The sequence below is a fragment of the Spongiimicrobium sp. 3-5 genome (assembly GCF_046557915.1).
GTDB lineage: Bacteria > Bacteroidota > Bacteroidia > Flavobacteriales > Flavobacteriaceae > JBHEBG01.
On sequence record NZ_JBHEBG010000002.1, the window covers coordinates 1 to 57,671 of the forward strand.

The following is a 57,671-nucleotide window of genomic DNA, read 5'->3' on the forward strand; positions in this document are numbered from 1 at the left end:
TCTATAACCCTTCGACGAATTCTTGGCGCACGGTAGCCGGTATGGTTACCCCCCGTACCTACCATAGCGTTGCGATACTGATGACCAACGGCAAGGTTTTCGTAGGCGGTGGCGGTCTTTGCGACAATACCCCTGGCTGCGTGAACCACTTCGATGCGGAGATATACAGTCCTCCCTATCTTTTCAACGGCGACGGCAGTTTGGCGACACGTCCTTCGATCAGCGCCCCATCCACGGCGGATTATAACACAACGATAAATGTAACCGGTGATAGCGGTATCCAGGAGTTTTCCCTGATCCGTTTTTCGGCGGCGACCCATAGTACGAACAACGAACAGCGGAGGATCCCGGTGACCTTTTCGGGCAACGGCACCTATACGGTGGATATCCCCGGGAGGAATTTATTGCCCCCGGGCTACTATATGCTCTTTGCATTGGACGGAAGCGGTGTCCCCTCTGTTGCGGAGACGATACGGATCGGCAGTGCCGTTCCCTTGGGCGGGGACCCCAGTTTGGTACTTGACCTCAAGTTCGACGACGGCTCGGGTTCCGTTGCCACTGACGATTCCCAGTACGGCAACGACGGCACGTTCTACGATGTGGACAATGCTGGCGCCACCAAGGTTGCCAGTACGGACAATTGGGGCACGGGACTTTTCGGTGGTGCCCTGGAGACCGATGGCATCGAATTTCAGAGCAACACCATTTTGGAGATCCCGACCTCAAGCTCCATGTCCTCGATAGACCGTTTCATAACGGTAATGGCCTGGGTCAGCAGGGACGATATAGAGAAGAACGCCTCGGTGTTCGCCCATGACTACCCGGCGGTATTCTTCGGGTTCCACAATAGCCTTTATAAATTTGAATTCGACACCAGCAATGGAAGAACCGGAAGCTGTTATGCCGGTTATACACCCCCTGGCCAATGGGTACATATAGCGGCCACCTATGACGGTGCCACGGCCCGCCTCTATGCCAACGGACTGGAAATTTGCAGCAAGGCGGTTACCGGGGAACTTGTGCTGAACCCATCGGAACCCAATTTTTCGGACTACGGTGTTTCGGGTTTTTATGAGCGCCGCACGGACCCGGATCCGGGATACAACGGCAGCGGTGTAACGGACGAGTTGGATGGGCGCATCGACGAGGTAAAGGTATATAACAAAGTACTTACGGCAGCGGAGATCAAGGCGTTCTTCGATCTGGGTGCAGGATTACCCACAGTACCGAACTGTCCTCCCGGTACCATAGTGGTAGAGTTCAAGGTGGGTACGGGCCCCTGGACCGAAGGAAGCAACATAAACGCCTCCGAGGGCGACGAGGTATTTATCCGCGCCAAGGACTACGTGGGCGAATATTTTGCCACCACACCACAATCGGACGGGCCCACCCTTAGTTCCGCGAGCGATTTTACCCAGGCCACAGGATATCAATTGGATACTTCGGTAATTTCCGGGGACGGATTAATAGATGCCGACGATATAGGACAATATGTGCTTACCACACCAACGGGCTGTGCGGCCGTAATAAACTTAAATGTAGTAGCAAGTTGTGATCCTGGGGATACTCAGATTATTCCAGAATACCGATTGGACGGGGTATGGCTAAGCGGAAACAACGATGTAAACGTTGACGTGGGTACAGAAGTAATGTTAAGCGCGCTTCCGAACGAGGTGGGGGGAACTCAATTTGTAATAATGATTACCCTACCAGACGGAAGAGTTGTTGAAGATGATTACGATCTTGGTAGCGTAGACCCTTCTGATAGCGGTACGTATTTAATAACTTCGGTAGAGGGTTGTCAATCTGTAATAAACCTTACGGTCGGCGACCCCAATTGCCCCCCCGGCAGTGTCATTCCGGAATATACCATAGACGGGGCCACCCAGAGCGGTAGCAATTCCATCACGGTAGACGAGGGCCAGCAGGTGGTACTGAGCATGTTGCCCGATAATATTGGCCTAACGATCACCCTTCCCGATGGTTCCACGGTAGGGGACAACCATGACCTTGGCAATGTGGATGCCTCGGATGGCGGTGCCTATCTGTTGACCTCGGAAGATGGTTGCCAGACGACTTTGACGATACAGGTGAACGGCCCATCGAACTGTCCCCCTGGCAGTATAATCCCGGAATACCGATTGGACGGGGTATGGCTGAGCGGCAGCAACGACCTAAGTGTTGACGAGGGCACGGAGGTAATGTTCAGCATGCTTCCCAACGATGTTGGGGTAACGGTTACCTTGCCAAATGGTACCGTTGTAGGTGACGACTTCAACCTGGGCAACCTTACGGCCTCGGACAGTGGTGCCTATCTGTTGACCTCCGAAGATGGTTGCCAGACTACGATAAACCTTACGGTCGGCGACCCCAGTTGCCCCCCCGGCAGTGTCATTCCGGAATATACCATAGACGGGGCCACCCAGAGCGGTAGCAATTCCATTACAGTGGATGAGGGCCAGCAGGTGGTACTGAGCATGTTGCCCGATAATATTGGCCTAACGATCACCCTTCCCGACGGTTCCACGGTAGGGGACAACCATGACCTGGGCAATGTGGATGCCTCGGATGGCGGTACCTATCTATTGACCTCGGAAGATGGTTGCCAGACGACTTTGACGATACAGGTGAACGGCCCATCGAACTGCCCCCCTGACAGTATAATCCCGGAATACCGATTGGACGGGGTATGGCTGAGCGGCAGCAACGACCTAAGTGTTGATGAGGGCACGGAGGTAATATTCAGCATGCTTCCCAATGGTGTTGGGGTAACGGTTACCTTGCCAAATGGTACCGTTGTAGGTGACGACTTCAACCTGGGCAACCTTACGGCCTCGGACAGTGGTGCCTATCTGTTGACCTCCGAAGATGGTTGCCAGACTACGATAAACCTTACGGTCGGCGACCCCAGTTGCCCCCCCGGCAGTGTCATCCCGGAATATACCATAGACGGGGCCACCCAGAGCGGTAGCAATTCCATCACAGTGGATGAGGGCCAGCAGGTGGTACTGAGCATGTTGCCCGATAATATTGGCCTAACGATCACCCTTCCCGATGGTTCCACGGTAGGGGACAACCATAGCCTTGGCAATGTGGATGCCTCGGATGGCGGTACCTATCTTTTGACCTCCGCGGACGGATGCCAGACGACTTTGACGATACAGGTGAACGGCCCATCGAACTGTCCCCCTGGCAGTATAATCCCGGAATACCGATTGGACGGGGTATGGCTGAGCGGCAGCAACGACCTAAGTGTTGACGAGGGCACGGAGGTAATGTTCAGCATGCTTCCCAACGATGTTGGGGTAACGGTTACCTTGCCAAATGGTACCGTAGTAGGTGACGACTTCAACCTGGGCAACCTTACGCCCTCGGACAGTGGTGCCTATCTGTTGACCTCCGAAGATGGTTGCCAGACTACGATAAACCTTACGGTCGGCGACCCCAGTTGCCCCCCCGGCAGTGTCATCCCGGAATATACCATAGACGGGGCCACCCAGAGCGGTAGCAATTCCATCACAGTGGATGAGGGCCAGCAGGTGGTACTGAGCATGCTGCCCGATAATATTGGCCTAACGATCACCCTTCCCGACGGTTCCACGGTAGGGGACAACCATGACCTGGGCAATGTGGATGCCTCGGATGGCGGTACCTATCTGTTGACCTCGGAAGATGGTTGCCAGACGACTTTGACGATACAGGTGAACGGCCCATCGAACTGCCCCCCTGGCAGTATAATCCCGGAATACCGATTGGACGGGGTATGGCTGAGCGGCAGCAACGACCTAAGTGTTGATGAGGGCACGGAGGTAATATTCAGCATGCTTCCCAATGGTGTTGGGGTAACGGTTACCTTGCCAAATGGTACCGTTGTAGGTGACGACTTCAACCTGGGCAACCTTACGCCCTCGGACAGTGGTGCCTATCTGTTGACCTCCGAAGATGGTTGCCAGACTACGATAAATCTGAATGTGGTAAGTGGTGCATTGTCTTTGAAAATTACCGCCCCGGAAGAAAATTTAGATCAATCGTTTTTAGAACTGACATCAGCGAAGCAGCAAACTGCCATTTTCCCAAACCCATCCAAAGGCATAGTTTACGTTTCTTTAGAGAACTATATGGGACAACGTGTTAATGTTTTTGTGTTCAATACTTCTTCGGAAATAGTTTGGAACAAAAGAATAGAAAAACAGCATGAAAGTTTGGAAGAATTGGATCTTAACGACCTTTCCAATGGAATGTACTTTGTAATAATAGATAGTGAAGGAACAAGATTTAGTCGCCCCTTAATAATCAAAAGATAGCAGTCCGTGAAATGGGTTTTAATGTAATATTGGAAGGAAGAGAGATTATAAGCCAATCAGATCAATAGAAATTATAAATTGTTCTTTCTATTACTGGAAGCAGGGACTTTAATATCTTATTGGTAACGGTAAGCTCTTTTAAATGGTTAAGCTGTCTAAGATTATGCACGTCAGAGCCAACAAAATCTATAAGTCCATGATTAAGAAGCTGAAATGCTGTTTTTTGTACATCCTTTCCATAGAATTCCCCAAGGGATAGCAAATTCATTTGGAACAATACCCCTTGCCTTTTGTAACGCTCATATTTGGCAAAGTTGTTATGAAGGTAAACGTAGCGTTCGGGATGCGCTAAAATTGGAAAATAACGTTTTGAAGCAATCTTTTGGATTGCTTCATCAAAGTTTATGGAAGGCTGCAAATAAGACATTTCTATAAGCAAATAGTCTTTTCTTAAAGACATAACCTCTCCTTTTTCTAAAATAGCCTCAAAATTATCGTCGATCATATGCTCCGCTGAGGCCTCTACAGAAACATTTTTCAATTCGTTTTTTAATAATTCATTTTTCAGGAGAATAAGGGATTTTTGGATGTTTTCCGGTTTGTTGTCATAATAATTGTGCATTATATGCGGAGTGGCCACAAATTTATGCACACCAATTGACGAAAATCCTCGGATAAGGGCCATGGAATCTTCAACAGTTTTAGCGCCGTCATCAATTCCCGGAAGAATATGATTATGGATATCCACAAAGCTATCCAAATAATCTACAAGGAACCTTTTCTTACTGAAAATATGGAACATCTACTGCAATTTTTAATGTCAAAAATAGTGTTTCTCTCTTAAACCTTGCTTTTAATTCCAAATTTGGTGGTACCCAGCTCAATAAATGATACCCCAGACCATATAAAACAAAAAAGTATTGGCAATAACTCTTTATACATACTAATTTAGGGAGAACCCTCGTTTTAGTGTACAGTTACCCCTACATACCAAAACCTAATCATCTTGTTTTAGCCGTAAGATTAAGTTTTAAAAGGGGGTACCTTAGAAAACATTAATAGTTATATTTATTGATCTTATAACAAGAAAACACAGTAAGCATAATTTGATAACCCTTAAATGATCATTGAACTGCCTTACAAAAAACAAAGCACCACTAATGAAAAAAACTTTACTCCAAGTATTACTGTTAGTTTTTGTTTTGGCATGTGATTCTTCGGACCCGTCGTCCGAGAACAATGAAGTAGGACTCCCCAATCAGGAAGAAAATGTTGAGGATGAGCCCGATAATCCTGATGACGAACCCGAACTAGTTTCCGAAGACTTTGTTGTTCTAATCCCCAACGGGTACCCAATTTCTAGTTTCGAACTAGATGATGGCAAATCGCTAATCCTTTACACCAACATTACGGATACCGTTTTTATTTCGCAGTTAAATAACGAAGGAGAAATAGAGTGGACTAAAGAACATACGATAACTGGTACTTACTCTTACGGTCTTACATTTGTTTTGAACAACTCAATTTATCTCTATTCCAGCAATTCCGGGCTTAATAAATATGTATTTAATTTTAGTGGCGATTTAATGAGTTCAAAATTGGTTTCCAATGAAACTGATTATAGCATTTTTAAAATGGGCAACTTTATTTATGCCCCCACTTTGGATATTGATAACCGCAGACAAGTATGGTATAAGAAATACACCATTGAGGGCGATTTTGTTGATGAACTCAAATTTGATGTGGATTACATGATATTTCCTCAGGACATTATTGTTAAGAATGACAAAATCTATGTATTTGAAAAATCGGACTTTCAGCCAGATCCTGATTTCTATGAAAATGCCTTTTGTGAAATTTATGATTTGGATGGTAATCTTATAGATACCATCAATACCGAGATTTTGGGAACTAAAACTAAGCATTCCAACTTGGTGCTAGCCAATGGAAACGTCTTGATGTCCGTGTACGACCCCGAAGTGAAAAACATTGAACTAAGACTATTTAGCCCCGAGGCGGCATTTATAGACTCATGGACCTATGAAGCAATAAACAACACCTTATCCCATGTAATTTTAAAGGATGATAAAATAGGTCTCGCAGGAGGTCGGGAACGGGTAACCAATACCTCCAATCCAAAATTATCCCAGTTAACAATACTAAGTCCAGATTTAGAAAAACTTTACACTAAAAACTTGGGAAGTTATGACTACGGTGAATTTTTCTTTGATTTTGTAGAATCTGATGAGTTTTACTATGTTCTGGGCAGAAGCGCAGGAAGGGATGGTGATTTTGAATCCCTGAATGAAGCTGAGGAAACCAACTTGTTTTTTTATAGGTTAAACAAATAAAATAACCTTAAAAGCTTACGATTGCCGCCAACGTTCTTATCCACCAATTACTTGGATTGGGAAAATAGAAGTACTTCGCGTTCTGTGGTGACTTACCCAGGTAAAAATAGTATATTAAAAGTGAGAACTAATATAATTTTTAAAATTTTAAATAACTGATTATCAATCAATTAAAAAGGATTAAAACCATTTTATAGATTAGCATGGCAGTTTAACTTCAGGCTATGATTTTTATCATGATTTATCATTGTTTTCAGGAATAATTTTGCTTGAAAACAATAACAAACATAATATCATGAAGAAAGTTCTAGTTATTTTATTGGTCGTTCTGGTTGTTCCATTTACCATGCATTCCCAGAACACGGGTTCTGATGACTCAAATGATTTTAGCCGATGGCAAATTCGGCTTAGAGGGGTAGCTGTTTCCCCAGATGAGAGTGCTACAATACAGACTATAGGTGGCGATGTGGACATATCTACCGCCTTTGTGCCCGAATTGGATTTCACCTATTTCTTTACTGAAAATTGGGCTGCCGAGTTAATATTGGCCACTACAAATCACGATGTAGAGGCGGTATCTACAAGCGCCGGTAATATTGATTTGGGCGATGTTTGGTTACTTCCTCCCACATTAACCGTTCAGTATCATTTTACAGGGGGTAAGCTAAAGCCCTACCTTGGTGCAGGTATCAATTATACCATTTTTTATGGTGTGGATGAAGGGCCGGCTGCAGACGACGTTGAGTATGATAATAGCGTTGGTTTTGCACTACAGGGAGGTTTGGATTTTAATTTGGACGACAATTGGTTCTTAAATGTTGATTTGAAGAAATTGTTTTTGCAAACCGATGTTACCGTAAATGCAACAACGGCATTAGGGGCTACGGTTGGCGCCGATGTGGATATTAACCCCTGGCTATTTGGTTTTGGGGTAGGTTATAGGTTTTAGGTTTCATTAGTTTTTAGAGGTTCAGCTCCATAAACATTGTTTATGGGGCTGTCTATCGTTTCAGAGTAAAATGGTTTCTGTATTCCCTTCCGTTACCCAGATTTAATTGGAACCAGTAGTCGGAGGAGGGCATAGGACTTCCCCCGAAGGTTCCGTCCCAACCAGTATCGTTAGAGCGGATTTGCCCTAACTGCTTTCCATAGCGATCGAAGATGTGGATTACAGCGTCGGGAAAGTCCTTTATGGCCTTTATTTGCCAATGGTCGTTTACTCCGTCGTTGTTGGGGGTGAAAAACTTGGGGTAATCCAACAATACCACTTCCTTGGAATTTTCCCCGCAGCCCTGGCGGTCCCTGATGTGCACCGTGTATATCCCTCCGGGAAGGTCGCGGAATACGTTGTGGTCTTGATAGCGCTCGCCATCGATGGAATATTCCAGTTCTTCGCTCCCAGAAGCAAGGATTTCTATATAGTTATCATCTGAGAAATCCTCGCCGGTATTCACCTGCTGAATAGTGGGCGATGGGGTATGGACCAATCGAAAGGATGTTGAGCTTTCGCAACTAACCCCATATTGGGTGCTGCCCATAACAAGGGTATAGTAACCCTCTTCCGTAAGGACCACTTCAGAGGATTCAGATAGTACGGTTCCGTAATCGGTGATCCATGTCCAGAAGTCTGCACCCGGGCTTGCGGAAACGGTCATGGATGGTTGCAGTTCGCAGAGATAATAGGTTTGTTGTAGGTCTGTGGTGGGAGGTCGGATTACGACCAGGTCAAAGGAAGTCTCCGAGTAACAATTGGGGTTATTGCTATCCGCCACCCGTATGGTAATGGTCTGGGAATGGGGATTCTGGTTCTTGTAGGACGCAGCGGGGAAACCGGTCAGTTCCTGGCCATCGGCATCCAGATAAGATACATTTAAACCTGTCTGTGAACCAATAATTTGTGCCTCTATCGAAGAGACGTCAAAATGGGCATATCCGTTCCCTTCGTCACATGCATAAAGATCGGGAAGCCTTCCCGCGTGGGGCGTACCAGAGACCTGTAGGGTCAATGGGGTCTCGGCATAACAATCGGTAAGCGGATCTGTCACCCGTACCGTGATTATCTCTAGATGGCGAACCGTATTGGTATATGGATTTGGCAAGGGGTAGGGAAGTGGGGCTTCTTGGGCATTGAAGTAGGAAACCTCCAATCCGGTCCGGTTCCCGACCACGGTACCTTCAATACCGGAAGTATCGAATTCGGCAAACCCGTCATCGCCGCAGACGATAAGATCTGGGAGGGCATGTACCACGGGCGGTAGGTTTACATTAAGGGTGAAGGTGACCTCGGTCTGGAATATGGGGTTGTTCTCATCCGTTACCCTTGCGGTAACGGTCTGGGAATAGGGATTCTGGTTCCTATAGGAAGCGGAGGGGAAATTGGTCAGTTCTTGCCCGTTGGCATCCAGATAGGATACGTTTAGTCCTGTCTGTGAACCAATAATTTGCGCCTCAATCGAAGAGACGTCAAAATGGGCATATCCGTTCCCCTCGTCGCAGGTGTACAGATTGGGCGGTCTGGTCACTACGGGCGTGTTGGAGACCCTTAAGGTCAGCGGGGTCTCGGTAAAACAATCGGTAATGGGATCGGTCACCCGTACTGTGATTATCTCTAGATGGGGAACCATGTTGGTATATGGATTGGGTAAGGGGTAGGGAAGTGGAGATTCTTGGGCATCAAAATAAGACACCTGCATACCGGTCTGGCTCCCCACCACGGCACTTTCTACACCAGAAGTATCAAATTCGGCAAATCCATCGCCATCGTCATCCCGGATTACCAAATCGTTCAAGGGTCTGGCTTGTGGCCCGGGCCTTACAACAAGATCAAAAGTAGTTTCTTGAGGACATAAAGGTCTAAACGGCTCATCAAACGTCACTCTTACATAAACGGTTTGGGAATAGGGATTCTGGTTCCTATAGGACGTAGAGGGGAAACCGATCAGTTCCTGGCCATCGGCATCCATATAGGAGATATTTAAGTAGGAGGTGTTTATACCTGTCTGTGAACCAATTATTTGTGTCTCGATGGAGGAAACATCAAAATGGGCATAACCGTTGCCTTCGTCACATGCATAGAGGTTGGGTGGTTGTTCTATGTCGATAGGAGGGTCATAGGTGGTCAATACCCTTTTCATCTCAAGGCAGTTTCCAGTTAGGGGGTCCGTTGCTCGTACCGAAATTACCTCTCTAAAAGGTGTTGTGTTCGTATACGGATTGGGAAGTGGAGAGGGAAGTGGAGATCCCTGGGCATCAAAATAAGATATTTCACCCGCCCACCTCAGAGCATTTCCCCAATACGTAGAGTCGAACTGACCAATACCGTCACCATCGATATCACAGGTGTTTTGGTCGTAGCTCAAAGGGTAGTCCGAGCAGCCCGAGGGTATACGGTTATTTCCGAATACCTTTAGATAAAAGTGCGTATCTGGATACCCATAATTGTCCGTGGTATTATGAGTGTAAGGAGGGCAGCCTCCTCTGAACCAGGAAGAATCGGTTTCATCCTCGGTAGATGCCAAATAAAAGCTGTTTGGTGTTAATCTTTCCTCAACTTCTACCAGAATTCTTGTGGTATTCGGTGGTACCGTTACTGGATTATTAAAATTGACGGTCAACATCTTTAAAGGAGTTAGTCCGTTATTGGTTGGTGATGTCTCCAATTGAACCAGTTGGCTGTTTCCAAGCAGCGTAGCTTGGTAGAAGGAGGTAGGGAAGTTATCATCTATGGCGTATACATAAAAAGCTACCCAAGCACCAAGCTCCATTTCTACCCTGATTTGATAGGCTATTTCAGCAGAATTGATAACAAACTCCTCATCCTCGGCAATCCCAAAATCCTGAAGTGTAAAGATCCGCCCCATATATGACGGACTACACGAAAAAAGTTCACTAGGCACTATATCACCCACGTTATGGGTCAAAGTTACCTGTGCAGTAAGTATTTGGCCTAAGGCTAAAAAGAGAAGGGAGAATAGTAGGTTAAGTTTTTTTTGGGGCATGGCCAACATAGTTTTAAAGGACAAAGCGTTCTATCCGGATCTGGTATCTTTCAGAAGTACATCTTATGAAGACTGCTTAAATAAGGAATAAAACTATTGTATAATGCCGTCGGAAGTTTATTCCATTACATAATCGGATGGTTTCATTTGTTTATCGGTATAGATTTCCTTGGTACGAATTTCTTAATGACCAAAGCGTTTTGGAACTGGGTATATATCTGCTCCGTTTTACAATTAAGAGAGCCGCATTGGTATGTTATATTATGAAAAGTTATATGCTTGTTAATTTCAGCTTTCATGCACACCATAGAATTTCAGGGTTGTATAGGGTATCGAATTTTCGCAGATGTTTTTTAACCCATTTTTATCTATACCTTAATCATTGTAGGATTAAAAAATAAAGTGGATTTTCCGGTTTTTAGTTTTTCTGCTTTAGATTTATTTTCCGATACAAATATAACTTAGGTTAATTCAATAAGTTATGACTCTAGAATACAAATAGGGTGCAGAAAGTACCTAAACCTTTTTATTAAAAAAGTAGGATTGTTATTAATCAACCTTGAACCAAAATACTTCAGATTCGGAAGTATTGTTGGCTTCATCAGTGGTTTTAATCATCCAATAGTATGTATTTCCGGTTACCACCGCAACGTCAGTGCTAGAATTGGTGATTTGATCTAAACTATTCATTGGGGGGTTATCAGTTCCAAAATATACTTCGTAACCTATTATGTCATTATCCACATCACTACCGGACCATTCAAGGGAAACACTTGTTGTATTGGCATCCAAATTGTTTCCTATTGTCGGTTGAACAACGTCAGCGGGAAAGGGAGCATAATTGATCACTCCATCTCCCGAATTGTAAAACCTCCAAACTTCACTTTCTGCTATTTTATCGCTTGTAGTGGATTTAGAAATTACTTTCCATCGGTAGGCAGTAGCTTTTTTAATGGTAATATCTGCTTCATTAATGTTTGATTCAACCTTGATTTCTGCTTCAGAATCCAATTCTTTCAAGATGACTTCGTAGCTGTCTGTATTTTCAGAGGTATTCCATTGAAAGTTTACAGTACTTCTTTCGTTGTCCACCGCAATACCGGTATTACATTCCTTATCGTTTTCAGGAAATAGAAGCGTAGTGGCCGTAGGACCTAAAGGCTCGTCGATGGGTTCAATAGAATTGGAACAAGCCAATATGGTTAAGAAAGTAAAATACAATATAATGTTTTGCTTAATTTGCATGCCCTGTTTATTTTATAATTACCTTTTGACTATTGATGGTTGTACCCTTTCTTATTTTCAGAATATAAACTCCCGAAGGAATATTGCTCACATCCAATTTCAAATGGAGTTGTCTGCTATCATAGCTTTTTTGCAACAGTTGCCTTCCATCTGATGAGTAAAGAGTAAGTATGGTATTTTCCATTGTCGATTCTGTCAATGAAATTGTAAATTCTCCATTAGATAACGGGTTTGGATAGACGGATACGTTGTTGCCTAACAAAATACTCTCTTCATAAGCACCTTGACAGTCTTTATCTGTTTTAACCGATAATACATTAGACTTGCTGTTGAGCGGCAAAGTGATTTCACTTTGTGAAGTATTTTGTACTTCACCATTGAGTGCAATGACATAGCTGTTCCCTCCTTTTAATTTTAGTGTCACAGCTTTACCTGAAGGGTCAACATTGGAATCAACAAACAATGGTTCGGGTTCAGTAATTTGTAATGAGAAACACTTCTCAAAATCGGGTTCGTTGGCAACTGTGATACAGAGCATATAATCAGCAGCTTCCAAATGTGGGAATGTTAAACTTTCCTGAAAGGATTGATTGTCAATTATATTGCCATTGGATGATAGTGTTGCCGTGTAATTTAAGTTTTCAACAGCAGTGATAAAAATACTTCCATTGTTGCTTTCGGCGCAAGATTCTCCAACGGTTTGAACAGAAAAGTTGGTGACTGGTAGAGTGAATATCTCACAACCGGTACTATCTACAGTACTTCTTAAAGGTGTTTCAGGGCACGGATCATCGGTATTTAAAACATCATCACCATCTATATCTTCATCACAAGTATCAATAATTCCATCATTGTCAAAATCGGGTCCTATTGCCGATTCAATCAAAACTTGTTCTATTTGTAGACATCCATTGTTATCCCTAACAAAAACATCATAAATTCCAATTCCTAAATTATTAAACACATTACTAGAAAAATAGTTTACATCGTCTAAACTATATTCATAGGGTAAAGTACCTCCCAAAACATTTATATGCATACTTGCGTCGTTGGCATTAGGACAAGAAGCTGACTCTACGGTAATGGATGAAATGGATACTTGGATCAAACCATTAAGAGTTACCAGGGATGAAATTTCACAGCCCACCGCATCATATGCTTTTACGGTATGTTGTCCGGAGGTCAAGTTTTCAAATAGGTTGGTACTGACCAGAGCCCCATCATTGATTTGATATTGATAAGGAGGTACCCCTCCTGTAGCATTGACTTCGATAGAACCATCCTGGATACCGTAACATGTTGCTTCGTTTAAATTGATACTTAAAATTTCGAACTCAATAGCTGGTTCTATAATGTCTACAGCCAACAATGAACTACAACCATTGGCATCTCTTACATCAACAGTGTAGTTGGCAGGAGGTAGATTTTCGAAAAGATTTGAATCTCCATATCCATTTCCATTTATCTGATATTGATATGGTGGCGTGCCGCCCGTTACCAGTACTTCAATGGCCCCATCCTTACAACCGATAGCAGTTATATTAGCCTGCAAAACAAGTCCTATAGGTTCCAAAATATCAATTAGGGCACTTTGTACCTGATTAGAATTTGCATCGGTAGCGTTGACATAGTAACTTCCCGCAGGAAGGTTTTCAAAAACATTATCTGTTCCATTTGAAATTAAAACGTTGTTAGAACCATCATAAATAGCATAGCTAAATGGCGCTATCCCTCCTTCTACCGTAATTTGGATAGTTCCATCGTTTGTGCCTGAACAGGTGATATCAGTGGTGTCTGTAGTTAATGTAAGAACGGTCTCCTCTACAATTTCAGTAACCACTTCATTGGTTATTATTGGTAAATTGAAATCGAAATAAATAGCAGCTTTTGCTTTAATTTGATCCCCAATGGAAATATCATTTTTAGGCTTTATCTTATACGATATGTAACCATGTGAATTGGGTTCATCTTGACCTTCGCTAGGGAGGTGTATGTTTTCAAAAGTGAAACGTAATTCGTTTCCGTTAATTAATTGCACTTCATTATCATGGCTGGTTTCAACTATTTTTAGAGTGGACCAATCCAAATTTTCATTTAGCACAGTATTCACTTTTACATTTATCGCATCTGCTGTTCCTGTATTTTGAAATCGTATTAAATAATGCAGATAATTCTTGGCGTCATCTATCTCAACTATACTTCCTTCCAATACAGAAATATCATTTGGATCGTAAGATCCTATAATAATTTGGTTCAATGTAAATGAATTATCATCAGATGTGTTATCTCCGTTCACTGGGTTGATGGTCGCTTCAAAATGGGAAATTTCATTAATATTTACTATGGGTGGGGCATAAACATTGAATACCAGGTCAATGGTTCTGGTTTCCATAGGATTTAAACCTGCATAATCGAAAGTCAAGGTGTTGCCTGATTGATTGGATGTGGTTTGACTAGAGCTTAAAAAGTTTAACTTGCTGTCATCGTAATTTAAAACCACTGTACCGTTGAGCCTGGTTGAACCAACATTGGTATATACAATTTGATAGCTTGCATCAAAACCGGGTCTAGCTTCGCTTTTTGGTAGAAGTGTAATATTTACATCGTTCACCGTATTATTTTCAGATAAACAAAAATCTGCAGTAAAACTGTTATTGTCGCTTACAAAATTAGTTGAATGAGTAGTTGGGGAAGTTCCATAATAGGAAGGTAAATCCCCGGAGAGTTTTATTTCAAAGTCTCCTTGGTTAGTAGGTAAGGAATAACTGCCATCTTCTTTGGTAAAGGTTGCGAAATCAGATATTCCATTGTTGGCGACAACCATTATCCCTGGGAAGGCCAAATCTGTTGTAGTACAACCATTGGCATCTAAATCCAAACGAACCGAACCCGTAATGGAATTCCCTAACTTTCCTAAATTTCGGTACCACGATATTTTGGTCTCAAATGATGAAAGAACTACGTGTGATGCGGACAAAATATCCGTATTTCCATCATTATCCATATCCGCAACATCTATTGCCCAAATGTAAAATTGTGAATTAGAGCTTGTTGCTATTGTTTGTGGTTCACTGAAGCTTCCTTGACCATCAGTATTTTCAAGCCATGCAATTTCATTCCCAAATTTTGAGGCACCTACAATATCAATATCACCATCATTATCAGCATCAAAAGGATATACCATAGTTGCTCCACCATTAAAATTTTCAGTAATGGTAATGGGAAGGGTAAAATTTCCTGCACCATCTGTATTTTCTGACCAAACAATTTTACCTCCTGCACCAATAATGTCCATATCACCATCACCATCTATGTCTGCGGCCTGTGCCGAACTAACACCGTCAATTCTTGCTGCTGAAGAATTCACTAAAAGTTCCCTTGAAAAAGTTCCAAGGCCATCCGTGTTATTATACCAATTAATATAATCCCGTTGGCTCATTGCACATACTAAGTCCATATCTCCGTCACCATCAAAGTCAGCTGAATACACATTTTTAGCCCCATCTGCAGCTGAAGAAGAGTCTATATCATTGGTTTGACCAAATGTTCCATTTCCATCTGTGTTTTCAAACCAGGCGATTTCGTCCCGGACCTCCGAGCTATAGGCAATATCTATATCTCCATCCCCATCAATATCTACTGGATGTACTGAAGAAATTTCATCTGCATACCCTTGGCTAACTATCTCATTTCCATAATTGCCCAAGCCATCTATATTTTCATACCAAGCGATATGTCTTTGGTCTTTTGATGAAGTAACTATGTCCATATCACCATCGCCGTCAATATCAGCTACAGAAACGGTCTTTAATCTTACCAACCCTTGACTGACCACAATTGGAGGAGAAAAGCCTTTTTGGTTGCTCAATTGTTTTTGCCAATATATTGTACCATCCCAAATACTACTTTTATCAGTAGCTGCAACAATGTCCTTTAAACCATCCCCATCTACGTCAACCGCTTGCACATCAAATGCTTTAAATTCCTCAATAGCCAGAGTGCGGGGACTTCCAAATGTGCCTAAACCATCTATGTTTTGCTGCCATGCAATTCGCATGTCATGTGTCGAAGCAGATAGAATGTCAATATCTCCATCCTGGTCAAAGTCTGCAGCATGAAGAAATTTTGATGACCATGAGTTTGAAGAGATTAATTTCTGGGTTGAGAAAGTGCCATTGCCATCAAGGTTTTCCTGCCATACTATCTCTGCAATTGAGCTTGAAATTATATCTAAATCTCCATCATCATCCAAATCTACTGGCATTACAGCATATGCTCCGTTTCCTGGGTCAACTTTTAAGATTTCTTGAGGGCCAAACAACCCATTTCCATCAGTATTTTCATACCATGCTACTTTACTATCACTACGGGAGGTAGAAATAACATCCATGTCCATGTCTCCATCTAAATCAGCAAACCTTACTTGTAGAGGTCGATCAACATCACTTGAAATAATTTGAGGTGCAGCAAACTGAGCATTGCCGTCGATATTTTCATGCCAAGCTATATAATCAGCACTTTCTGATGCAGAAAGAACATCCATATCGCCATCACCATCAATGTCAGCGGCACGAACAGAATTAATGGACCCTCCAGTATTATCAATATTAATGGGAAAACCAAAATTGCCATTACCATCAAGGTTTTCATACCAATTTAGATAGTCACCGCTCCAAGAAGCGCATAAAACATCTAAATCTCCATCGCCATCCAGGTCTGCTGTATAAATTTCTTTTGCACGACTTACACCTGCGATTTTTTTAAGAGTTCCAAAATTCCCTTGTCCATCAAGATTTTCGAACCAAAGAATATCACCATATCTTCCTTCGGTAACTACGATGACATCTTGGTCACCATCGCCATCAATATCGGAAGCATGAACGTTTTCTGGGTTTATTGAATCATCAGAAATCTCATACTTGCTACTAAATTGAAGCTCACCACCAATATTCTCAAACCACCCTACCGAGGAAGTTGAAAACAATACATCCAAATCGCCATCTCCATCAATGTCTACAGACTCAATACCAGTTGGCTGATAAAGTGAAAATTTGTTATTTTTAATGATTACATTTTCATCAAAACCAATTTGGGCAGATAGTGCTATGGTAAATGTTAGGTTAAGTGAAAGGAGTATTAATCTTTTCATAGGTTAGGTTTGTTTGGGTCATCTAGCTAACGAAAATGCTAAAATTTTATTTATTTTTTTCGATGAAGCGTTGATTATAAACGACTTTAATCAGGTAATAGCATGATGCGATGTTCTCAATAACGGTTAGAATAGCATTAGATAAATGTATGATTTTTAGTTGTCAAACAATCGAAATCAAATATTTGCTTCGATGTAGAAATTAACTTTAATTGAAAATCAATATATTACGACTTTCGGGTACAAATTATGGCTTAAATATTGTGGGGTACAAATTTGTACCTAATAAAGATATAGTAACACAGAATAAATACTAAGAGAAAAGTTTAAAATTCTTTTAAATAGAAGGTTTATTGGTTGTTTCGTGAGTTTTTCCAATAGTTTGTTTTGCAGTAATTACTTTCCTATACAGTATCTTTTTATCCCCGTAAACATTGGGGTAGGAGCGTTCGAGGTGGAAAATAGGTGAACACTTTTGCTTTCTTTTGTTAGGTTGATGCTTTCCATGCTGTTTTTATTGAAGAATAATATCGCTATCGATATTCAATTTTTGATGCAAAGCTTTGGCAACATTCAAAGTGATTTCCCTTTTTCCGTTTAAATAATCGCTGATTCTTGAAGCACTTGTATCTAATAGTGCTGCTAAATCTTTTCGTTTCAGACCCATCTCGAACATACGTAGCTCAATCATTTCCTGTAAGGTTGGTAAACCGATAGGGAAATGTATTTCTTCATACTGCTCAATAATATCGGTAATCTCAAGAAATTCTTTTGCTAAAGGGTCATCAGTTGGGGTATTATCATCCACGACATCTATCAACTCTTCTAAGCGAAGATTCGCTTTTACATATGCTGCATGTGTTATTAATTTTCCCATAATTTTATAACTTATCTATATTCTTTATTCTGTCGTAATCCCGGTGATTGCCTACCCATCGAATCAATACTTTCTTAAACTTAAATCGTACTATGGCAACAACTCGGTAATGATTTCCCTTGATGTTAAAAACGAACCTGCCATTTCCAACGCTGTCAGCTGAATTGAAAGTATTCTTTAAATCGCCAAAACTATCCCATTCAGCTTTATTCGCTTTTTTATACCAATCTTGCAAAGCAACTTTAGCATTGGTTTCTTTCGAAAAATACTCCCTTAGCTTTTTAAATGAAATGACATGCACTTGATAGGATGTTTATTTAGAACGTAAAGATACACTAAAAATTACATATTTGATAATTTAATTACATTTTATATTATTTAAAGATTTATAAAGGAAATAGTCCTTCTGGCATGGTCTAGAAGTTCCTGGTCATTTATTATTTGGGTCTGCCATGCGGGATTTGTATCATGATGAAACTGATTTGCGTAATCCAATAAAGAGCGAAGCTCTATACGTTTTTGCTCGGGAAATATCTGATTCGACGTGTTTTCTCTTTGTTGACACATGCCAATAAAAGGGCCAAGAAGTGAGCCAGGAGGAAACATATTTGGACAGGTTACACGAACAAATGCTTCCAGCATAGGCCGTAAAGCAACTGCAACTTGACGTTTATTCTCATCATTGCCATTCTCAATAAAATCAGTAACAAGAGCGTAGTTGTGATCGTGTTCTGTAATGCTATCGGCTCGTACGTCCCAATTTGAAAGGGTTGAAGAAGACCCTGAACGAATAATTTTCATCGTTGATGGCGGCATGTTCTGCGTTGCAGTCCATAAATTACATAGAAAAGGTTTTGAGTGTGATAATACAATTACCTGTTCTACTGTGGGTACAAGTTCTCTTATTTGTTGGATTGTGGTCAAAGTCCTATGATCATCAAGACTTGTCATTGGGTCATCAATTATGACAATTAGTTCTTCTCTAGAGGGGTTCATTTCAATTGAAGCAAAAAAGAATGCTAAGGCAAGTGCATTTCTATCTCCTGAACTCAGGGTTGTTTTAAAAGATGGCTCGGTATCATTGCTACTTGTAATGGGGACTGCAATATCTTCGATAAGTACATTATAATTACAACTCGAACCACCACGGTTGTTTACAGAACTTACATTGTCAAGTCGATAACCTGCATTAAACCTGACCAAATATCTGTTGATGGCTTCCTGATATTGAGGAAACACTCTATTTCTGTAGTCATCCAAAGCTTGCCGAGCTTCAGTTCGTTCTACTTCGGTTGCAGCTTTAAGTGTAGTTTCAGTTATATAATCATTACATAGTTCTGATACAGCATCCGTATATCTAGAGTTGATCGCTCTTAGACGATTTAAGTCAGCATCCAATGTTGCGATATTTGATGCTGCTGAACTTTCCTTAATTCTTCGTATCTCATGATTTGCCTCTTGGTAAGTGGCATTGACATCCGATAAAGCGTTTCTTCTTAAATGATATTGATTGATAGTTTCCCTTACCTCTGCTCCAATAGCTATGACCTCCAATGGAGATTCCAGTTTGGAACTTAATAGTGACTGAATAGCATCAAATGAATTTCGCCAAAACTGTGTAATTACTGCAGTGTCAATAGCTACTTCTGGGATTTGAATAAATTCGGCCCAAAATTGTCTATCTTCAATAAGCTTCCTTACATTTCTCTCAAAAGCTGCTAGAACTTCTGTTCTGTGTGTTGTCATTAAATCAGCCAAAGCACTTGTGACTTCTTCTTTTAAAGCAAGGTACTCCCGACTAAAAAATGATTGGTACAAGGTAATAATTTGAGATCCGGATAACTCCTGCTGACAAAATGGGCAGTCATCTAGTTCTCTTTCATTTGTCAAATTTACTCCCTGTGCAACCCAGCTTTCGCTACCATCACCGAGTTCGTCAAGATGGTTTTGAACTCGTTCTAACGCTGTGGTTTCAACATTGGATAAAATTTTTGAAAGCAGTAAGCCTAATGCTTCCATATCAAAGTCTGGAATGACAATAGGAGTGAACTCGTTTCTCTGCGAAATAGCAGCTGACTTCTTAGCCGCGGATAATGCCCTTTCTGCTTCCTGGATCTCTACATCAATAGAGTCTGAATTCTGAAGTTCACAAAACTCATCAACTGAAAAACCGAAACGCATTTGCGTAGTGATACGAGCACCTCTTTCTCTTAAAACCTGATTATGCTGTTCGATTCTTTGAACTATACTTTGTAGACTAGCATTTAAAGCAACACCCTCGGCACCAATAATAAGTTCGTGCAAATTTTGACGGTGACCAGAATCAACATTCGTTCCCGCGTAGATATTATCTGTTACAAAATGGTCATCAAATACCAGAATGCTGAAAATGTTTTCATTCCAAGAACCATCTTCAAAAACAGCCCTGTTAGCATTACTATCTGTAATCACAACATGTGGTTCTCCTCTTCCTCCTAATCTCCTACGTTGTGTAATTGGTAATGATTCTTGGTTGCCAAGAGATCGTAGGATAGAAGCTAAGGTCGTTTTACCCCGACCATTCTCGGCATATATTAGAGCAAGTTCTTGGAGATTCAGTCCCGAACCTGCATCCACAGAATCGAACTTACCAATATTTCTGATTAAGCTAATATTGTGTAACATACATTTCCTTTATACGAGAATTATTTTATAAATCTTGGGTTAAGAAGGACAGCGAAGAGTGAGGCTATTCAAAGGTAAAGTTTCTCTTACAAAAAGAAAGAAGAAACCTGCCCAAATCTTACCCAAAAACTTTGCGCGTGGATCTTGTCCGGTTTTTGTAGTGTTCCGGTAGATAAACGTTAAGCAAAAACCGGATAGGGCGCATCTTACTTTTTGCTTTTGGGTTCGCGCCATTCTTGATAGAGTTCGCCTGCCTCTGGGCTAGCCTCAAAGAAAACCCTAAAGTGCGCAACTGCTTTTTCTTCGCCTTGCTCGAAGGCTTCCTGCTTTAGTGTAGAAATTTGGGATACTTTATAAACTGAAAAGCCCAACACCAAAATAATGCAAATCAACAGCCCCCAGAACAACTTTATCGCCCACTTTGGAAATGTGATGGACTTTTTAATGTAGTAGACCACATTAGCCATTAGTTTATGTTGGTCTTCAACCGCTTTCTTTTGATGGTCATTATATCGCTTTAAAATAAAGTCGATATCCGAGGTGTCGGCTTGTACTTTATAGGTCATCAAAAAGGCTTTCAATTCTTCCATTCGGTTGACCGAGTTTTCGAAGCCTTTGATTTCCTCCGTTAGCAACTCTGCTATTTCATCTAATTTTGCCATAATTTTATATTTCCATTCCTAAACCAATTGTTTTCTTGATAGCCATGCTGATAATCCTTTTAGCAATTGTGGCTGCGATGTTGGGCGAAATACCAACAGTCTTGCCCAGTAATTCTAGGGTGTTGTCTTTCGCTATTTTTTGGGAAGCAGTTTTATCAAAACCAATTCGCTCAGCGATTCTTGCCATTGACATGGAGCGGTGTACTTCACTTCCCTTTAGATTTTGATCTTTGTATTCAAAGCGAAAGCCCTGCAACCGATTTGACTTGTTGATACTTGGAATAACTTCCACATTTCTTTGTTTCATGTATTTGATGTACTGGTCAAAATCGTTGGGTCTCATTTCGGTTAGAACCTTTTCATGAACTTGTTTTATTTCTTGCCGTACACTTTGAATTTCATTCAATCTTTCTTGCTGCACTTCTCGAACTGTGGTCAATCCCATTTGCTGTGCCACTTTTTCTGCAGCCTGCTGGCTTCTTTTTCCTATAAAGTTGTCTTTGTATGCCTTGCCGTCAAAACCGATACGGTTCACATATAAATGGATGTGCAAATGACTTTTATCTCGATGCACAAATGCGATCGCTTGTCGATCTTGTAATTTCATTTCTTTTATGAACTGTTGTGTGATTTCTGTAAGTTGTTTGTCCTTCAATTCTTGTCCGTCTTTTATGGTGGGACTCAGCACAAAACTCATGGTGTTCTTTTTGCATCGCTGGTTTTGGGATTGTATGATTTTAAACTCTTGGGTAATTTCTTTGGGGTTGTCGCCAGCCAAATGTTCTCGATAGATAACTTTGGCCTCTTTCTCATCATTCCATCCATAGCCCATAGAAGCACCCGTGTGCGATATGGATTTCCCCATGCCTATCATTTCTTAAAATTGTAAAGATGTTTCCGTATTTCATTCGCTAATTGCACAACCTCTTCTGATAATTTTGGATTCCGTTTTTTGTACATATTTCCAATACGTTTAAAATTGACCTGATACTGAACCAGTAATTTGTATACATTGATTTGTTCATCGGAAAACCGTTCAATAATCCTATGGTCAAAAGCGGCACGACGACAATATTCACTTATGGAAAGCCCACTCTTTTTTGCCTTTATTTTTAAGAGCTTCTTTTCATAAATAGAACATCGAAATTGTACAAACTCTCTTTTCATTTTAGGTTTTAAAATCTTTATTCATCAAAATACTTTATGCTCAATCATACATCGAAAACTCGATTACCAGTTCCTATTCTTTTGCGACCTTCGGGAGCAAAAGCAAGATTTGTCATGACAATGACACATCTTGAATTCTCACTCAGATGTAATTATTAGTACTGTTTTCATTTTTCTTCCTTCTCCCTATCCATAAAAGTTTAATCATGTATTATCATCTAAATATTTAGGAGAGAAAGAGTATTTAATGATGACTTTAAAATTCATTTACTAATCTAAACCTGTCTATTTTTAAAGGTGAATTCCAACGCTTCTTTCTCAATTTCTGATTTTGATTTTCTACGATTTTGTAGTAACCAAATATTAAGTTTTGTCTTCTCAAAAAACAGCATTTTGCCGTTGGGTTTAGAGTGGGGGATTTCCCTTGCTGCGGTTAACTTGTATAGGTAGCTACGTGATATACCGGTGTATTCACAGGCTTCCTCAAACGTGAGTACTTCTTTATTCGCCACCAATAAGCGTTCTATACGGTCGAGCCGTTCTTCTAATTCCAGATAGTCCATTTATTTCTAATTTTGGATTAAACAATGCACAAAAGCTTTTGTTCTTATTAACACAATTCTGGTGCTAAACTAGTATAGGAAGCAAAGGGAAATGTGTGCAATTCATGCAATGCACACGGAATTAGGAAAAATGCAAGCAAACGAAACTAAAGGCGAGAAAAGATGGTTTTGAGTTCTTCACTTTTTTTAGAAATCGGCGTTCTGGATTTGGCATCTTTTACCGTAGAGTATTTATAAGGTTTGCCATCTTCCCTGCGGATAGTGTCCGACCTTTTGAAAAAGTCGATGACGCTCATTGTGTTTTTCGGGAAGGTAACTTTAAACAATTCGTAGAATTCCCTGCAACTTGGAGCATCAAGTTTGAAATGTATTTTAGATTTGTGGGTATACCAATCCTCCTTAAAAACTTTGATAAAATCATCTTTATCAGTTTTCTCTGTTATAATCATATCGTAGTTAACTAGTCCACGATACAGTTCTTTCAGTTGGTCATTTGTAGCTGAGAGGCTGAAATTATTCTTCTTTTTCAGCTTCTCTTGAATTTTTGGGATGAAGACATTTTTAAACCTTTTGGACCAAGTTATCTGGCTCATTGTAATACCGCCCATAAACATTAGGCAATTTGCATAAAAGAAAAATCCTCGTAATGGTTCAGAATATTCGAGGATAGCAGAATAGCTCGAATGCATTAATAGGAGACCAATACCATAAAAGACCAATCTTGGTTTTTCAATGTATTTATCCCATTGTGTGGATTCATTGAACATATAAAGTGCAAAGAATCCAAAGTACGGAATTAGCAATCGCACGTAAACATATGCGAAAGATGCCAAGAGCAGGTATTTAATAAAATCAGGCATACTTCTAAGTTACTATTTTATGTGAGTAATGAAGTGAATCATAGATATACTGATGAGTTTTTGGGATAGAAGAGACCATAAATGATTATTTAGTACTTGGATATTTCAATGTGCGATATTGAGGACTACAATAAACAGGTTGAAGATTTCATATAATTTAAGATAACTTATTGTGGGTAGGGGGAGGAAAGGTTAAGCGGCTTTTTCGCCGCTTGTGCTTTCGCGCGGCTCCGAGGATGTCTGGCAAAATTGGAAGGGAATGACTTTCCTAGCTGACCAGCGGAGCATGTTCGCGAGGGGAGGATTGGAGTGGAAGGTTTGCCAGACTTCCGCAGGTGCTTGGGGTTTTAGGTTAACTTTTACTAAATCAAAAATAGTCCTGACCACGGAAGTTAAGATTCTAACTTCATTGAAGTCGAATAGATGGGAAATCTGAAGGCCCAACAAATGTTCGTTTTACAGGACTACCAAAAACATAAACCGAACTAATGAATATTTGAAGAGTCCACTCTATTCTTTATCCTATTAAATTACTATCCAAGATTTTAAAAGATCTCATTAGGGAATAAATTTTACCAAATACTGCATTCTAATTGATTATGGATTGAATAGTTTTCACCTTCAAAACTCCCTAACAAAACTTACATTGACAATTAACCCATTTTTGACTTTATAAATAGAAACATACTTTGTTTCTTTATCATTTTGGGTAACTATTTCATCATTGATGACATAACTTCCATTGGTCATTTGATTTACAATTTCAACAGTTATGGATTTTTTTTCAAAATCGGATTTAAATATTGAACCCAATCTATCAGCCCCAGTACCCATTAATCTATTTGGATAAGTAAATACCTCTACGTCCTTATGGTACAGTTTTATAAATTCGTCATAGTTGTGTTCATTGTAAAGTTTCATTCTTTTACTGACTACTTGCAATGGTGTTAGATTTGCACTTTGTTCTGACTGTAATGAATTACCACTTTTATCATTGTCAGGTTTATCATTACACGCTATTAAGAAAGTCATCATTGAACCGATGATTATTACAATACCTTTTTTCATTTTAAATATTCTTTTAATTTTTTGGGAAATCTGTGTTTGTTTTAATCTCTTTAATTTGCTGCACATGCCGTTCCGTATGCCCTGACATGTAGAGGATGACTTGATAAGCATCGGTAGCTCCAACATTTGCAAAATGATTTCTCAAGTCATCCTTGGTTGTTTTAACATAATTAATATGTTTTTGTCTCTTTTCCTCGAACTCTTTGAGCGTTGAATCAAAATCCCCATATTTTCCCTTAGGCAGGAATTCCTCTTGTGTTGTCCTCTTTTTAGTGCGATCTGTAGCAATTTCCAATATTTTTTCATCAGAGAAACGTACTCCTTTGCGCATTTCCGGATTGGCACGAAGGGCTAAAGACTCCTCAAGTATTTCAAACACTTCGTTTTCAAAAATTGCAATATGCTCTGTGCAATCAGCAATAGACCATGATGATTCACTGCTTTTATAGTTGAGCTGCTTTTGACTTAAACCCTTTAGTTCCTTTAAAAAAGAGTCTCGTGATTTGGTCAATTCTTTAATAGCAAAATCCCTTTCCGCTTTTTTTAATTCGGTCTCAGAAGTACTAAAGCTTAGCAGTGCTAGGCTTAAAATCAATACAATAACTTTTTTCATTTTATATAAATTATAATGATTCTTGGATAAGGATTATCACCTGATTTTAATCATTCTTTCCGTTAGCCCTTTTTCTTTAAGATAATCGGCTAAATCATGAGATTCCCCAATTAGGGCATGATGCAGCAACGTAAATCCATGAGGGCCTTTTGCGAAGACCAATTCAGGATATGCTTCTAAAGTAGGTATTACCAAATCTGTTTTACCTAACATGGCCAACACAAAAAGACTTACCCTAGCCCCTTTGGAAATTAAATAATTGGCAATTTCTTTATTGCCTAAATGTCCAGCGCCTTCAATGGCCTCCTCATAATCCCCATTTCCCCAATCAAAAGGACTGTAAACTAAGTTAGGGTGTTCCTGTAGCATCTCTTTAACCAATTCTAGATTACTATGTCCGGCAACTACAAAATCTTTTACCAACTTTAAATCGAGTTGCTTCGGTTCTTTTTCCTGAGATTGAGAAAAGGCTAATGTTGGAGTCAGAATAGCCGTTGAAACGCTTAAAAGGGAATTACTAATAAATTTTTTTCTGTTCATGATTATTGAATATTGTACTATTTCTATGCACACCAGACGTGCATAATAAATTGTTTTATCAATATTCGGAGATAATGTATTAGGATACTGTAAAAAACATGTTTCCTTTAACGAAAAGTAATGTCTTTACTTTTTTCTATAAGCAGAAGGGGTTAATCCGGTTTTTTTCTTAAAGGCAACATTGAAAGAAGTGACGTTGCCAAAACCAGAATCATAGGCAATTGCAGCGATTTTTTCATTTACGTATTTTGAATCTTTTAATAACAGTTTTGCTTTTTCAATACGATACTGATTTACAAATTCATAAAAATTTTGCTGGGTATTTTCATTTATAACTTGCGAAATTTCTCGGGCTTTCACATTTAATTTTTTAGAAACTACGTATAGTGTAAGACCCTCATCTAAAAAAGTATGTTCGGTTTCAAAGAGTTCTTGGACCTTTTGAAATAAAACTAATGAACGATTTCTATTTAATTTGGAGCTGCTATACTTCTGTAGGTTGAACTTATGGCGATTTAAGAATAGGTAACTGAAGGCATAGATCAAAAAAGAATAAAATATAGGTCCAATAATATAGTATATGGTAAAATCAAAAAGATTTCCGACATAATGGAACCATATGAGTGTAGACCCAATTAAAATGTTACGATACCATTGTACGATACTCTTTGAAGCTTTCATGCGATTTTTATACAGATAAGACCAGGATAATTTTAGATAAACCAGAAAATGAAAAACTATTATTCCATAGTTCCAAAAAGCTTCAAATCTCCCATTTCTTGGAACAAAGGGAACTAAAAAAAGAAATAATATAAAAGGGACGAAGTGAACGTAATCCCTTATGGAAAATAATCTGTTATTCTCGAAAAGCGTAATTCCATAAAACCACAATGAAGGAGCAGCAAATAAAATTCCTGAAATACCAATGTTGTTCTGCCAATTCTCTAGAGGGATATAATAGTTCAATACAGATTTACCGATCCTTATTGTCAAACCTAATAAGAACAAAGCCAAAAATATATTGGATGCCTTATTTCCCTTTTTATGTGTCAACAAATAGAAGCTCAAAAAAAGACCTTGAGCTAAGCCTAGAGATGCTAAAATAAGAATGAGGCCAGTTGTCAGCATTTAAAGCATATTAAGATTTCCCCTAAATATCATATTGGAGGTGTATATCATGGTTTCAATGTTTTGTTTGATATGTTTCCCCAAAATTCAATATTATCCATATAAGTTACCTTAAAGAACATGTTTCTTTGGATAAATGTTAGCCTTTATTTATTTTTTAAGACTAAAAATACCATGGGCCTTTACCCAATGGACTTCTCCTTTGATTGCTCCCTTCCAGCCACTCTCTGGAGGGGCACTGTATCTTTTTGAAAAGAAAAAATACTTGTTATCTGGTGACATATACGGACAAAAATATATCCAATCTTCGATAATCGACTCACCAAGATCAAAATAAATAGGTGTTTGCCATTTGTTGTTTTCTTTAAATGATACAGCAAATCCCCTTTCTTCAGTATAGGTGTTTCCAGTAATCAAGAAACTTTCATCGGGTGAGACATAGGTGCTGCGTTCGCTTTTTTTGGTATTTATTTCAGAACCAAGATTTATGGGTATATCAAATTCTCCATCTCCCAAATATTGGGCGCGATAAATATCTCGTTTGCCAAAACCGCCCGGACGGTCAGAGGTAAAATAGATGCTTCCATCAGCGACAACTACTGGATATGATTCCGCATAGTTATCTGTTGATATTGGGTATCCAACTCTGGAAGCTACTTGCCATTTACCTCCTACTTTTTGACTTCTAAAGATATCTGGTTTAGAATTTGCAGAACGATCCTTAGGACTAATTCCAAGAAAATACAATGTATTGCCATCCGCTGTAATTGATGGGTCAATTGCTACTGATTCATCATCTTGGTTGGAAAACATTTCAATTGATTCAGGTGTTGTCCAACTACCATCAGTTAGTTCGGAATGATGTAGAACAAATCTTCCATCAATAATTCGCGTAAAAAACAATTCAGTGTTAGAAGCATTAAACACAGTATTAATTTCTATAGCGTCTGTATTAACTACTGATGTGGCAAATAATTTAGGTTTGCTATCTGGTAGTTCTTGATCTAAATAAGAAATATTTGAGTTGATTGATTTACAACAATGTAAAACAAATGCTAGCCCAAGTATGGATAAGAAATAATACCCTTTGTTCATTGTTTAAACTTCTATAATGTTTGGTAACAATTGGATGTGAGTCATATTGCAAGTTTATCTATTGTGTTTATTTTGCTCATGAATATCTTTTAGAAGTAAATGACTTATGAATTATTTTCCACTCCCCTTTTATTTTTAAAAGCAACATATAATCAATGGCTATTCGATCTCTATCTGGCATTAAAACCTCTATTTTGGCTATCGCTGCATCACCTTCATAGTCCACGGAAAGTACTTTACCAATACGGTTGTTTTTTTTGCCTAGTTTGAAATTGCTAATATATTTTTCCCCATCTATAATGCTCAGGGTATCATTTTTTATATAATATAGATTGAAACCTTTATGAAAAGCTTTATTTAATCTATTGGGCTCGCCATTTGACGTACCTTCAATATAATTAAGAAGTGTTTTATTGATTAGATTAAATTCATTTTGCTTGTCAAGATTTTTATTCTGATTTTGCCTATGTGTTTTAAGGTTAATAATCTTGTGCATTATTCTCCATTCTTCCTTAATTTTTAGAAGGAGTAGATAATCCGTAGCTACCATATTCCTTTCAGGAAAATAAACCTCAATCTTTGCTGTTGCAGCATCATTTTCAGTATCAATAGAAATTACTTTCCCAATTCGATTATATTTTTTCCCCTTTTTCACCCTTGTTAAATAACCCTTACCATCGATTATTCTTAAAGTATCGCCGCTAATTAAATACAAATTGAAATCCGATTGAAATGCATTTTTCACCAATTCTGGTTCTCCATTTGCCGTTCCCATTATATAATTTTGGAGAGTTTTATTGATTTGCTCAATCTCAGTTTGGGCACTTAATTTTAATCCTAAAATAGAATTAAATGCAAATAGTAAAATATAGATTTTTTTCATGTTATACTGTGTTTAATAAACATGTATGGGTGCTATTATTTTTGCTTCTTTAACCATACAGCTGATGACCCATTATTAATAATTTTTCTTACTGAAGAACCATCCCTGTTCATAATATAAGTACTCCAATAGTCATCCATTTTTGATTGAAAAATTAGTTCTGAGCCATTAGGTGACCAAGATGGATGAGAATCATCAACTTCACTAGAGGTTAATCGTTTTTGATTGGACCCATCTATATTCATGCTATAAATTTCTTGATTACCATCTCTTTTGGACACAAAAGCTATTTGCTTGCCATTTGGTGAAACCTCAGGATGCCAATCTTCAGCATCGTTATTGGTTAGTTGAATCATGTTGCTGCCATCTATATTGGCTATACTTATCTCACTTTTTTTATCTTTGGATTCTGAGTAAAAGACTATTCTACCATCTGGTGTAAAACAAGGGCCTCCACCGCTTAGTGGTTTTATTTGAGTCTGTTCGCTTCCATCTGAATTCATGGCCCAGATTTCGTCATTCACTAGTCCGGTCGAATCTTTGTAATATCTTGCAAATACAATCTTTCTTCCATCAGGTGACCATGCAGGTGAACTATCCCATTTACCATCTGCATGAGTTAATCTCTTCCAATTTGTACCATCATTATTTATTGTATGAATAGACCATGTCTTCTTGTCATCGTATTTTGCATAAAAAGCGATGCGTTTTCCGTCATGAGACCATGCTAAATAGCCACCACCACTTTTAAGTGGATTTGTAATTTTAACTTTTGATGTACCTTCAATATTGGTTAAATATATTTCTCTTTTACTTGATTCACCTGAGACATTTGAAGCATAAGCAATTGTATGGGAAGTTGATTTAGATTTACTTCTTTCCTGACAAGAAATAGCAATGCCAATTAGGGAAGTTAAAATGAATAAGATTTTTACATGATCCAATTTTTTAGTTCTCACAGAATATTGGTTTTTAAAAGTTCATTACCAAGTTTAGCTTTATGGCCATCAGTTTTGTTTATTGACTTTTTCTCTCCATTGATTTATTAGAGTTTGATACTCATTCCATTCAAGCTCATCTAAGTTTGATGATATTTTATATATTTTTTCCAACGCTGAAATTGCTTTGTCAAACTGTTTATTTGCCTCATAGGCTTTTGCGAGTTCATTTAAGGCCAAAGTTGATTTTGGGGAATATTCAACCCAACGTTCGATAACTTCAATTGCCTCAGCAGCATTTCCCTGTTTTAGTAGATTTGGACCTATCCAACTTAATCTATTCACACTATTCCAGCGCTCTGCTCTTGGTAGTATTTTAAAACCATATTCTGTTGAAGACTTTTGAAAATGGTTATCTAAGTTTTCCATTGCTGTTCCCGGTTTTTCTATGATATCTCTATATTTCGCTGACCATCTTTCATTTGGAAACACCATGTTTAGGGCTTCATGTAAAGCTGGTAAAGCCAAATCATAATGTCCTTCATTAGGAAATGTCTTAGAAATAAATTTGAAATTCGGAGAGCGATAGGAGGATAGACGTTTTTCTAAAGATTCCAAATTGTCTTTAATTTTGTGGGAACCATTACGGTCATCCGAATCTGATGATGTCAGGTATAAATACTTATTGTTATACGGTGATTTATCCTTTTCGAATTGACTTATAAATACATCAATAAAACTTTCTCCGTCCTTATAACCCATTCCAAGAATATCGCCCGAAGCAATACCAATATAAACATCAAATAAATCGGTTTCTTTTGCAAATGCGTGTAATGGATATATCGATGTCGTGGAAAGTCCTAGTACCATTCTAAAATCATTAGCACGATAGTTTTCTTTTAAATAGAGAAATAATTCTTCTTTTAGATAGGCTGTAAAAGGGTCTGGATTTCCGCCAAATGGCAGTTGTTTCCAGTCTTTTGGCCAGAAATCACTTCCGTTTGTATATAATTTGGGGATGTGTGCTCCATCGGTTAGACTAACTACAATAGTTTCCGGCATTCTCTCTACTGAGCTTAAATGTTTCACAACTCCCGAAACCATATGGAAAAACTCGTTCTCGAGCAACATTAGAACAGGATATGTATGCCGTTCGGATGATTTGTGAAAGCCTTCAGGAAGAAAAATATTGATGCTTTTATCCTCATTTAGAATTTTTGAATGAATTACATCCTGTTGGGCGTAGGTTAATGTGATTGATTGTTTCTTGTTTAAAATCGACTGGTTGCTCGTTTCCTTTTGTTGCGCATTTGAGTTAGAGAAATTAAGCAAGATACCAAGGGCTAAAAAGAATTTTAATAATTTCATTTATTTTAAGCTTTTCTGTTTGAAAATAAATTGAGAACTATGTCGGAAACCGGTTCGCTTTTCTATAGGCAATCTCATTATCAAAACTCAATGTTTTACTAGAAAAATGATTTAAAGAACATGTTTCTTTGAACAAATTTTATTTGTCTACACACCCCTTAAAAGCACAAAAACTATTATCCGGTTATATTTTCGTCTTGACTCAATTCTTAATTGTTTGCTTTAATGTTGATTCTGGCAAACACCAACTTTTCTATGGAATTGCTCTTGAGTAAAAGCCATATCATAAGTAAAATTTCACCATATGAAGTATAGTCTGAAAGTGTTGGTTTCAGTATGTTCGGATATACAAACAAGAAGATTGAATCCAACGTGTATCCAGCTCCTGCAAATAGTAACATAACTCCCAGGAATTTTGAGATTCGGGTATCCAATTTATAGATTAAGGCTCCAAGAGGAAAAAGCCATAATCCCCAAAAAATTACTGCAATGTGAGTGCCGTGATTGTGAATTGTAGAGAATAAATTTGTTAGGTTTAGGCTTTCTTCTATTGAGAAACTATCTATGCTATTTATCAATAACATAGCAAAATGATTAACTTCATTTAATACAGATACACCTGCACCAAATAGCATTAAGATCAGCATGGATAATGCCATTGTTTTGTTGATCTTCGATAGTAATCTGTATAGATAGATTACAAGTAGAATACTAACGATGTTCATAGCAAGAATGCTAACTATTCCAATCCGAAACAAAAATGGATTGTTATTAATATTTATGATTGTTTTTGCAATATCCCCTTCAATTTTTATTTGAGGCAGGGCGTACATAAGAGCATAAAGCCCTGTTATGGCGAGAATCAAGTAAGATAGCCCTGCAAATAATGCGTTTTTTTGTAATTTGATATTCGTCATTCTATTTGTTTTTTATAAGTGAATACCTCTTCAAGAGGCTTATTAAAAATTCCAGCAATCTTAAAAGCCAATTCCAAAGAGGGAGAATATTTTCCTTTTTCAATAGCCATTATTGTTTGTCTCGTAACCCCAACCTTTTCTGCCAATTGCTGCTGGGTCATTTCATTGGTAAGAAACCGTAATGTTCTAATGGTATTGGAGATGTTGGTGTCTTTCATTTTAAATACCTTTTCTTGTATAATAAAGTTCAGATAGATTTTGTACTATAAAGGAAGCGAATATTGAAAAGAAAAGTAGTTTGAACATGGTTGTAATGGATATTCCTAGAACAAGAAACCCCATCGTTGTTAAAAAGCATACCATAAAAGTGTTGTTAAAATTTCGGGTAGACCTTAGCTTTATCAGTTTGCCAAATTCGTCCGTAAGAAACTTTTCTTCCCTCTTTTTGGTAATGACTGAATTCAGTATGCTGTAGAACAGGTACAACACAATTCTCGAAAGAATCATTACGGGCACCAATAATAGTATGGATGCTCCCCAAAAGGGTAGTTCTCCCATATCCGTCAACTTGCTGTTATAAACATTCAATAGAATTGCATAATAACCTAGAAACGTAATGGTATCAATAACCAAAAATATAATTGGCCGTTTTTCTTGTGTTGTCATATGTGATTTTATTTAAAGGAATCGTATCCGTTGAACTTATGCATTAATAATGTATGCTCCCACTTCTTAGGGTTTTGATTTTACAAACTCCCTCAAGTGCACAATTTCACTAGGAATTACCCATTTAGCCATCATGTTTATCATCCACGCAGGAGGATTGCCGCCTGGATGAAACCGAAATGTACCCGATGCCATACAGCTATTGTGATCAATTTCTTTAAATCTCCAATCTCCTATGTCTACTGGCATTCTGACCACCTTATCGGTTGCCTCATATCCTGCTACATCTACCTGATGCCATTTTACTCCCATGGCCTTCCCCATTAGATCTTCATATAATGAATACCTTACCACTACATCTCTATCTTTTACAAAAGCACGGCCGTACATGTATGAGTAGAGTGTAAGTTCATTTTCCGTTTGTTCCAGAATTTTAAAGGTTCCAGTTGGTTTCCCCTTTCTAGAGAAGTAGAGACTTGAATCGGTAAACATCTCCATTGCGGTGCCTTGGGCTGTTTTCATGGAACTATTTACCTTTCCAACAACTTTGAACTCATGCAATTTAGAACCTGAAACTTTCCTCTTGTAAAGACTCCAACCCTCTACCTTCTTCTTATTCCTCTTTTTCTTAATTAGTTTCCACTCATGATTGTCTGTTGCCTGATCTTGAGCAATGGACGCTGGGCAGAATGTTACAGCCATTATTGCTAAACATATTATCTTGATCCAATTCGATTTATTCGCCTTTGTTTTTTCCATGATTTTAATTACTCGATTTTATTTGATTGATATAAGGAGTTAAATATATTTTACACAAAGTAAAGTATTATATACTTATTGTAAAATATATTTAACATTTATTTGCAAATAATCATCCATGATATATCAGTGTCAAAAAAGTAAAATGTGTTCTTGATTGCTGCTTGGGTGTTTAAAAATTGCCCATGGTTATGACAGGTATATTATGTGTTTTAAATACTTAAACGCCAGTATAGCAACGTCTGTAGTCGATAAACAATATACTTGCACCTATATGCTGCCACAAAGTTTATTTGTTATTCAATCTTAAGAATAAATCTTGTGTTTCCTAAAACGGCCGTTTTACAGCACCATTTTCCTTTTGCAATTTCCTCTGTCTAGAAGAGTTTTATTTACGGTCCTTTTTAGTATTCTCGTTAATTACCCTTTTATGGAACTCATTACACATTAGAAATCCAGATTTAATTCGGGAATCAAATTCGCAGCTTCCTTCATTTTTTCATCAATTATCTTGGTATAGATTTCCGTAGTACGGATTTCACGATGTCCCAACCGTTTTGAGACAGTATAGATGTCGGCTCCATTTTCCAGTAACAACACAGCATTGGTATGTCTAGCACTATGGAAAGTAATATGCTTCGTGATTCCTGCTTTCATACACCATCTAAGAATCTCGGTATTATAGACTGCACCATACTTAAGACCTCTAAAAACTCGGTCACTCTCATTGGTTCTATTTCCAAGTAAGGCCCTGGACTGCTCAGAAACATATAGGTATTCTAGTCCGTCGGTTTTCTTTTGCCTAAATATAATTCGTGAACCTGTATCCTCATCTCTAACCTCCGACCATCTTAATTTATCAATATCGCTCCATCGTAAACCAGTAAGACAGCTAAAAATAAAAGCATTCTTTAGTACAGGATATTTACATTCGGCTTGTGACATTGCCTGTAATTCTGAATAGGTAAGGTATTCCCTTGTAGACTCACCTTGCTCAAAACCTTTAACTGACCGCAATACATTTTCTTCCAAATAGTTTTCGGTATAGGCTTCTCGTAAAGCTGCTTTAAATTTGTTGAAGTAGGTGTATTTAGAATTTTGGGATAGGGGAGTACCACTCTTGGTTTTGGCTTTGGTGTTTAGATATCGCTTAAACCCTTTGACAAAATCGGTATCAATATCCTTTAGTTGTTTATGGGCAGGACAATATTTTGCGATATGTTTTAGAGCTGCATCCCAATTGCCATAATTAGCTTTGGTTTCAAAGCGGTCTTCTTTAAGCTGCTCATAGTACTCTAAAAAAGTTAATTCTCCCTTCTTATCGTTTTTGATTTTGTATTTCCCTTGAATGTATTCAGCCTTTCTTATCGCCAGTATGCTTTCGGCCAATTGAAGCGTTTCTTTATTTTTTCTTTTTTCCTCTGCATTTGCAGGATTATCAAAAACATACTGTTTTAGGTATTCGAATTTTCGTAGATGCTTTTTAACCCCATTATTATCTATCCGATAACCATTATAGAATTCAAGAAACAAACTAGATTTTCCGTTTTTTAACTTTTTCTGCTTTAGATTGATTTTCATAACAAAGGATTTTGAGGTATAATTTTTCCACCTTATGAGTTGAAAAATTAAATGAGGTGTAAAAATGGTGTAATAAATGTATGAAAATAGGAGATTAAGAGAAAGAGAAAAGAAAAATAATTTTCAACAACTTATTGATTTACAGTTATATGAAATCAAATGGAACCATATGAGACCAAATGAAATACTTATTTATTTCCCGATACAAAAATTGGCGAAGATATTTCCCAAAAGGTCATCATTGGTAATTTCCCCTGTTATTTCCCCAAAATGATATAAGGCTTGGCGAATGTCTATGGCCAACAAATCACTGGGAACGCTATTGGCCATTCCCAACTGCACTTTGTCTACCTCCTCCAGGGCTTTAATAAGCGCATCGTAGTGACGTGTATTGGTGACAATGGTTTCATTGTTCTTAAGTGCACCGGTATGTACAAAATTCAGTAAGCCTGTTTTAAGGGCATCTACACCCGCTCCAGTTTTGGCCGATAACATTACCGGAAATGAATGCGCCAAACGGGTAGAAATGGTTACTAACCTTTCTTCTATGGTATTCAGCATTGGTAAGGGTAGTGCATCAATTTTATTCGCAACCACTATAAGCGGTTTTGTTGGGTGCTTTTTGCCTATTTTTTTGATCTCGGAGCCAAAGTCCTCAATTTTTTTCTGATTTAAAACTCCGTCCTTAACCACAGAACTTACATCCATTAAGTACAAGATCACCTGTGCCTGTTCTATTTTCTCCAACGTTTTTTGTATACCCAATTGCTCTATGGTATCTTCCGTGGCGCGTAATCCTGCAGTATCTATAAATCGAAATCCAAGGCCGCCAATGGAAATTTCGTCCTCTATGGTGTCTCTAGTAGTACCGGCGATATTGGAAACAATGGCCCGTTCTTCGTTCAGCAACGCATTTAACAAAGTAGATTTCCCCACATTAGGTTCGCCCACAATAGCAATAGGGATACCATTTTTAATTACATTGCCAACAGCAAAGGAATCGATCAACCGTTTTAGTACATCTTGTATTTTAGCGAGTAAAGCCTTAAACTGACCCCGATCTGCAAATTCTACGTCTTCTTCCGAGAAGTCTAGCTCCAATTCTATCAAGGAAGCAAAATTGAGCAGCTCATCTCGCAACAGTTTTATCTCGTTGCTAAACCCTCCTCGCATTTGTTGCATGGCTATTTGATGACTGGCCTCATTATCACTTGCGATAAGGTCGGCTACGGCTTCGGCCTGACTTAGATCTAACTTGCCATTTAAAAAAGCCCTCAGTGTAAATTCGCCGGCATCTGCCATACGACAACCTTGCCTTAATAATAGTTGAATAATTTGTTGCTGTATATATGGAGAGCCATGACAAGAAATTTCCACGACATCTTCTCCCGTGTACGAATTTGGTCCTTTGAAAAGTGATAACAGCACCTCATCCAAAGTACGCTCTCCATCCATTATATGTCCTAGGTGTACGGTATGGCTTTTTTGCTTTTCAAGGGTCTTGTTCCGTACCGAACGGAAAACAGAAGCACTAATAGGGATCGCCTCCTTTCCGGAAACGCGAATTATAGCGATAGCACCAGCACCAGCGGGTGTGGCCAAGGCAACGATGGTACGTTCTTGTATCATGGCTGCAAAAATACAAATTCATTTCCGCTTGTAACATTTCGATGGAAATTGCTACCTATAGTTAGAACATCATCAAAAAACAATCAAAAAATGGAAATCATCAATCAATCAACATTACGCACTAACAATCAGCTTCTGGTCATTACGCATTTAACACAGCTATTGAATTATGTTTTTGGTTTTGGGGGGCTGGTAGTTCCTCTTATCCTATGGCTGTCTTCAAAGGACTCTGTGGAAGGTATGAACGATCATGGAAAGTCGATCGTCAATCTACAATTAAGTATGCTTTTGTACATTTTTCTGAGTATACCGGCCATTTTTTTGCTTGGTCTGGGCCTTCTAACACTAATTGGCGTGGGGATATTAGGGTTTGTTATGCCTATAGTAAATGCGGTAAAAGCAGGTAATGGAGAAGCTCCCAGCTATTTTATGACCATTAGGTTCATTTCTTAATTATCGAGGAAAAATTTACGATGCTTATTGGTAGTCCCTACTTAATTGTTAAGCATTACAGGCATTACCAACATGGTTACGTTTTCGCCCTCATCCAATCCATCGGAAGGGGTTAAGATACCTGCTCTATTGGGCAAGCTCATTTCCAAGGAAATTTCATCGGAGGTAAGGTTGCCGAGCATTTCTACCAAAAAACGCGAGTTAAATCCTATCTGCATATCGTCGCCCTGATACGCACAGGTAAGTCGTTCTTCGGCCTTATTACTGTAATCAAGATCTTCAGCAGAAATGTTAAGTTCTGCTCCTGCAATCTTAAGACGTATTTGGTGTGTGGTCTTATTGGAAAAAATAGACACCCTCCTAACGGAACTTAGCAACTGATTTCTGGAAATGGTGAGTTTATTTGGATTTTCTTTTGGTATTACCGCTTCATAATTGGGGTATTTCCCATCAATCAGCCTACATATCAATTCGGTGTCCTCAAAACTGAATTTGGCGTTACTCTCGTTATATTCTATAGTAATATCGCTCTCGCTCCCTGCCAGAATACCTTTAAGTAGTGTCAATGGCTTTTTGGGCATGATAAATTCAGCAACTTGGGAAGCAGAAATATCAGATCTTTGGTATTTCACCAACTTGTGAGCATCAGTGGCAACAAAGGTTAGATGCTCTGGAGAAAACTGAAAGAATACGCCGCTCATTACCGGTCTTAGGTCATCGTTTCCTGCCGCAAATATGGTTTTGTTGATTGCAGTGGCCAAGATATCTCCCATTATTGTAGTGGCACTGGGATTGGAAAGTTCCACTGCTTTAGGAAACTCAGCGCCATCTGCATAGGCAAGGGCATATTTTCCATGGTTAGAACTTATTTCGACCGTATGATTGTCAGTGACCGTAAACGTAAGTGGTTGTTCGGGGAAAGTTTTTAAGGTATCCAACAAAAGCCTCGCTGGCACTGCTATGGTGCCTTCATTATCGGAATCTACTTCCAAAACGGAACTCATTGTAGTTTCCAAATCTGAAGCGGAGACCGTAAGTTTATTTTTGTTAAGATCAAAAAGAAAATTATCAAGAATGGGAAGGGTATTGTTATTGTTGATGATACCCCCCAAAACTTGGAGTTGTTTTAGTAAATAGGTGCTAGATACTATAAATTTCATTCGTTGTATTATTTTTTAAGCCGCCACAGTTTAAGAGGGATTTTTAGACTGTAATTCCATAATAAATCCCCAAGCACTGTAGTATAGCATTAGAAACAAAGATATTTTAAAAGTCCTTTTTAAGGAAACAAACTTATTAACACTTAGCTCCCGAATTTTTTCTTCCGAAATAGTCTAAAAAGGAACCCAAAAACCAAGGTCAATAGTATTGGAAGTCCAATATTTATTAGCTGCCATTTACTTTTTTCCTCTGCAATTTTTTTCTCATCGAGAAAAGGAACCGCCACCTTTTTGTTCCTAATGTTTATAAGTCCGGTATCGTCCAAGAGATAATTGATGCTGTTTATCAGAAATTCTTTGTTGCCGTAAAAGTTATTGGTCCATTTATCATAGCCTAATTCCAAGGGCCTACCTTTTCTAATTTGATTCTTGATTACATCCCCATCTGCAACTACCAGCATTTTATTGGCCCCTCCCTTTTCTATGGCCCCCTTTAGCTGTATAGGTTTTATTCTATTGGTAAAGGCAGAACTGAACGCTCCTTCTACCAATACCGCCAAGGGTTTATTACCGTTGTTGTATGTTTCCTTTTTGGGAGGCACGTTTATTACATCCAGACTTATCTGTTTAGGCGTCCCTTCTGTCTTTGATAAGGGAGAAGAGCGGTATAGGATTGTCTTTTTGTTGGTATTGGCCAAGGTGTCTATTGTATTGGTAAACTGAAATCTAATGGCCTCTAAGTTATTGTTTATAGGATGATCGTTCCTAGAAAACACCATTGGATGGTAGTACCAGGGCACAGGGTTGTATTGCGAACCGCTACCTTCTCCCGAGGCCAGTACGATCTGTGAAAAATAGAGATCATTTACCAATACGGGGTTAATACGCAAGCCGTATTTAAAAAAGAAATCGTTGAGGTTAAGGTCCCTAGGTATGGCCACTGAGGATCCTGTTTCATTAAAAAGGCTATCGAGCTCTATGGCAACTTGATCTATAAGCCAAAGCGATTTTCCTCCGCTCACTATGTACTGATCTAGCACATATTTTTCAGCATCGGTAAAAGCTTCGGTAGGTTTTGCAATTAGGGCCAGGTCGTAGTTTTTTAACTGATCTAAAACTTTTTGAGGATTGTTGGCAACAGAATCTAGGGTAATGGCCCCAATATTGTAGTAGTCTCGTATAGTAGTGAGATAATCGGCCATAAAAATATCCTCGAGCTCCCCATTACCTTTTATTACGGCCACCTGTTTTTTGTCCTTTATGGCCAACTTGGTAAACGCATCGGCAAAAGCATACTCCAAATGTTGTACAGAATTATTTACCCGGTCCTCGGTAGAAGCCCCCAATTTGTTTTTCAAAAGAGGTACCCTAACGGTGTTTTCCCCATAATTGACCATGGCCCAGGGAAACAATATTTCTTGTGATACTTTACCATTATTTTCCACGGTTATGTTCGCGGGGGTAAGCCCTATTCGTTGTAATTCGCCAATGGCGGCCTGGGTCTGACCTTCGTTTTCCAAAGGATTTATAAAGTTGAATTTTATGTTCTCATTTACCGTGGCAAATTCTTCCAAAAGCTGTTCCGTTTCTACTTTTAGCTTAGTGAATTCGGCAGGTAGCGTTCCATCCAACAATACATCTACGACCACCGGGGACCCAAAACCCTTCACAGAATTTTTTGCCGGTTGCGAGAGTGTATACCTATTGTCCTCGGTTAAATCGAATCGCATATAAAACAAACTACCCGCCCCATTAACGAGCAAGAGCAGTACCAGAGCGATTATGATAGATAAAACACGTTTTTGCATTATCTATTTAGGGTTTTTAGTTGTGAAACTGTTAGAAAAAGAAAAAAAGCGGTGAGCGTACCAAAATATAGTAGATCTCGCGTATCTAGCACACCTTTTGAAACACTATCAAAATGGGACTTCATTCCCAAATTTCTGGTTTGCAAAGACAAACCTCCATCCGAAAATAAGGAAGCTAAAGCATCGAAACCGTAGTAGATAAGAAAACACAGTACCGTTCCTAGGATAAAAGCAACAATCTGATTTTCAGTAAGTGTAGATGTAAAAATACCTATAGCGGTGTAAGCTGCCGTTAAAAACAGTAACCCAAAATAGGAGCCAATCACCAATCCCATATCTAAATTACCCACGGTAGTTCCCAACTGGGACACGCAGTAAACGTATACCCCTGTTGGGATAATGGCGAGGATGGCTAGGGTAAGGGCACCAAAAAATTTACCCAACACCGTTTTCCAAAGTGGCAGAGGTTTTATAAAGATTAATTCCAGTGTGCCCAATTTTCTTTCTTCCGCAAAACTTTTCATGGTTATGGCAGGGATTAAAAAAAGAAAGACCCACGGTGTTAATAAGAAGAACTTCCCCAGATCTGCAAACCCATAGTCGAACACGTTGTAAGGGCCTTTAAAAACCCAAAGGAACAAACCGCTAAGTACTAGAAAAAGACCCACGACCAAATATCCTATCGAAGAGGTAAAAAAGCTTTGTATTTCTCTTTTAAATATGGCTAACATACGGGCTTAGGTTAAGGTATGTAATTTAGATACGCTCCATGCTTCTGGCTTTTCTTCAAAAAGTACTTTGGTAGTGCTCCACACTTGCTTAAAAAAATCTGAATTTCTATAGTTTTCCAGTGCGTTCTCATTCTCCCAATAACTATAGGTAAAGAATATTTTGGGATTTTCATTGTCTCGATACAGTTCTAGGAATGTACATCCCTCAAAATTTCGAATATCCTGTTTTGTTGCTTCAAAAATTTGCTCAAAGCTACTTATATTTTCTTTTTTAAAGGTCAATTTTACAATTCGCACCAGCATTTACAAGAAATTAATAATTATCGTATCCCTATAGTCTAGCCCAAGTAGGGTAGAGGCCCCTCCAACCGTGTTCAGGTCGCTCTTATAAATGGCCAGTTCAATATAATTCGAAGAATTAAATAGTGCCAACAAGTCCCCCGGACCTTTTCGCTGTGTTTTTTCCAGGTCGAAATTTAATATATCACTGTATTTATGATGAATTTCGGTTATTTTTTTATTTCTGGCCTGAAGCTCAAAATTTCTGCCATTGCGGTATGCTTCAAACAGACTTTTTTGGATATTGGTTACCACATTACCGTAGTTGTCTATATAAATAACACTGCCAATTATGGTTTTTCCGTTATCTGTTACCCTTGGTGAGAATTCTTTTAGTTCCCGAAGTTTATCAAAGGTTTTTCCAACCACTTCCAGGGTGCCGCCCCGGGCAATATGGCAGGCTACTTGTACAAAAACATCAAGTACAGGAAAGGAACCGTGTGCCGGATTGGGAATATTGATCTCCACTACTTTCTCCGGACTTATTTCTGAAGTTATTAAGCAGATTACCCCATTGTTGGCACTTAAGAAGTAGTGGCCGTCTACCATTACCGCAATATGCTGGTTCTCTGGCGTAGGTTCGGAATCTACACCCACTACATGGATGGTGCCCTCCGGGAAGGCCTTATATGAGTTTTTAAGGATGTAAGCACATTCCTGAATATTGAATGGACTAATGGAATGGGAAATATCAACAATTTTGGCGTCGGGCAACTCCCTGTAAATAGTACCTTTAATGGCGCCTACGAAATGGTCTTTATGTCCAAAATCAGTCGTTAGGGTAATGATTGCCATGCAACACTGTTGATATGTTTTTAATTGGACAAACTGATTTTTACTTAAGTTTGTTGAACAAAATTACACAAAAAATAAGCGTACGGAAATTTATCTTTAAGGAACAACTTTTAAAAACCCATATTCTTTGAACGAACTCGTTATAGAACTTACCGAAATTAGCCCTAGGGAGTTTTTTGGGCAGCAAAATGCCAATATAGACTTACTTAAAAAATACTTTCCAAAATTGAAGATCGTGGCCCGTGGCAGTAAAATTAAGGTTTACGGCGATGAGGAGCTTTTGGATGAATTTGACAGGCGGTTTGATATGCTCACTGCCCATTTTGCAAAGTATAATAAGCTGGATGAAAATGTTATAGAACGCGTATTAACCAGTAATACCGCATCTGACTACGAATCTTCGGAAAACAGTGGCGATGTATTGGTACACGGGGTTAATGGTAGGTTGATAAAAGCTCAAACGGTTAACCAGCGCAAACTAGTGGATGCCGCGAACAAAAATGATATGGTCTTTGCCATTGGCCCCGCAGGTACCGGAAAAACATATACAGGTGTTGCCCTTGCCGTTAAGGCCTTGAAGGAGAAACAGGTAAAACGTATTATACTTACCCGCCCGGCGGTGGAAGCCGGTGAAAACCTTGGATTTTTACCCGGGGATTTAAAAGAGAAATTGGATCCATATATGCAACCGCTGTACGACGCGCTTCGGGATATGATTCCCAGTGAAAAACTGGCCCATTTTATAGAAAACGGTACCATTCAGATTGCACCAATGGCTTTTATGAGAGGCCGTACCTTGGATAATGCCTTTGTAATATTGGACGAAGCCCAAAATACCACCCATGCCCAAATGAAAATGTTCCTTACCCGAATGGGAAAGAGCGCCAAATTTTTGATCACAGGAGACCCCGGTCAGATAGATTTGCCAAGAAGGGTCATTTCTGGGTTAAAAGAAGCTTTGTTAATTCTTAAAAACGTACAAGGCATACAAATGATTTACTTGGACGATAAAGATGTAATTCGTCATAAATTGGTCAAAAAAGTAATCGACGCATACAAAAATATTGAGCATCAAAATTAAGAGCTTCCCATGGGCAACACCATAACTTCTACCAACTTCCAATTTCCTGGTCAACAAAATGTATACAAAGGGAAGGTAAGGGAGGTATATCGATTGGATAACGACTTGTTGGTAATGATCGCCACAGATAGGCTATCGGCTTTTGATGTGGTTCTTCCCAAAGGCATTCCCTACAAAGGTCAGATACTTAATCAAATCGCCACTAAAATGATGGCGGCAACGGCAGATATTGTACCTAACTGGCTCTTAGCTACCCCAGACCCAAATGTAGCCATAGGTCATGCCTGTGAGCCTTTTAAGGTAGAAATGGTAATACGAGGCTATCTCTCCGGGCATGCCGCAAGGGAGTACAAAACGGGTAAGCGGCTATTATGTGGTGTGGCAATGCCCAACGGAATGGTAGAGAACGACAAATTTCCTACCCCTATAATTACACCGGCTACCAAGGCAGAGAAGGGAGATCATGATGAAGATATTTCCAAAGAGGATATTTTGAAAAAGGGATTGGTTGCTGAGGATGATTATGTGGTTCTGGAAAAGTATACAAGAGATTTGTTTGAACGCGGTACGCAGATTGCCGCGGAACAAGGACTTATCCTTGTAGATACCAAATACGAATTTGGCAAAACAAGTTCGGGAGAGATTGTGTTGATTGATGAGATTCATACTCCGGACTCGTCCCGTTATTTTTATACGGAGGGTTATCAGGAAAGACAAGATAAGGGAGAAATTCAAAAACAACTGTCCAAGGAATTTGTAAGACAATGGCTTATATCGCATGGCTTTCAAGGGTTTGAAGGACAACAGGTGCCAGAGATGACCGATGCCTATGTGGAAAGTGTCTCCGAGCGTTACATTGAACTGTACGAGAATATCACTGGGGAAACTTTCGTTAAGACAGATATTTCCAATATTGATGAAAGAATAGAGAAAAACGTATTGAATTATCTAAGTAGCAGATAGTCAAATTTTTAGGTTTAGTTACTTTAATAAATATTTTAAATCTATTTCTCTTTTATCTTTTAATTTCGAAAGCACTTTCAGGAAAATTATAGAAGTAATGTAAGCATCTCCCATGGCCGTATGTCTATCGGCTTTGGAGATATCAAATTTTTCCGCCAGTTCGTCCAGGGTATAATGTTCTTTTTTTTCCAATAAGTTAGATTTTAGGAGCGTCTTTTTGTATAAATGGGAGGTATCCAAAACTTGGTTCATTAATTTTGGAAGCTGGTGACGGTTCAAAGCCTTGTTCAACATATTGATATCAAACTGCGCATGATGGGCTACAATAACAGCGTTTCCCAGATATAACAAGAGTATTTCCAATGCCTCTTCTTCAGAGACCTTTTTCATCTTCCCTTTTTTAAGAATACCATGAATCTCGGCAGTTTCTGCGTTGTAATATTCCTGGTCAACATAGACTTCCAAACTCTCATTGATGGCCATGTTATTGTTCCTAAGTTTTAAGGCACCAATAGACAATATCCTATCTTGTTTATAATCAAAGCCCGTTGTTTCTGTATCTAGCACCACAAAGGTAAGTTGGTCTACGTCAGTAGTTGGTTTTTCTTTAAAACTACCTATATACTGCCTCCAAAAGTCTGGGAGTGATGTTTTATTGTTTTTAAAGATTCCCATTAATCTATCTGTTAATAGCGGCCTTAAAACGTATGGCAATAAGTTCTTGAAGCTCTTTTACGGTCTTAAAAGTTCTCTTCAGTTTTATTTTCTCTTCCTTGGTTAACTTATCCAAGGCAATAAACCTGCCAGAATCATTGTGCAATAAACCTTGCTTGGTTCTGAATTTCAATAGGGCCTTGGACGCATAGGAGCAGGCCAAATAAAATTCATTGTTGTTGGGTTCCAACTCCGCAAGTTTCTCAAACCGGGCCGCAGTATTATTGATATGTTTTACCGAATGCGATAATATTAATACCCTTGCCGCATCTATCAAAGGCATCAAAGCTCTTCTTTTAAGATCGAAAAAATCTTTATGTGCCCCATTTTGTTCTACTAAAAACTGCCTAAAAAATCCGGTGGGCGATGGGTTTTGCAATGCACCACCTGCCAAATGATAATAGAAGACAGGGTGTTGTTTTACGCTTTCAAATATATGGTCCGTTATACTCTCAACCAATTTGGGATCTCCATAAGAAAGGTTATAGTCGAAAAATATGGAGGACATAAGTACTTCATCGGGTCCTGGATTGGTGATCCAATGGTTAATCAGGGTTTTCCACTCGGTAAGGCTTAGGCACCATTTAGGATTGGAGGCCATCATTTCAGCCGGACAATACTCATACCCAATAGTGTGCATGCCTTTGGTAACGTTCCTTGCCAATTCTAGAAAATATTCAGTAGTCTCGGCATGCTTTTCCTTGGGTACATCTTCGAATACAAGAGCACTATCCTGATCCGTATGCAACAATTGTTCACTGCGTCCCTGACTACCCATGGCAAGCCAAGAGAACTTTACTGGGGGTGGGGAATCCATTTTCCCCAGGGCTATTCTAATAATTTGCTTAATACAGGTATCATTAAGCTCGGAAATGATCTTTGAGGTAAGCGTCATGGGGATGTTTTCATCCAAATAAGCCCGTAACAAGGCCATAATGCTATGTCTTATACTTTTTATTTGTTTGTATTTTCTGGCTCGTTTAATCGCCTTAATCAATACAGCTGGGTTGTTGCCCAAGGCCACCATAATATCGTGTTTAGAAAGGATTCCTACCACTTTGGTTTTTGGAGTACCGTCCTTGGTTAGACAAAGGTGGCTTATATTGCTCTTCATCATGGCCATTTGTGCTTGGCTAACAGTAAGTTTTGGTGGGTAGGTAATAACCGGAGTGGTCATTATTTTGTCCGCAGTAACCGTAATAGGATACAACCCGGTAACTACCTGGTTTCGTAGGTCCTTATCGGTAATTATGCCCACCGGCAGTTTATCTTCACATACCAACATGGCCCCTACCTTTTTACGGGTCATGGTCTCTGCAATGTCCTTGGCTGTGGCTTTTTGCGAGCAGCTCACCAACTTCTTGGAATAGTTTACCAGTTGTAGATCTAATAACTTTGTTTCAGGGGCTTCGGTTTCCTTGGTTTCGGGCTCGCCGTATAGCTTTCCCCGATGCTGTGTGGAGTACGGGTTTCTGGTGTTGGAAGCGAAGCTTTCGATCAAAAAATTACCAATTTCCTTGTTTTTGATTACATAAGGTCTGAAAAGGGTAATAGGCACTGCATACAATATGGTTTCTTCATGGGCCTTGGCCTCCAATTTGTACTTTTCATTGGCCATTAAAGGGCGCAGGCCAAAAATATCGCCTTCATCACAAATGTCCACAATCGTATTCTCCTTACCCTTTATCAAAGCCACGGCACCTTTATGCACAATGTAAAAATGCGTATGGGGAGCGTCGTTCTCCGTAAAGATTATTGCACTCTTTTCTTTGTATGAGATCATTATTTCCTCGGAGAGCGATTCTAGATCCTCTGGCGCAAACTCATTGAACGGGGGGAAGTTTTTGAGAAAATCCGCCACTCTTTCCGAGATGGTATTCTTCATGGCTTTTGTTTGCGGATAAAGTTAATGATTTCGCTAAGGAAAAGAGAGACTTTTTAGCAAGCTTAAGAAAATGAAATAATCATTAAAAGTAGAAATAGTTCCTGTTGTTTTCTCGTTTGTTTGTAGCTTCGGTATGAAAAAAATAATTGATAAATTCAATAATAACGTATAAATATTTCTTGTCAATTTCCTGTTTGGCTAATAGTATATAGTCTTTCGAATTGAAGGCTTATCTGTTTTCGATTACTTCAATTCTTGTCTTATGAAAAGTTTGTGTAGCCTTCCCCAAAAAGGGTAAGGTTACATTTTTAGGGAAGGCTACACCTCGTTATTTTTGCATGCTATAGCAGTTGAAATTAACACAAACGATATGATTGTTCTTTTCATTTTAGGTTCAATATTCCAAAAAAATATAGAATCGACAAAAAAGAAATAAGTATTAACTCGATGACTTCTTTATTCTCCCAGTTCAAATTTCTCCAAACTATTAACATTTATATAATAGGCCCAGTTGGGCGCACTAAATCCTAATTCAGATTCTTCAGAATTTTCACCAGGGATTTGTTCACTAATAGATTTTTCGAGTTTTGAAATATCTACAAAAGCGGGGTTTGAAGAATAAAAGAAAACTCTGTTTTCATTAATTTTGATAAATCCATCGGTTTCATCTTTGTAGACGAATGGCTGCTGCATAACCACAACAACGTTTTTTTCATCTTTTTTGAAGAACTCAACCCAATAAATGTCCGTGTCCCTTCTATTGGTTTTAAAATTTGATATACTTTCTTCACTATACGCTATAAATCCCTCAATGTTTTTCAGTAAATCTTTTCTTATAATCTCAGAGTTAGCCGAATTTTTGCAACTCAGCAAAACAAAGAAAACAGAAATACTAATTAAAATTTTTACACCTCTCATATTCTAGTCTTTAGCTTTATCAACAAAATCACCGGGTTTTTTAATTGTACCTATATATTCATCTCCTCTCGTTGGACCATATCTGTATAATCCTTGAGTGGAGGTATGATAAATATAGTAATGTAAAGATAATCCTCTGTCACTTTGCCTCAGTTGATTATAATGGTTTAGCTGTCTTTTTCTATCTCCTGATGGTCTTTGTGTATTATAGCCAGAAGCACTAGGAGTTGTCGGGTGGCTGTGTAAATCAAACTGTAAGTTTTCTATGTTATACCCACCAGACAATCCTAAATGATAAGCATTGAAAGCATAGTTTTCACTTCGCGAAGTGCCAACTACATAGGAATAATCCCCATTATCTAACTGAAATCCTTGTACCCCAAATTCAACCTTGGAATTTGAGCTATGCATTAAAATTACTAGCCCCACTTCCATCATTGAATATGACTTAAATTGAGTTTGGTCTAATTTGGAAATGATAACTTTTTTAATTTGTCTCCACTTATCCTTTTTAGATTCTTGTAGCTACTACACATAACTGAATCTTTCTGTAAATTTATAACCAGTAATTTTCTTTGGTTAAAAGCTTCTGTTTCTTCAATGGAGGTGAAAAAAGAATTAAATTGTCTTTCGGAGTACTTGTTTACAAGTTTTGATTCTAATTGTTGTCCATCCTTGTAGATAGAAATCTTTGCTTCTTCATTCAAAACAAGGATAGCTATGGAATAAAAATTAATGACTTCACCCCCTTCTGTATAGAACATTAAAATAGCCTTGTTGATTTTTGCTGTGTGATGTTTTTTTAACTCCCTTAGAAATGCGTCAATATTGAAAGATTCAATATCGATTATTTGGTTTTCACAATTAGCATCGCTTAAAACCATTCTTGAAGAAATTGTATTTAACCAAAATTCATCCTGAACCTGAGCCTTACCATTACATGCAGTTAGCATGGAGATGGCCAATAAAACAACCAAATTTATAATCTTCATATCACGAACCATTTTGTTTTTTACCTACCAATTGACGTGCGGGTAAATTTTGTTCTTTTCTTATTAAGTTTTCTTGCCTTCTGATATTAAGTTCAAAAATAGGCAAGACAATAGTTCTTCCTTTTGTCAAATTATCTGGGTCAATAACCTGAGGATTAGTAAGATTTGGATTAACCGTTCCATTTATATGGTCTTTTGCGTGAAGCAATTCGTGTGCCAAGCCTATTTCTGTTGGACGCTTAGTACTTCCGTTTTCATCAATTCCACCTTCAGGTTTATTTGGATTAAAGGATACGGTACTACCACTCCCTTTTCCAGGTGTACCATCATCATTAATTAACACATAGCCACTGTTAGCTTGTGTTTCATTTGGCCCAGTCGTAGTTTCTATATTGGTAATTTTATTAGATTGAATTAAATCTCTAATCACTTGAGTTCCTTCAGAAAGTTCGCAATCACAATTTATTGAATTTTCGAAATCTATGGTCACTTCACCATTACTATTTAAAGATAGTCTATCATTGGTTAGTGCCTGTAAATTAGCAAGAATTGTTTGTCTTTCTTTTTCTGTTCCTTTTAGAATTATGTCTTCGGGGGCTAAACCTAATGGATCAATAAATCTAATAGGATTGTTATTGGTAAAGACATAAGGTGAAGTATCAGGAAACTCATCTGCCAAAGGGTCAGGGTTCATCCATCTGCTTACAATTTCAGGTTCTAATGTCGCTTCCGAATATTTTTTTTCGGTCTTTATAAATCCAACAATCGTATTTTTAAAAGGATTAAATAATACTGAACCTATTTGGACAATACTGTCACTATCAAAATGTTCAATGTATTTCCCCTTGCTTAAGGTACCTATTTTTGGGATATAGCCAAATTTTTCAAAAGGGTTTTGTGCGTACCCAATGCTTACACATAACATCAAGACAATAAGTAGGTATATTCTTTTCATGATTGTTATTTATTGGTTAGAATTTTTTTGTTTTCGTATTTTTTACGCTCCTTTTGCAAGGAAGTCAGCCAATCTAGATACATTTCTTCAGGCATTTTACGATAACCTAATTCGTGTATTTGAGCATAATCGTTTTGGAGTTTTATCAACTCTTTTTTTAAGGCTTCATTCTGCAAGGCCTTACCAGCTAACCCTGCAAAATCAGTGTTGTTTTCTTGTTCTAAAATCTTTTTTGAAGTTTCTCCTTTCATGATCAGTGCATTGATATAATTGGGATAATATTCTAAAGCTATGTTTACGCATTTAAGTATAAAAACCCCATCGTTTTCGGGAAATTTTCTATCGTAGCCCTGCGCCAAATCTATAAGACAAAGAGCAATACTTTGCTCGTCGTCCAACGCTTCCATATAGAGCTTATTGACAATAGCATCCAAGTGAATATACCCAGAGGCCATTAGCCAAGAATCCACGGGGAAAATACCACTTGTCAGTTCGGTATTATACCAACCGTCCTGCTCGTTCCAATGCTTTATGTAAATATGATTGGGAGCTAAAGCTAAATGTGCCTTGGTTTCCAATTCTTCCGCTAGAATTTTGTATAAATATGGCAATGAATGACAATTGCCTTTTCTGGTAACCAGCAACTTGGAAACGAACATGTTTTTCCAATCACCATGTCCCCATACATCTTTAAAATCATAAGAATACGGAGTATATTGGTAAGTATTACCATCATCATCCTGAATATAGAAGCTATCTTTTATTACGGAAAATAATGCTGCATACTTCTCAACCTTTTCCTTATCGTTTCCTATATATTTAAGTTTCCGGTTCTTAACAAGATTTTCGGCAAGAGTTGAAAGTCTTTTTATTTTATTATTGAACATGATGCCATCTAAGCTATTCTCCAAATATGCGTTTTCCACTTCATATACGGCATCTTTAAAACTGAGTTCACAAGTGCCTACCAACATGCAGTTGATTTTTTCAAAAGCAGTATCATAGTAAAAACGCTGGGCGTTCATTTCATTTTGAAATTGTAGAATCAGTAATATGGAGAATAAAATCCGTTTCAATCTTTATTTTGTTCTATAGGTTTGACATTAAAACTATCGTTCAATTGTTGGTTCTCGTGTTCATTAACCGTGGACAACCATTTTACGTAGAGTTCAGCAGGCATTTCTGCGTATCCAAGATTGTCCACGGTTTCATACTGAACCAAAACCGATTTGTAGAGCTGTACCAATTCGGGATAGTCTTTGATCTCTTTGAAGTTTTCTTGCGTAATCCCCAATTGCTCAGCAGTATATTTCAGGCGCATGGTCTGTAAATTGGCCTTGGATAATTGCGCCGTAATATTATTTGGGTGGATTTTAAGTGCGGTATTCAAAACTTCATTAACAAATTCATCATAGCCATATTTATGAACGTATCCCAATGCCAATTCACTAAAAAAGTTGGACAACAGCTCTTGATCATTCATGGAATGCATAAATATTTTGTTCTGTATGGCTTCGACTTTTACATAACCAGAGTTTAGGATAAAGGCATCCGAGGTAAGCATATTATTGGTGAGCTCTATATTGTGCCACATACCAGTGTCGTTCTGAAATTTTATATAAGAATGATTAGGCGATAAGGCTAAATGTGCTACCGCGCCGATTTCCTCCGCTAAAATAAGGTATAGCCGTGGCAAGGAATTACACTGTCCCTTTCCCGTATGCAACAGTTTATGCACAAACATTTTGCTCCAATCTTTTTTGCCCCAAAAATCATCAAAATCATACTCAAAAGGTAAATGTTCTAGGTTTTTGGATTTGAGCTCTAAGGTATCGGCAAAAAATTGAAACAGGAGATAGTTTTTGTCGAGGTTACTATTTTCATCCAAACCAAGTTCTTGCATTTTTTCTTTTAGAAAGTTCCCTATCTTTCTTACAGTTTCTTCAAATTCCGAAAAATCTTTTTCGCTTTCGTAATATGCATTTTCAACAATGAATGTTGCCTTTTTCGCTGAGAAGGAATTGTATTGCATGGGCAACAATTGTGCATAGGCAGTGCGATAGTGTTGAGAACCTTTGGAGTTTTTAAATGAAGGTAAAGCAATATTCACCTCACTGCGAGAATTGTAAATGTCTTTGAGTATTTCTCTTTTTATATCATCGGCTTGTATAACATAATTACGGTCAGCTTGATGCATGGCCATTTGAGTTGAATACGTGCCTTGATTTATTAATGGGGTGGAAGTTATAGGCTCTGTTGTGTGTAGAGGCTGTATGGGCTCTATATGGTCATAAGAATTATAGGCACTTACCGCAGGTAGATTGGGAACAACATTTTGCCCTCTCACAAAAAAACAAGAAAGTGTAATTGCTAGCGCCAGCCACGGTCGTTTTATGTGTAATTGTAAAGAGAACTTGTATTGAAAATTTGTTTCAAATAACATTAATAGGTCAGATTGGACTTGGGGTCTTTACTGAAAGCAATACTTCAAATATATAAAAATGAAAATATATTCTTACATTTTAAATAAAAATAATATTTCTTACATAAGAATAAATGATTACAAGTTTCTCTCAGACCTTCCATTCAACGTAATACCATTGTCGGAGGGAGTATAATACCAATCTCAGTTTCTGCGATATTTGACTGAGGTGCTAACTCTCCAGCCTAGTTTTGCTAAATCCCATAGCCAACAGCCAGCCGGTAAATGTTAATATAAAAATACCGTTTTGAATAAAAAACCAAAAAGGAACCCCAATATCCGCAAGTTGTAATGCGCCTCCGGTAAAAACTATGGCAGAAGCAAGAAGCCCCCATGCTGCAAGCCACCTGGGTACCAACTGCGTCTTAAATAAAAAGTAATACAATACCGAACCCCCTATGCTGTAGAGCATCAATATTAGAAAATGGGTCCAATAATAGGCATCGTAAAGTATGCTGGCCAAAGTTGTAAAATGACTTCCTGTAGCACCTACGGCATCAAAATCTGAACCTACCGAGAGCAGGGTAACGTGGATGATATTACTTACCGTAATGATTGCGAAGTTAACAAAGGCAATTCCGGTATATCCCATGGCAAGTCTATGGCCGTACTGCTTTATATATGGGAAAAGAAAAAGGGCAATTAGCACACCGACGGCACTGCTGAGTATGTCTAATGCTATGGCCAATTTCATTTGCCCTGTATTTTCAATAACCCCTATGAGAAAATCGGTGGTGTTGGCATCTGCTTCAGGGAATCCCCTTAGTGCTGTTCCTGTGGCCCCAGCAATTACTGTGGCCAAAAAAAGAAGACCCAAAAGTCTTCCCGTGTTTTTTGTGGTTTGCATTTTGATCGGTTTTTTGATTGATGATATAAGTAAGTAGCTTTTTACAACTATTTGTTACAAATCTTATACCGATAAAATAGATTCCCCGTCTAAAACTTGTCCTGTTTTCGTTGTTTTTTTACATTTCGGATCATTTTGCCAAAATCTTTATCTTTCCTCTTCTTTTCCGAAACGCTGGATTCGAAATATTGTTTTTCGCGTTCCATTTTTTGAAAGTTAATATAGGATGCCTTATCAATTTCGCCATTTTCTACCGCTTCTAAAATGGCACAACCTTGTTCTTGGGTATGGGTACAGTCTTTAAATTTACAATGTTGTGAATAATCTATAATGGTATCAAATGTAAGCTCTAATCCGTCGGTCAAATCCGAAACACCAACTTCTCGCATTCCGGGATTGTCTATAAGTATACCCCCTTCTTCCAAAACCACCAATTCACGGTGACTGGTAATGTGACGTCCCTTATTTACACTGGTACTTATATGCCCTGTTTTCATCAATGATTTTCCCGAAATACCGTTCAGCAATGTAGATTTGCCAACGCCCGAAGAACCAAGTAAACAATATGTTTTTCCTTTTTGGATTATTTTCTGTAGCGCTGCGTATCCTTTGGCAGATTGGCTACTGACCATAATAATTGTAACATCTTTGATGCGCTTTGTTATTTGCTTTTTGATGTTTTCCAAATCAGATTCATTGAGCAAATCGATTTTACTTAGGACAATAATGGGCTCTACCTTAGAGGCGTTACAGATTGTTAGGTATCTTTCCAATCTGTTTAGGTTGAAGTCCTTGCCAACGGCCTGTACGATCAGCCCAAAATCAATATTTGTCGCAATAATTTGAATCTGTCCTTTTTTTCCAACAGCTTGCCTTTCTATTATGGAAGTGCGTGGATAGATGGCGTAAATCAAACCTTTGTTATCGTCATATTCTGAAAAGGCCACCCAGTCGCCAACGGCGGGCAAGTCGTACCTACTTTCTGCAGTAAACCTTAAATTACCTAGGAGTTCGGCGTCCAACTCCTTATCGGCGGTCTTAACTATATACCTGTCTTTATGTTCCAAAATTACACGGCCAACACTAAATGAATCTAGATTTTGGTCTTTACGGTATTTTTCCAATGCATGGGTAAACCCCAACTCTTCATACGTCATTATAATAAACTTTACTGTTTGGGTACGGTATTAGGGTTTTAATTTGCCGAGCCACCGTATAGAATTTACCAATAAAGCAGCATTATCACATTCCGGATCGTGTATGGTCACCGGAATTTTCTCATCGTCGATTAACAAATCCAAACTTCTAAAAATACCCTGATCGGTACAAATGACGACCCTACCTTTTCCGAACTCAAAGCCTATCATACCAGCATATGCATCAGAATATTCCTCAATATCTGCCGTGCCATCCGTGGTGGGTGAAAAATTGACCGTGTTGTTGGGAAAGGGCAATATAGTGTCTTCTGGGTTCCTGAACACTGCGGCGCCACATAGAAACTTTATAGTTCCCGGGCTTAGATTCTCCCAATTGTTTTCCGCGAATAGGGGATGGTCCAGATTTATCATTTTATTTTCTGAGGACATGGTAAAATGACTACATAAACCACCTTTATGGCCAAGAGAATTGGGATGAAAGGCGTAACCGTCCCTAAACTTTACCTTAAACGCTTCCAATAGGGGTAAGGCACCACTGCCTCCGGGGAAATGGCTCAAAAATAAAAAAAGACTTCCTCCCTCAAAGACATATTTGCCAATACCCATTATTTCGTTCTCGTTTAAGGGCGATTTATAGAGGATTTCTTTCTTATCTCCATCTGTTAGTACCGTTTTATCATTGGGCATACCGTGAATAATAAGGATATCTGGGCTGTACTCCTTCAAAGTAATCGAGTCTAGCTTTCTGTTGGAAAACTGCAACTGAAAACCATCTTCTTCCATAATCCTGAGCATTTCGCGTGCAGTCTGCCGTCCGTAGGGCAAGGAGTAGATAGTATTATGTCCTTCATCGATCAATATCTTTTTTTGATGGGTGTTTTTTAAAGAAGCGAACTGAAAATTAAAGATGGTATCAAATTCTGCCTCTACGGTTCCTTGCGTCCTCATCGTTTGGTGCAGGCTCAAAAAAATGAGGATCAATGCAAAATATCTCATGCTATATGCTTGTATTTCTAATTTATAAATTAAGTACCCTACCATGTTGGATATAAACAAAAATAGCGGTTTAAATTAGTATCCAAACCACTATTGCTTTTAAAAAGTAGCTTGTTAGCTTCTTAATATGGAAGTTTTTCGTTGATCAGTTCCATATTAATGGAGGCTCCTGCTTTTGTGCCTGCGGCCACAGCCAGACTTACGGTTCTCATCCGGGTTGTATTGTCACCCGCGGCAAAAATACCATCAACCGAGGTTTTTTGGAAGAAATCTACGTCTATATAACCCTCATCACTAAGGGCACAACCCAATGCAAAAGGCACGTTGCAATGTTGTTCGAAAGCTGCCCTGGAGAAAATTGCCTTAAGAGGAAATTTAGAACCATCTGTAAATGCAATACGATCCAAAACACCATTGGAATGTTCCAATTCGGATATTTCTTTTTCAATAACCTTAATATTGAGCTTCTCAATTACTGCTTTTTGGTCCACGCTGAGATCGGGTTTTCCATTGGTAAAAAGTGTAAGGTCATCGGTCCAATGTTGTATTAGTTTACATAGATCAAAGGCAGTTTCGCCATTGGCCAGGATGCCCGTTTTTTCATTTCTTACTTCATATCCGTGGCAATAGGGGCAATGAAGAACACTAATACCCCAACATTGGGGAAACCCTTGGATTTGAGGCATTACATCTTTAACACCGGTAGTAAACAGTATTTTTTTGCAAGCAAAAGTTTTATTGTTCTTAGTCTGTACTTTAAAATGCCCCTTTTCTTTATCTGCAGTTGTAACTATATCGGATAAAAATGTTACCGTCTTATAGGCCAATACTTGCTTCATGGCATTCTCTGCAATTAGTTTTGGGGCTATCCCATCTTGGGTAATGAAATTATGGGAATGTGGGGTTTGGGCGTTACACGGCCTTCCACTATCAATTATAAGAACATTGCGCAAAGATCTCCCTAAGGCCATCGCCGCCGAAAGCCCGGCATAGCTGCCTCCTACAATAATTACCTCGTAATGTTTTTTATTTATCATATGCTTATTTTTTAAAGATTCGTGTAAAGAACAAACTACTGTTGCAGGTAACTTGGGTTCCGTTATTTGTTAAGCCACATTTTGGGAGGTTTTATCACTTACCCGGTTGGCAAAGATAAAATAATTTTGTATTATTGCAACTAAGTCGCATTAATAAATATGAAAAGAAGAAATACCGCTTCCAAACAGCAAGTGCTTAATACCCTTAAATCTTACGGGTCAGCAATGAGCCATGATATGATTACTTCCGAGATTACAGGTTTTGACAGGGCAACGATATACCGAGTGCTAAATCGGTTTTGTGATGATGGTATTGTTCACCGAATTGTCGGTGATGATGGTAAGCAATACTTTGCGCTTTGTATAAACTGTGCTGAAAAAAAACATAAACACAATCATTTTCATTTTAGATGTACGCAATGCGGTAAAGTAGAGTGTTTACAAGGTGAAATAAAAGTTTCTTTACCGGTAGATTATGCCTTGCACAATTTTAATGGCGTGGTTTCTGGCCTTTGTTCCCGTTGTACATAAGTAGCACGTCATGTTTTACTAGGTCTCCTTCATCCAAACCGGAGTGGTGTCCGACGTATGATTGGCCCCGATAATGTCTTTGTAGAGTTCTGGCCTTCGTGCATTTTTGTAGCGCCAACCTCCAGAAAGCGGAATTTTATCTTTGGTAATTTTTGAAATGGTTATATCGTCTTCAAAGGATTTTATTTCTGATAACACTTCCCCGTATGGATCTAGAATCATCGAATTGCCATTTTTTAGGTGATCTCCATCGTAACCGATCGGATTGGTGAACGCATAGTAAACGCCATTGTCATAAGCCCTTGCGGGCAACCACCGCATTAACCAACGTCTTCCTTTTGGCCCATCGAACTCTAACCGCAGGGAAACCGGGTCGTTTTCCCGATGTTGCCACAAAATATCATCCACATAATCCCTGCCTGGCATAGCGGAGGGTGTGCATCCTGTAACATGGGGTGCAAAAATAAGTTCTGCCCCTAACAGGCTGGTAGCTCTAACATTTTCTATTACATTATTGTCGTAGCAGATTAAAATTCCACATTTCCACCCAAGGAGGTCAAAAACGCAATATTCATTGCCAGCGGCCATGTGCTTACTAATAAAAGGATGTATTTTTTGGTACTTCGCAATTACGCCGTCTTGGGTTACGCAGATGTAGGTGTTGAAAATTTTTCCGTCCGATTTTTCCACCAGACCCGCCAAGATGGGTATGTTAAACTCTTTGGAGATTTTTATCAATTCCTGAGTACTATTACCGTTCGGAACCTCTTCTGCCAATGTTGTTATCTCATGGAAGTTTAGA

The 57,671-nt window shown here is 38.7% G+C and carries 51 protein-coding genes (1 of these 51 running past the window's edge); 7 read left to right on the plus strand and 44 right to left on the minus strand.

Annotated elements, in window-relative coordinates:
* On the plus strand, nucleotides 1–4,304 hold a 4,304-nt coding region (locus ACEQ81_RS08140), incomplete at its 5' end, for a LamG-like jellyroll fold domain-containing protein (RefSeq protein WP_411030386.1).
* Nucleotides 4,305–4,365: 61 nt separating this feature from the next.
* Here ACEQ81_RS08140 and ACEQ81_RS08145 read toward each other — a convergent pair.
* Nucleotides 4,366–5,106: a tyrosine-protein phosphatase gene (locus tag ACEQ81_RS08145; protein WP_411030387.1), complete on the minus strand. Its 741-nt coding sequence runs from the start codon at nucleotides 5,104–5,106 to the stop codon at nucleotides 4,366–4,368.
* A gap of 358 nt (nucleotides 5,107–5,464) precedes the next feature.
* Here ACEQ81_RS08145 and ACEQ81_RS08150 point away from each other — a divergent pair, with 358 nt between their 5' ends.
* Nucleotides 5,465–6,655 carry a hypothetical protein gene (locus tag ACEQ81_RS08150; RefSeq protein WP_411030388.1) on the plus strand — a complete coding sequence of 397 codons (1,191 nt, stop codon included), beginning with the start codon at nucleotides 5,465–5,467 and terminating at the stop codon, nucleotides 6,653–6,655.
* Between the two features lie 295 nt (nucleotides 6,656–6,950).
* A complete protein-coding gene (locus ACEQ81_RS08155; protein ID WP_411030389.1) occupies nucleotides 6,951–7,604 on the plus strand; it encodes an OmpW/AlkL family protein in 654 nt (217 codons plus the stop codon).
* A gap of 52 nt (nucleotides 7,605–7,656) precedes the next feature.
* Here ACEQ81_RS08155 and ACEQ81_RS08160 read toward each other — a convergent pair whose 3' ends face one another.
* The 25 genes from ACEQ81_RS08160 to mnmE all read right to left on the minus strand — a co-directional run bounded on the left by ACEQ81_RS08160 (nucleotide 7,657) and on the right by mnmE (nucleotide 37,025).
* Nucleotides 7,657–10,653, minus strand: coding sequence for a T9SS type B sorting domain-containing protein (locus ACEQ81_RS08160; RefSeq protein WP_411030390.1), 2,997 nt, complete (start codon nucleotides 10,651–10,653; stop codon nucleotides 7,657–7,659).
* A 549-nt stretch (nucleotides 10,654–11,202) separates the two neighbouring features.
* Nucleotides 11,203–11,898: a hypothetical protein gene (locus ACEQ81_RS08165; RefSeq protein WP_411030391.1), complete on the minus strand. Its 696-nt coding sequence runs from the start codon at nucleotides 11,896–11,898 to the stop codon at nucleotides 11,203–11,205.
* A gap of 7 nt (nucleotides 11,899–11,905) precedes the next feature.
* A complete protein-coding gene (locus ACEQ81_RS08170; RefSeq protein WP_411030392.1) occupies nucleotides 11,906–17,047 on the minus strand; it encodes an FG-GAP-like repeat-containing protein in 5,142 nt (1,713 codons plus the stop codon).
* Nucleotides 17,048–17,561: 514 nt separating this feature from the next.
* Nucleotides 17,562–17,924 carry a type II toxin-antitoxin system HigA family antitoxin gene (locus ACEQ81_RS08175; protein ID WP_185781747.1) on the minus strand — a complete coding sequence of 121 codons (363 nt, stop codon included), beginning with the start codon at nucleotides 17,922–17,924 and terminating at the stop codon, nucleotides 17,562–17,564.
* A 4-nt stretch (nucleotides 17,925–17,928) separates the two neighbouring features.
* On the minus strand, nucleotides 17,929–18,225 hold the full coding sequence (locus ACEQ81_RS08180; RefSeq protein WP_411030393.1) for a type II toxin-antitoxin system HigB family toxin: 297 nt from the start codon (nucleotides 18,223–18,225) through the stop codon (nucleotides 17,929–17,931).
* Between the two features lie 77 nt (nucleotides 18,226–18,302).
* On the minus strand, nucleotides 18,303–20,588 hold the full coding sequence (locus tag ACEQ81_RS08185; protein ID WP_411030394.1) for an AAA family ATPase: 2,286 nt from the start codon (nucleotides 20,586–20,588) through the stop codon (nucleotides 18,303–18,305).
* Nucleotides 20,589–20,794: 206 nt separating this feature from the next.
* Nucleotides 20,795–21,250, minus strand: a complete 456-nt coding sequence (locus tag ACEQ81_RS08190; RefSeq protein ID WP_411030395.1) for a DUF6730 family protein — start codon at nucleotides 21,248–21,250, stop codon at nucleotides 20,795–20,797.
* Between the two features lie 4 nt (nucleotides 21,251–21,254).
* Nucleotides 21,255–22,115 carry a relaxase/mobilization nuclease domain-containing protein gene (locus ACEQ81_RS08195; RefSeq protein WP_411030396.1) on the minus strand — a complete coding sequence of 287 codons (861 nt, stop codon included), beginning with the start codon at nucleotides 22,113–22,115 and terminating at the stop codon, nucleotides 21,255–21,257.
* Between the two features lie 5 nt (nucleotides 22,116–22,120).
* Complete coding sequence (gene mbpA, locus ACEQ81_RS08200) at nucleotides 22,121–22,417, minus strand: mobilization protein MbpA (RefSeq protein WP_411030397.1); 297 nt, start codon at nucleotides 22,415–22,417, stop codon at nucleotides 22,121–22,123.
* Between the two features lie 275 nt (nucleotides 22,418–22,692).
* A complete protein-coding gene (locus ACEQ81_RS08205) occupies nucleotides 22,693–22,980 on the minus strand; it encodes a helix-turn-helix domain-containing protein (RefSeq protein ID WP_411030398.1) in 288 nt (95 codons plus the stop codon).
* Nucleotides 22,981–23,126: 146 nt separating this feature from the next.
* Entirely contained in the window at nucleotides 23,127–23,840 is a 714-nt protein-coding gene (locus ACEQ81_RS08210; protein ID WP_411030399.1) for a hypothetical protein, read from the minus strand.
* A gap of 621 nt (nucleotides 23,841–24,461) precedes the next feature.
* The gene (locus ACEQ81_RS08215; RefSeq protein WP_411030400.1) at nucleotides 24,462–24,908 is read right to left on the minus strand and encodes a hypothetical protein; all 447 of its coding nucleotides are present in this window, start codon (nucleotides 24,906–24,908) and stop codon (nucleotides 24,462–24,464) included.
* A 13-nt stretch (nucleotides 24,909–24,921) separates the two neighbouring features.
* Complete coding sequence (locus tag ACEQ81_RS08220; RefSeq protein WP_411030401.1) at nucleotides 24,922–25,521, minus strand: DinB family protein; 600 nt, start codon at nucleotides 25,519–25,521, stop codon at nucleotides 24,922–24,924.
* 36 nt (nucleotides 25,522–25,557) lie between these two features.
* Complete coding sequence (locus tag ACEQ81_RS08225; protein WP_411030402.1) at nucleotides 25,558–26,061, minus strand: hypothetical protein; 504 nt, start codon at nucleotides 26,059–26,061, stop codon at nucleotides 25,558–25,560.
* Between the two features lie 126 nt (nucleotides 26,062–26,187).
* Entirely contained in the window at nucleotides 26,188–27,189 is a 1,002-nt protein-coding gene (locus tag ACEQ81_RS08230) for a helix-turn-helix domain-containing protein (RefSeq protein ID WP_411030403.1), read from the minus strand.
* A 150-nt stretch (nucleotides 27,190–27,339) separates the two neighbouring features.
* Nucleotides 27,340–28,284 carry a TolB family protein gene (locus tag ACEQ81_RS08235; protein WP_411030404.1) on the minus strand — a complete coding sequence of 315 codons (945 nt, stop codon included), beginning with the start codon at nucleotides 28,282–28,284 and terminating at the stop codon, nucleotides 27,340–27,342.
* Between the two features lie 76 nt (nucleotides 28,285–28,360).
* Nucleotides 28,361–29,167 carry a nuclear transport factor 2 family protein gene (locus tag ACEQ81_RS08240; protein ID WP_411030405.1) on the minus strand — a complete coding sequence of 269 codons (807 nt, stop codon included), beginning with the start codon at nucleotides 29,165–29,167 and terminating at the stop codon, nucleotides 28,361–28,363.
* A 35-nt stretch (nucleotides 29,168–29,202) separates the two neighbouring features.
* Complete coding sequence (locus ACEQ81_RS08245; protein ID WP_147741130.1) at nucleotides 29,203–30,126, minus strand: DUF5050 domain-containing protein; 924 nt, start codon at nucleotides 30,124–30,126, stop codon at nucleotides 29,203–29,205.
* A 48-nt stretch (nucleotides 30,127–30,174) separates the two neighbouring features.
* The gene (locus ACEQ81_RS08250; RefSeq protein ID WP_411030406.1) at nucleotides 30,175–31,473 is read right to left on the minus strand and encodes a tetratricopeptide repeat protein; all 1,299 of its coding nucleotides are present in this window, start codon (nucleotides 31,471–31,473) and stop codon (nucleotides 30,175–30,177) included.
* A 209-nt stretch (nucleotides 31,474–31,682) separates the two neighbouring features.
* A complete protein-coding gene (locus ACEQ81_RS08255; protein ID WP_147741128.1) occupies nucleotides 31,683–32,390 on the minus strand; it encodes a DUF4386 domain-containing protein in 708 nt (235 codons plus the stop codon).
* Nucleotides 32,387–32,551 carry a helix-turn-helix transcriptional regulator gene (locus ACEQ81_RS08260; RefSeq protein WP_246139857.1) on the minus strand — a complete coding sequence of 55 codons (165 nt, stop codon included), beginning with the start codon at nucleotides 32,549–32,551 and terminating at the stop codon, nucleotides 32,387–32,389. Before ACEQ81_RS08260 ends, ACEQ81_RS08255 begins: the two co-directional genes overlap by 4 nt.
* A gap of 58 nt (nucleotides 32,552–32,609) precedes the next feature.
* Nucleotides 32,610–33,056: a hypothetical protein gene (locus ACEQ81_RS08265; protein WP_147741126.1), complete on the minus strand. Its 447-nt coding sequence runs from the start codon at nucleotides 33,054–33,056 to the stop codon at nucleotides 32,610–32,612.
* Between the two features lie 66 nt (nucleotides 33,057–33,122).
* Nucleotides 33,123–33,815, minus strand: coding sequence for a hypothetical protein (locus tag ACEQ81_RS08270; RefSeq protein ID WP_411030407.1), 693 nt, complete (start codon nucleotides 33,813–33,815; stop codon nucleotides 33,123–33,125).
* Nucleotides 33,816–34,262: 447 nt separating this feature from the next.
* Nucleotides 34,263–35,396 carry a tyrosine-type recombinase/integrase gene (locus tag ACEQ81_RS08275; RefSeq protein ID WP_411030408.1) on the minus strand — a complete coding sequence of 378 codons (1,134 nt, stop codon included), beginning with the start codon at nucleotides 35,394–35,396 and terminating at the stop codon, nucleotides 34,263–34,265.
* A gap of 192 nt (nucleotides 35,397–35,588) precedes the next feature.
* Nucleotides 35,589–37,025 carry a tRNA uridine-5-carboxymethylaminomethyl(34) synthesis GTPase MnmE gene (mnmE, locus tag ACEQ81_RS08280; RefSeq protein ID WP_411030409.1) on the minus strand — a complete coding sequence of 479 codons (1,437 nt, stop codon included), beginning with the start codon at nucleotides 37,023–37,025 and terminating at the stop codon, nucleotides 35,589–35,591.
* A 90-nt stretch (nucleotides 37,026–37,115) separates the two neighbouring features.
* On the opposite strand from mnmE, the gene ACEQ81_RS08285 reads away from it, so the two are divergent.
* The gene (locus tag ACEQ81_RS08285; RefSeq protein ID WP_411030410.1) at nucleotides 37,116–37,478 is read left to right on the plus strand and encodes a DUF4870 domain-containing protein; all 363 of its coding nucleotides are present in this window, start codon (nucleotides 37,116–37,118) and stop codon (nucleotides 37,476–37,478) included.
* Nucleotides 37,479–37,519: 41 nt separating this feature from the next.
* On the opposite strand, the gene dnaN is transcribed toward ACEQ81_RS08285, so the two are convergent.
* The 5 genes from dnaN to ACEQ81_RS08310 all read right to left on the minus strand — a co-directional run bounded on the left by dnaN (nucleotide 37,520) and on the right by ACEQ81_RS08310 (nucleotide 42,311).
* Nucleotides 37,520–38,638, minus strand: coding sequence for a DNA polymerase III subunit beta (gene dnaN / locus ACEQ81_RS08290; RefSeq protein WP_411030411.1), 1,119 nt, complete (start codon nucleotides 38,636–38,638; stop codon nucleotides 37,520–37,522).
* Nucleotides 38,639–38,781: 143 nt separating this feature from the next.
* The gene (gene gldG, locus ACEQ81_RS08295) at nucleotides 38,782–40,446 is read right to left on the minus strand and encodes a gliding motility-associated ABC transporter substrate-binding protein GldG (protein ID WP_411030412.1); all 1,665 of its coding nucleotides are present in this window, start codon (nucleotides 40,444–40,446) and stop codon (nucleotides 38,782–38,784) included.
* On the minus strand, nucleotides 40,446–41,177 hold the full coding sequence (gene gldF / locus ACEQ81_RS08300; RefSeq protein ID WP_411030413.1) for a gliding motility-associated ABC transporter permease subunit GldF: 732 nt from the start codon (nucleotides 41,175–41,177) through the stop codon (nucleotides 40,446–40,448). Before gldF ends, gldG begins: the two co-directional genes overlap by 1 nt.
* Before the next feature lie 6 nt (nucleotides 41,178–41,183).
* Nucleotides 41,184–41,480, minus strand: a complete 297-nt coding sequence (locus ACEQ81_RS08305) for a putative quinol monooxygenase (RefSeq protein ID WP_411030414.1) — start codon at nucleotides 41,478–41,480, stop codon at nucleotides 41,184–41,186.
* Nucleotides 41,481–42,311 carry an S-adenosyl-l-methionine hydroxide adenosyltransferase family protein gene (locus ACEQ81_RS08310; protein WP_411030415.1) on the minus strand — a complete coding sequence of 277 codons (831 nt, stop codon included), beginning with the start codon at nucleotides 42,309–42,311 and terminating at the stop codon, nucleotides 41,481–41,483. It lies immediately after the preceding gene.
* A 127-nt stretch (nucleotides 42,312–42,438) separates the two neighbouring features.
* Between ACEQ81_RS08310 and ACEQ81_RS08315 the strand changes: the two genes are divergently transcribed.
* Both ACEQ81_RS08315 and ACEQ81_RS08320 read left to right on the plus strand, forming a co-directional pair.
* Complete coding sequence (locus tag ACEQ81_RS08315) at nucleotides 42,439–43,392, plus strand: PhoH family protein (RefSeq protein ID WP_411030416.1); 954 nt, start codon at nucleotides 42,439–42,441, stop codon at nucleotides 43,390–43,392.
* Nucleotides 43,393–43,401: 9 nt separating this feature from the next.
* The gene (locus ACEQ81_RS08320) at nucleotides 43,402–44,355 is read left to right on the plus strand and encodes a phosphoribosylaminoimidazolesuccinocarboxamide synthase (protein WP_411030417.1); all 954 of its coding nucleotides are present in this window, start codon (nucleotides 43,402–43,404) and stop codon (nucleotides 44,353–44,355) included.
* An 18-nt stretch (nucleotides 44,356–44,373) separates the two neighbouring features.
* Here ACEQ81_RS08320 and ACEQ81_RS08325 read toward each other — a convergent pair whose 3' ends face one another.
* The 12 genes from ACEQ81_RS08325 to ACEQ81_RS08380 all read right to left on the minus strand — a co-directional run bounded on the left by ACEQ81_RS08325 (nucleotide 44,374) and on the right by ACEQ81_RS08380 (nucleotide 56,338).
* Nucleotides 44,374–45,030, minus strand: coding sequence for a PolC-type DNA polymerase III (locus ACEQ81_RS08325; protein WP_411030418.1), 657 nt, complete (start codon nucleotides 45,028–45,030; stop codon nucleotides 44,374–44,376).
* A gap of 4 nt (nucleotides 45,031–45,034) precedes the next feature.
* Nucleotides 45,035–46,954, minus strand: coding sequence for a DUF294 nucleotidyltransferase-like domain-containing protein (locus ACEQ81_RS08330; RefSeq protein WP_411030419.1), 1,920 nt, complete (start codon nucleotides 46,952–46,954; stop codon nucleotides 45,035–45,037).
* Between the two features lie 456 nt (nucleotides 46,955–47,410).
* Nucleotides 47,411–47,872 (minus strand): hypothetical protein, encoded by a 462-nt coding sequence (locus ACEQ81_RS08335; RefSeq protein ID WP_411030420.1) that lies wholly within the window; start codon nucleotides 47,870–47,872, stop codon nucleotides 47,411–47,413.
* Between the two features lie 3 nt (nucleotides 47,873–47,875).
* Entirely contained in the window at nucleotides 47,876–48,310 is a 435-nt protein-coding gene (locus ACEQ81_RS08340) for a JAB-like toxin 1 domain-containing protein (protein WP_411030421.1), read from the minus strand.
* A 26-nt stretch (nucleotides 48,311–48,336) separates the two neighbouring features.
* Complete coding sequence (locus ACEQ81_RS08345; protein ID WP_411030422.1) at nucleotides 48,337–48,864, minus strand: hypothetical protein; 528 nt, start codon at nucleotides 48,862–48,864, stop codon at nucleotides 48,337–48,339.
* A gap of 1 nt (nucleotide 48,865) precedes the next feature.
* Entirely contained in the window at nucleotides 48,866–49,819 is a 954-nt protein-coding gene (locus ACEQ81_RS08350; protein ID WP_411030423.1) for a M91 family zinc metallopeptidase, read from the minus strand.
* A 5-nt stretch (nucleotides 49,820–49,824) separates the two neighbouring features.
* Nucleotides 49,825–50,895 carry a hypothetical protein gene (locus tag ACEQ81_RS08355; protein ID WP_411030424.1) on the minus strand — a complete coding sequence of 357 codons (1,071 nt, stop codon included), beginning with the start codon at nucleotides 50,893–50,895 and terminating at the stop codon, nucleotides 49,825–49,827.
* A complete protein-coding gene (locus ACEQ81_RS08360; RefSeq protein ID WP_411030425.1) occupies nucleotides 50,892–52,262 on the minus strand; it encodes a hypothetical protein in 1,371 nt (456 codons plus the stop codon). Before ACEQ81_RS08360 ends, ACEQ81_RS08355 begins: the two co-directional genes overlap by 4 nt.
* A 211-nt stretch (nucleotides 52,263–52,473) precedes the next feature.
* Entirely contained in the window at nucleotides 52,474–53,148 is a 675-nt protein-coding gene (locus ACEQ81_RS08365) for a DUF4386 domain-containing protein (RefSeq protein ID WP_411030426.1), read from the minus strand.
* An 89-nt stretch (nucleotides 53,149–53,237) separates the two neighbouring features.
* Nucleotides 53,238–54,305: a ribosome small subunit-dependent GTPase A gene (gene rsgA / locus ACEQ81_RS08370; RefSeq protein WP_411030427.1), complete on the minus strand. Its 1,068-nt coding sequence runs from the start codon at nucleotides 54,303–54,305 to the stop codon at nucleotides 53,238–53,240.
* 30 nt (nucleotides 54,306–54,335) lie between these two features.
* On the minus strand, nucleotides 54,336–55,301 hold the full coding sequence (locus ACEQ81_RS08375; protein WP_411030428.1) for a hypothetical protein: 966 nt from the start codon (nucleotides 55,299–55,301) through the stop codon (nucleotides 54,336–54,338).
* A gap of 122 nt (nucleotides 55,302–55,423) precedes the next feature.
* Nucleotides 55,424–56,338, minus strand: a complete 915-nt coding sequence (locus ACEQ81_RS08380; protein ID WP_411030429.1) for an NAD(P)/FAD-dependent oxidoreductase — start codon at nucleotides 56,336–56,338, stop codon at nucleotides 55,424–55,426.
* Nucleotides 56,339–56,497: 159 nt separating this feature from the next.
* Here ACEQ81_RS08380 and ACEQ81_RS08385 point away from each other — a divergent pair, with 159 nt between their 5' ends.
* Nucleotides 56,498–56,869 carry a Fur family transcriptional regulator gene (locus tag ACEQ81_RS08385; RefSeq protein ID WP_411030430.1) on the plus strand — a complete coding sequence of 124 codons (372 nt, stop codon included), beginning with the start codon at nucleotides 56,498–56,500 and terminating at the stop codon, nucleotides 56,867–56,869.
* Nucleotides 56,870–56,887: 18 nt separating this feature from the next.
* Here ACEQ81_RS08385 and ACEQ81_RS08390 read toward each other — a convergent pair whose 3' ends face one another.
* Nucleotides 56,888–57,671: the 3' portion of a nitrilase family protein gene (locus tag ACEQ81_RS08390; RefSeq protein ID WP_411030431.1), read on the minus strand. 155 nt of this gene lie beyond the right edge of the window; the window shows 784 of its 939 coding nt (coding positions 156–939); its start codon lies off the right edge, out of view; its stop codon occupies nucleotides 56,888–56,890.

Coding starts and splice junctions, on each gene's coding strand:
- ACEQ81_RS08145 (WP_411030387.1), bottom strand. CDS start 5,106: ATGTTCCATATTTTCAGTAAGAAAAGGTTCCTTGTAGATTATTTGGAT.
- ACEQ81_RS08150 (WP_411030388.1), top strand. CDS start 5,465: ATGAAAAAAACTTTACTCCAAGTATTACTGTTAGTTTTTGTTTTGGCA.
- ACEQ81_RS08155 (WP_411030389.1), top strand. CDS start 6,951: ATGAAGAAAGTTCTAGTTATTTTATTGGTCGTTCTGGTTGTTCCATTT.
- ACEQ81_RS08160 (WP_411030390.1), bottom strand. CDS start 10,653: ATGCCCCAAAAAAAACTTAACCTACTATTCTCCCTTCTCTTTTTAGCC.
- ACEQ81_RS08165 (WP_411030391.1), bottom strand. CDS start 11,898: ATGCAAATTAAGCAAAACATTATATTGTATTTTACTTTCTTAACCATA.
- ACEQ81_RS08170 (WP_411030392.1), bottom strand. CDS start 17,047: ATGAAAAGATTAATACTCCTTTCACTTAACCTAACATTTACCATAGCA.
- ACEQ81_RS08175 (WP_185781747.1), bottom strand. CDS start 17,924: ATGGGAAAATTAATAACACATGCAGCATATGTAAAAGCGAATCTTCGC.
- ACEQ81_RS08185 (WP_411030394.1), bottom strand. CDS start 20,588: ATGTTACACAATATTAGCTTAATCAGAAATATTGGTAAGTTCGATTCT.
- ACEQ81_RS08190 (WP_411030395.1), bottom strand. CDS start 21,250: ATGGCAAAATTAGATGAAATAGCAGAGTTGCTAACGGAGGAAATCAAA.
- ACEQ81_RS08195 (WP_411030396.1), bottom strand. CDS start 22,115: ATGGGGAAATCCATATCGCACACGGGTGCTTCTATGGGCTATGGATGG.
- mbpA (WP_411030397.1), bottom strand. CDS start 22,417: ATGAAAAGAGAGTTTGTACAATTTCGATGTTCTATTTATGAAAAGAAG.
- ACEQ81_RS08205 (WP_411030398.1), bottom strand. CDS start 22,980: ATGGACTATCTGGAATTAGAAGAACGGCTCGACCGTATAGAACGCTTA.
- ACEQ81_RS08210 (WP_411030399.1), bottom strand. CDS start 23,840: ATGCCTGATTTTATTAAATACCTGCTCTTGGCATCTTTCGCATATGTT.
- ACEQ81_RS08215 (WP_411030400.1), bottom strand. CDS start 24,908: ATGAAAAAAGGTATTGTAATAATCATCGGTTCAATGATGACTTTCTTA.
- ACEQ81_RS08220 (WP_411030401.1), bottom strand. CDS start 25,521: ATGAAAAAAGTTATTGTATTGATTTTAAGCCTAGCACTGCTAAGCTTT.
- ACEQ81_RS08225 (WP_411030402.1), bottom strand. CDS start 26,061: ATGAACAGAAAAAAATTTATTAGTAATTCCCTTTTAAGCGTTTCAACG.
- ACEQ81_RS08230 (WP_411030403.1), bottom strand. CDS start 27,189: ATGCTGACAACTGGCCTCATTCTTATTTTAGCATCTCTAGGCTTAGCT.
- ACEQ81_RS08235 (WP_411030404.1), bottom strand. CDS start 28,284: ATGAACAAAGGGTATTATTTCTTATCCATACTTGGGCTAGCATTTGTT.
- ACEQ81_RS08240 (WP_411030405.1), bottom strand. CDS start 29,167: ATGAAAAAAATCTATATTTTACTATTTGCATTTAATTCTATTTTAGGA.
- ACEQ81_RS08250 (WP_411030406.1), bottom strand. CDS start 31,473: ATGAAATTATTAAAATTCTTTTTAGCCCTTGGTATCTTGCTTAATTTC.
- ACEQ81_RS08255 (WP_147741128.1), bottom strand. CDS start 32,390: ATGACGAATATCAAATTACAAAAAAACGCATTATTTGCAGGGCTATCT.
- ACEQ81_RS08260 (WP_246139857.1), bottom strand. CDS start 32,551: ATGACCCAGCAGCAATTGGCAGAAAAGGTTGGGGTTACGAGACAAACA.
- ACEQ81_RS08265 (WP_147741126.1), bottom strand. CDS start 33,056: ATGACAACACAAGAAAAACGGCCAATTATATTTTTGGTTATTGATACC.
- ACEQ81_RS08270 (WP_411030407.1), bottom strand. CDS start 33,815: ATGGAAAAAACAAAGGCGAATAAATCGAATTGGATCAAGATAATATGT.
- ACEQ81_RS08275 (WP_411030408.1), bottom strand. CDS start 35,396: ATGAAAATCAATCTAAAGCAGAAAAAGTTAAAAAACGGAAAATCTAGT.
- mnmE (WP_411030409.1), bottom strand. CDS start 37,025: ATGATACAAGAACGTACCATCGTTGCCTTGGCCACACCCGCTGGTGCT.
- ACEQ81_RS08285 (WP_411030410.1), top strand. CDS start 37,116: ATGGAAATCATCAATCAATCAACATTACGCACTAACAATCAGCTTCTG.
- dnaN (WP_411030411.1), bottom strand. CDS start 38,638: ATGAAATTTATAGTATCTAGCACCTATTTACTAAAACAACTCCAAGTT.
- gldG (WP_411030412.1), bottom strand. CDS start 40,446: ATGCAAAAACGTGTTTTATCTATCATAATCGCTCTGGTACTGCTCTTG.
- gldF (WP_411030413.1), bottom strand. CDS start 41,177: ATGTTAGCCATATTTAAAAGAGAAATACAAAGCTTTTTTACCTCTTCG.
- ACEQ81_RS08305 (WP_411030414.1), bottom strand. CDS start 41,480: ATGCTGGTGCGAATTGTAAAATTGACCTTTAAAAAAGAAAATATAAGT.
- ACEQ81_RS08310 (WP_411030415.1), bottom strand. CDS start 42,311: ATGGCAATCATTACCCTAACGACTGATTTTGGACATAAAGACCATTTC.
- ACEQ81_RS08320 (WP_411030417.1), top strand. CDS start 43,402: ATGGGCAACACCATAACTTCTACCAACTTCCAATTTCCTGGTCAACAA.
- ACEQ81_RS08325 (WP_411030418.1), bottom strand. CDS start 45,030: ATGGGAATCTTTAAAAACAATAAAACATCACTCCCAGACTTTTGGAGG.
- ACEQ81_RS08330 (WP_411030419.1), bottom strand. CDS start 46,954: ATGAAGAATACCATCTCGGAAAGAGTGGCGGATTTTCTCAAAAACTTC.
- ACEQ81_RS08335 (WP_411030420.1), bottom strand. CDS start 47,872: ATGAGAGGTGTAAAAATTTTAATTAGTATTTCTGTTTTCTTTGTTTTG.
- ACEQ81_RS08340 (WP_411030421.1), bottom strand. CDS start 48,310: ATGATGGAAGTGGGGCTAGTAATTTTAATGCATAGCTCAAATTCCAAG.
- ACEQ81_RS08345 (WP_411030422.1), bottom strand. CDS start 48,864: ATGAAGATTATAAATTTGGTTGTTTTATTGGCCATCTCCATGCTAACT.
- ACEQ81_RS08350 (WP_411030423.1), bottom strand. CDS start 49,819: ATGAAAAGAATATACCTACTTATTGTCTTGATGTTATGTGTAAGCATT.
- ACEQ81_RS08360 (WP_411030425.1), bottom strand. CDS start 52,262: ATGTTATTTGAAACAAATTTTCAATACAAGTTCTCTTTACAATTACAC.
- ACEQ81_RS08365 (WP_411030426.1), bottom strand. CDS start 53,148: ATGCAAACCACAAAAAACACGGGAAGACTTTTGGGTCTTCTTTTTTTG.
- rsgA (WP_411030427.1), bottom strand. CDS start 54,305: ATGACGTATGAAGAGTTGGGGTTTACCCATGCATTGGAAAAATACCGT.
- ACEQ81_RS08375 (WP_411030428.1), bottom strand. CDS start 55,301: ATGAGATATTTTGCATTGATCCTCATTTTTTTGAGCCTGCACCAAACG.
- ACEQ81_RS08380 (WP_411030429.1), bottom strand. CDS start 56,338: ATGATAAATAAAAAACATTACGAGGTAATTATTGTAGGAGGCAGCTAT.
- ACEQ81_RS08385 (WP_411030430.1), top strand. CDS start 56,498: ATGAAAAGAAGAAATACCGCTTCCAAACAGCAAGTGCTTAATACCCTT.